55 protein-coding genes (1 of these 55 cut by a window edge) are annotated in these 53,627 nt (G+C 70.1%); 31 read left to right on the forward strand and 24 right to left on the reverse strand.

Annotated elements, in window-relative coordinates; genetic code table 11:
- Both ACIBG8_RS22040 and ACIBG8_RS22045 read right to left on the reverse strand, forming a co-directional pair.
- Positions 1-543, reverse strand: the 5' portion of a protein-coding gene (locus ACIBG8_RS22040; protein ID WP_397344736.1) for an alanine racemase. It extends 474 nt beyond the left edge of the window; only the first 543 of its 1,017 coding nucleotides appear in the window; the start codon lies at positions 541-543; its stop codon lies off the left edge, out of view.
- Positions 544-633: 90 nt separating this feature from the next.
- Positions 634-2,163 carry an amidohydrolase family protein gene (locus ACIBG8_RS22045; protein WP_397344737.1) on the reverse strand — a complete coding sequence of 510 codons (1,530 nt, stop codon included), beginning with the start codon at positions 2,161-2,163 and terminating at the stop codon, positions 634-636.
- Positions 2,164-2,218: 55 nt separating this feature from the next.
- Here ACIBG8_RS22045 and ACIBG8_RS22050 point away from each other — a divergent pair, with 55 nt between their 5' ends.
- On the forward strand, positions 2,219-3,358 hold the full coding sequence (locus tag ACIBG8_RS22050) for a glycosyl hydrolase family 8 (RefSeq protein ID WP_397344738.1): 1,140 nt from the start codon (positions 2,219-2,221) through the stop codon (positions 3,356-3,358).
- Positions 3,359-3,361: 3 nt separating this feature from the next.
- On the opposite strand, the gene ACIBG8_RS22055 is transcribed toward ACIBG8_RS22050, so the two are convergent.
- On the reverse strand, positions 3,362-6,376 hold the full coding sequence (locus ACIBG8_RS22055) for a DUF4153 domain-containing protein (protein WP_397344739.1): 3,015 nt from the start codon (positions 6,374-6,376) through the stop codon (positions 3,362-3,364).
- Positions 6,373-7,047 carry a response regulator transcription factor gene (locus ACIBG8_RS22060; RefSeq protein WP_397344740.1) on the reverse strand — a complete coding sequence of 225 codons (675 nt, stop codon included), beginning with the start codon at positions 7,045-7,047 and terminating at the stop codon, positions 6,373-6,375. Before ACIBG8_RS22060 ends, ACIBG8_RS22055 begins: the two co-directional genes overlap by 4 nt.
- 155 nt (positions 7,048-7,202) lie before the next feature.
- Here ACIBG8_RS22060 and ACIBG8_RS22065 point away from each other — a divergent pair, with 155 nt between their 5' ends.
- A complete protein-coding gene (locus tag ACIBG8_RS22065) occupies positions 7,203-8,039 on the forward strand; it encodes an arylamine N-acetyltransferase (protein WP_397344741.1) in 837 nt (278 codons plus the stop codon).
- Here ACIBG8_RS22065 and ACIBG8_RS22070 read toward each other — a convergent pair.
- The 3 genes from ACIBG8_RS22070 to ACIBG8_RS22080 form a co-directional block, all read right to left on the reverse strand.
- On the reverse strand, positions 8,032-8,970 hold the full coding sequence (locus ACIBG8_RS22070) for a GNAT family N-acetyltransferase (protein ID WP_397344742.1): 939 nt from the start codon (positions 8,968-8,970) through the stop codon (positions 8,032-8,034). The two genes, ACIBG8_RS22065 and ACIBG8_RS22070, sit on opposite strands and share 8 nt — an antisense overlap.
- 107 nt (positions 8,971-9,077) lie before the next feature.
- The gene (locus tag ACIBG8_RS22075; RefSeq protein WP_397344743.1) at positions 9,078-10,319 is read right to left on the reverse strand and encodes an acetyl-CoA acetyltransferase; all 1,242 of its coding nucleotides are present in this window, start codon (positions 10,317-10,319) and stop codon (positions 9,078-9,080) included.
- Positions 10,316-11,842 (reverse strand): class I adenylate-forming enzyme family protein, encoded by a 1,527-nt coding sequence (locus tag ACIBG8_RS22080; RefSeq protein WP_397344744.1) that lies wholly within the window; start codon positions 11,840-11,842, stop codon positions 10,316-10,318. Before ACIBG8_RS22080 ends, ACIBG8_RS22075 begins: the two co-directional genes overlap by 4 nt.
- Before the next feature lie 86 nt (positions 11,843-11,928).
- Between ACIBG8_RS22080 and ACIBG8_RS22085 the strand changes: the two genes are divergently transcribed.
- Positions 11,929-13,479 carry a hypothetical protein gene (locus ACIBG8_RS22085; protein WP_397344745.1) on the forward strand — a complete coding sequence of 517 codons (1,551 nt, stop codon included), beginning with the start codon at positions 11,929-11,931 and terminating at the stop codon, positions 13,477-13,479.
- Positions 13,480-13,640: 161 nt separating this feature from the next.
- Here ACIBG8_RS22085 and ACIBG8_RS22090 read toward each other — a convergent pair whose 3' ends face one another.
- A complete protein-coding gene (locus ACIBG8_RS22090) occupies positions 13,641-14,189 on the reverse strand; it encodes a dihydrofolate reductase family protein (RefSeq protein ID WP_397344746.1) in 549 nt (182 codons plus the stop codon).
- Positions 14,190-14,224: 35 nt separating this feature from the next.
- On the reverse strand, positions 14,225-15,118 hold the full coding sequence (locus ACIBG8_RS22095) for a winged helix-turn-helix transcriptional regulator (protein WP_397344747.1): 894 nt from the start codon (positions 15,116-15,118) through the stop codon (positions 14,225-14,227).
- 53 nt (positions 15,119-15,171) lie between these two features.
- On the opposite strand from ACIBG8_RS22095, the gene ACIBG8_RS22100 reads away from it, so the two are divergent.
- From ACIBG8_RS22100 to ACIBG8_RS22115, 4 genes are all read left to right on the forward strand, one after another.
- Complete coding sequence (locus ACIBG8_RS22100) at positions 15,172-16,587, forward strand: carotenoid oxygenase family protein (RefSeq protein ID WP_397344749.1); 1,416 nt, start codon at positions 15,172-15,174, stop codon at positions 16,585-16,587.
- Entirely contained in the window at positions 16,584-17,690 is a 1,107-nt protein-coding gene (locus ACIBG8_RS22105) for an acetyl-CoA C-acyltransferase (RefSeq protein ID WP_397344750.1), read from the forward strand. The genes ACIBG8_RS22100 and ACIBG8_RS22105 overlap by 4 nt, the downstream gene beginning before the upstream one ends.
- The gene (locus ACIBG8_RS22110; RefSeq protein WP_397344751.1) at positions 17,687-18,577 is read left to right on the forward strand and encodes an LLM class F420-dependent oxidoreductase; all 891 of its coding nucleotides are present in this window, start codon (positions 17,687-17,689) and stop codon (positions 18,575-18,577) included. Before ACIBG8_RS22105 ends, ACIBG8_RS22110 begins: the two co-directional genes overlap by 4 nt.
- A gap of 67 nt (positions 18,578-18,644) precedes the next feature.
- On the forward strand, positions 18,645-18,839 hold the full coding sequence (locus tag ACIBG8_RS22115) for a hypothetical protein (RefSeq protein WP_397344752.1): 195 nt from the start codon (positions 18,645-18,647) through the stop codon (positions 18,837-18,839).
- An 18-nt stretch (positions 18,840-18,857) separates the two neighbouring features.
- Here ACIBG8_RS22115 and ACIBG8_RS22120 read toward each other — a convergent pair whose 3' ends face one another.
- The 3 genes from ACIBG8_RS22120 to ACIBG8_RS22130 are packed head-to-tail and all read right to left on the reverse strand — an operon-like array spanning position 18,858 to position 20,986.
- Positions 18,858-19,862, reverse strand: a complete 1,005-nt coding sequence (locus tag ACIBG8_RS22120) for a hypothetical protein (protein ID WP_397344753.1) — start codon at positions 19,860-19,862, stop codon at positions 18,858-18,860.
- A gap of 48 nt (positions 19,863-19,910) precedes the next feature.
- A complete protein-coding gene (locus ACIBG8_RS22125; protein ID WP_397344754.1) occupies positions 19,911-20,210 on the reverse strand; it encodes a DUF3817 domain-containing protein in 300 nt (99 codons plus the stop codon).
- Positions 20,211-20,215: 5 nt separating this feature from the next.
- Entirely contained in the window at positions 20,216-20,986 is a 771-nt protein-coding gene (locus tag ACIBG8_RS22130) for an SURF1 family protein (RefSeq protein ID WP_397344755.1), read from the reverse strand.
- Positions 20,987-21,091: 105 nt separating this feature from the next.
- Between ACIBG8_RS22130 and ACIBG8_RS22135 the strand changes: the two genes are divergently transcribed.
- From ACIBG8_RS22135 to ACIBG8_RS22145, 3 genes are all read left to right on the forward strand, one after another.
- Complete coding sequence (locus ACIBG8_RS22135; protein WP_397344756.1) at positions 21,092-21,262, forward strand: hypothetical protein; 171 nt, start codon at positions 21,092-21,094, stop codon at positions 21,260-21,262.
- 103 nt (positions 21,263-21,365) lie between these two features.
- Positions 21,366-22,280, forward strand: coding sequence for a hypothetical protein (locus ACIBG8_RS22140; protein WP_397344757.1), 915 nt, complete (start codon positions 21,366-21,368; stop codon positions 22,278-22,280).
- 40 nt (positions 22,281-22,320) lie between these two features.
- Positions 22,321-23,124, forward strand: a complete 804-nt coding sequence (locus tag ACIBG8_RS22145; protein ID WP_397344758.1) for a M24 family metallopeptidase — start codon at positions 22,321-22,323, stop codon at positions 23,122-23,124.
- On the opposite strand, the gene ACIBG8_RS22150 is transcribed toward ACIBG8_RS22145, so the two are convergent.
- Together ACIBG8_RS22150 and ACIBG8_RS22155 are read right to left on the reverse strand one after the other, a co-directional pair.
- Complete coding sequence (locus ACIBG8_RS22150) at positions 23,121-23,786, reverse strand: response regulator (protein WP_397344759.1); 666 nt, start codon at positions 23,784-23,786, stop codon at positions 23,121-23,123. The genes ACIBG8_RS22145 and ACIBG8_RS22150 overlap by 4 nt on opposite strands.
- On the reverse strand, positions 23,783-24,901 hold the full coding sequence (locus ACIBG8_RS22155) for a sensor histidine kinase (protein WP_397344760.1): 1,119 nt from the start codon (positions 24,899-24,901) through the stop codon (positions 23,783-23,785). Before ACIBG8_RS22155 ends, ACIBG8_RS22150 begins: the two co-directional genes overlap by 4 nt.
- 183 nt (positions 24,902-25,084) lie before the next feature.
- On the opposite strand from ACIBG8_RS22155, the gene ACIBG8_RS22160 reads away from it, so the two are divergent.
- Positions 25,085-25,960 (forward strand): metal-dependent hydrolase, encoded by an 876-nt coding sequence (locus ACIBG8_RS22160; protein ID WP_397344761.1) that lies wholly within the window; start codon positions 25,085-25,087, stop codon positions 25,958-25,960.
- A gap of 35 nt (positions 25,961-25,995) precedes the next feature.
- Positions 25,996-27,399 (forward strand): flavin-containing monooxygenase, encoded by a 1,404-nt coding sequence (locus ACIBG8_RS22165; protein ID WP_397346159.1) that lies wholly within the window; start codon positions 25,996-25,998, stop codon positions 27,397-27,399.
- Between the two features lie 177 nt (positions 27,400-27,576).
- Here ACIBG8_RS22165 and ACIBG8_RS22170 read toward each other — a convergent pair whose 3' ends face one another.
- Both ACIBG8_RS22170 and ACIBG8_RS22175 read right to left on the reverse strand, forming a co-directional pair.
- Positions 27,577-27,792, reverse strand: a complete 216-nt coding sequence (locus ACIBG8_RS22170; protein ID WP_397344762.1) for a hypothetical protein — start codon at positions 27,790-27,792, stop codon at positions 27,577-27,579.
- Positions 27,793-27,812: 20 nt separating this feature from the next.
- Positions 27,813-29,525, reverse strand: coding sequence for a gamma-glutamyltransferase family protein (locus tag ACIBG8_RS22175; RefSeq protein WP_397344763.1), 1,713 nt, complete (start codon positions 29,523-29,525; stop codon positions 27,813-27,815).
- Positions 29,526-29,620: 95 nt separating this feature from the next.
- Between ACIBG8_RS22175 and ACIBG8_RS22180 the strand changes: the two genes are divergently transcribed.
- The 9 genes from ACIBG8_RS22180 to ACIBG8_RS22220 all read left to right on the forward strand — a co-directional run bounded on the left by ACIBG8_RS22180 (position 29,621) and on the right by ACIBG8_RS22220 (position 36,971).
- On the forward strand, positions 29,621-30,721 hold the full coding sequence (locus tag ACIBG8_RS22180; RefSeq protein WP_397344764.1) for a sensor histidine kinase: 1,101 nt from the start codon (positions 29,621-29,623) through the stop codon (positions 30,719-30,721).
- Entirely contained in the window at positions 30,718-31,365 is a 648-nt protein-coding gene (locus ACIBG8_RS22185) for a response regulator (protein ID WP_397344765.1), read from the forward strand. Before ACIBG8_RS22180 ends, ACIBG8_RS22185 begins: the two co-directional genes overlap by 4 nt.
- Before the next feature lie 140 nt (positions 31,366-31,505).
- A complete protein-coding gene (locus ACIBG8_RS22190) occupies positions 31,506-32,606 on the forward strand; it encodes a hypothetical protein (protein ID WP_397344766.1) in 1,101 nt (366 codons plus the stop codon).
- 10 nt (positions 32,607-32,616) lie between these two features.
- A complete protein-coding gene (locus ACIBG8_RS22195; protein WP_397344767.1) occupies positions 32,617-33,354 on the forward strand; it encodes a helix-turn-helix domain-containing protein in 738 nt (245 codons plus the stop codon).
- 2 nt (positions 33,355-33,356) lie between these two features.
- Complete coding sequence (locus ACIBG8_RS22200; protein WP_397344768.1) at positions 33,357-33,725, forward strand: VOC family protein; 369 nt, start codon at positions 33,357-33,359, stop codon at positions 33,723-33,725.
- 84 nt (positions 33,726-33,809) lie between these two features.
- A complete protein-coding gene (locus ACIBG8_RS22205) occupies positions 33,810-34,070 on the forward strand; it encodes an SHOCT domain-containing protein (RefSeq protein ID WP_397344769.1) in 261 nt (86 codons plus the stop codon).
- A 90-nt stretch (positions 34,071-34,160) separates the two neighbouring features.
- The gene (locus tag ACIBG8_RS22210) at positions 34,161-35,018 is read left to right on the forward strand and encodes a sulfite exporter TauE/SafE family protein (protein WP_397344770.1); all 858 of its coding nucleotides are present in this window, start codon (positions 34,161-34,163) and stop codon (positions 35,016-35,018) included.
- A 78-nt stretch (positions 35,019-35,096) separates the two neighbouring features.
- Positions 35,097-36,494, forward strand: a complete 1,398-nt coding sequence (locus ACIBG8_RS22215; RefSeq protein WP_397344771.1) for a tetratricopeptide repeat protein — start codon at positions 35,097-35,099, stop codon at positions 36,492-36,494.
- 201 nt (positions 36,495-36,695) lie between these two features.
- Positions 36,696-36,971 carry a hypothetical protein gene (locus ACIBG8_RS22220; protein ID WP_397344772.1) on the forward strand — a complete coding sequence of 92 codons (276 nt, stop codon included), beginning with the start codon at positions 36,696-36,698 and terminating at the stop codon, positions 36,969-36,971.
- 19 nt (positions 36,972-36,990) lie between these two features.
- Here ACIBG8_RS22220 and ACIBG8_RS22225 read toward each other — a convergent pair whose 3' ends face one another.
- The 3 genes from ACIBG8_RS22225 to ACIBG8_RS22235 form a co-directional block, all read right to left on the reverse strand.
- Positions 36,991-37,809 (reverse strand): endonuclease/exonuclease/phosphatase family protein, encoded by an 819-nt coding sequence (locus ACIBG8_RS22225; RefSeq protein WP_397344773.1) that lies wholly within the window; start codon positions 37,807-37,809, stop codon positions 36,991-36,993.
- A gap of 149 nt (positions 37,810-37,958) precedes the next feature.
- Positions 37,959-38,405, reverse strand: coding sequence for a PaaI family thioesterase (locus tag ACIBG8_RS22230; protein WP_397344774.1), 447 nt, complete (start codon positions 38,403-38,405; stop codon positions 37,959-37,961).
- A 165-nt stretch (positions 38,406-38,570) separates the two neighbouring features.
- Positions 38,571-38,942, reverse strand: coding sequence for a VOC family protein (locus ACIBG8_RS22235; protein ID WP_397344775.1), 372 nt, complete (start codon positions 38,940-38,942; stop codon positions 38,571-38,573).
- Positions 38,943-39,005: 63 nt separating this feature from the next.
- Here ACIBG8_RS22235 and ACIBG8_RS22240 point away from each other — a divergent pair, with 63 nt between their 5' ends.
- Together ACIBG8_RS22240 and ACIBG8_RS22245 are read left to right on the forward strand one after the other, a co-directional pair.
- Positions 39,006-39,323 carry a PadR family transcriptional regulator gene (locus ACIBG8_RS22240; RefSeq protein ID WP_397344776.1) on the forward strand — a complete coding sequence of 106 codons (318 nt, stop codon included), beginning with the start codon at positions 39,006-39,008 and terminating at the stop codon, positions 39,321-39,323.
- Positions 39,320-39,772: a VOC family protein gene (locus tag ACIBG8_RS22245; RefSeq protein ID WP_397344777.1), complete on the forward strand. Its 453-nt coding sequence runs from the start codon at positions 39,320-39,322 to the stop codon at positions 39,770-39,772. Before ACIBG8_RS22240 ends, ACIBG8_RS22245 begins: the two co-directional genes overlap by 4 nt.
- Before the next feature lie 69 nt (positions 39,773-39,841).
- Here ACIBG8_RS22245 and ald read toward each other — a convergent pair whose 3' ends face one another.
- Complete coding sequence (gene ald / locus ACIBG8_RS22250) at positions 39,842-40,957, reverse strand: alanine dehydrogenase (protein ID WP_397344779.1); 1,116 nt, start codon at positions 40,955-40,957, stop codon at positions 39,842-39,844.
- 14 nt (positions 40,958-40,971) lie between these two features.
- On the reverse strand, positions 40,972-42,357 hold the full coding sequence (locus ACIBG8_RS22255) for an aspartate aminotransferase family protein (protein ID WP_397344780.1): 1,386 nt from the start codon (positions 42,355-42,357) through the stop codon (positions 40,972-40,974).
- A gap of 227 nt (positions 42,358-42,584) precedes the next feature.
- Here ACIBG8_RS22255 and ACIBG8_RS22260 point away from each other — a divergent pair, with 227 nt between their 5' ends.
- A complete protein-coding gene (locus ACIBG8_RS22260; RefSeq protein WP_397344781.1) occupies positions 42,585-43,940 on the forward strand; it encodes a M20/M25/M40 family metallo-hydrolase in 1,356 nt (451 codons plus the stop codon).
- Here ACIBG8_RS22260 and ACIBG8_RS22265 read toward each other — a convergent pair.
- Both ACIBG8_RS22265 and ACIBG8_RS22270 read right to left on the reverse strand, forming a co-directional pair.
- The gene (locus tag ACIBG8_RS22265) at positions 43,937-44,641 is read right to left on the reverse strand and encodes a VOC family protein (protein WP_397344782.1); all 705 of its coding nucleotides are present in this window, start codon (positions 44,639-44,641) and stop codon (positions 43,937-43,939) included. The genes ACIBG8_RS22260 and ACIBG8_RS22265 overlap by 4 nt on opposite strands.
- A gap of 1 nt (position 44,642) precedes the next feature.
- On the reverse strand, positions 44,643-45,314 hold the full coding sequence (locus ACIBG8_RS22270) for a TetR/AcrR family transcriptional regulator (protein WP_397344783.1): 672 nt from the start codon (positions 45,312-45,314) through the stop codon (positions 44,643-44,645).
- A 61-nt stretch (positions 45,315-45,375) separates the two neighbouring features.
- Here ACIBG8_RS22270 and ACIBG8_RS22275 point away from each other — a divergent pair, with 61 nt between their 5' ends.
- The 5 genes from ACIBG8_RS22275 (at position 45,376) to ACIBG8_RS22295 (ending at position 50,865) form a co-directional block, all read left to right on the forward strand.
- Positions 45,376-45,801 (forward strand): hypothetical protein, encoded by a 426-nt coding sequence (locus ACIBG8_RS22275; RefSeq protein WP_397344784.1) that lies wholly within the window; start codon positions 45,376-45,378, stop codon positions 45,799-45,801.
- A 53-nt stretch (positions 45,802-45,854) separates the two neighbouring features.
- On the forward strand, positions 45,855-46,415 hold the full coding sequence (locus ACIBG8_RS22280) for an ATP-binding cassette domain-containing protein (protein WP_397344785.1): 561 nt from the start codon (positions 45,855-45,857) through the stop codon (positions 46,413-46,415).
- Positions 46,412-48,466 (forward strand): YhgE/Pip family protein, encoded by a 2,055-nt coding sequence (locus tag ACIBG8_RS22285; RefSeq protein WP_397344786.1) that lies wholly within the window; start codon positions 46,412-46,414, stop codon positions 48,464-48,466. The genes ACIBG8_RS22280 and ACIBG8_RS22285 overlap by 4 nt, the downstream gene beginning before the upstream one ends.
- Entirely contained in the window at positions 48,463-49,029 is a 567-nt protein-coding gene (locus ACIBG8_RS22290) for a TetR/AcrR family transcriptional regulator (RefSeq protein WP_397344787.1), read from the forward strand. Before ACIBG8_RS22285 ends, ACIBG8_RS22290 begins: the two co-directional genes overlap by 4 nt.
- Before the next feature lie 78 nt (positions 49,030-49,107).
- Positions 49,108-50,865, forward strand: a complete 1,758-nt coding sequence (locus tag ACIBG8_RS22295) for a substrate-binding domain-containing protein (RefSeq protein ID WP_397344788.1) — start codon at positions 49,108-49,110, stop codon at positions 50,863-50,865.
- A 68-nt stretch (positions 50,866-50,933) separates the two neighbouring features.
- On the opposite strand, the gene ACIBG8_RS22300 is transcribed toward ACIBG8_RS22295, so the two are convergent.
- On the reverse strand, positions 50,934-51,779 hold the full coding sequence (locus ACIBG8_RS22300) for an NAD(P)-dependent oxidoreductase (RefSeq protein ID WP_397344789.1): 846 nt from the start codon (positions 51,777-51,779) through the stop codon (positions 50,934-50,936).
- 83 nt (positions 51,780-51,862) lie between these two features.
- On the opposite strand from ACIBG8_RS22300, the gene ACIBG8_RS22305 reads away from it, so the two are divergent.
- Both ACIBG8_RS22305 and ACIBG8_RS22310 read left to right on the forward strand, forming a co-directional pair.
- Complete coding sequence (locus tag ACIBG8_RS22305; protein ID WP_397344790.1) at positions 51,863-52,432, forward strand: dienelactone hydrolase family protein; 570 nt, start codon at positions 51,863-51,865, stop codon at positions 52,430-52,432.
- A partial coding sequence (locus ACIBG8_RS22310; RefSeq protein WP_397344791.1) for a BTAD domain-containing putative transcriptional regulator occupies positions 52,432-53,627 on the forward strand: 1,196 nt, incomplete at its 3' end. The genes ACIBG8_RS22305 and ACIBG8_RS22310, both read left to right, overlap by 1 nt.

Here is a 53,627-nt window from a genome sequence, read left to right on the forward strand (position 1 = left end):
GACGGCATCCTGCAACGAATGCAGATATTTCCGGACTTCTTCGGCGCTCTTCAGCGACCCCTCATACCCGGCGACCCCCACGACCTCGACGCCAGGAACAGCAGAAGCCCGGTCGACGACCTCCAGAAGGTCCTTGAGCGTACGGCTCCCGCCCCGCCCACCCTCATGCCCCAGCTCGGCCAGCACCTGGAACGGCCGCTCCCCGGCGAAGGAGGACAACACGTCCACGGAAGCCACGGAGTCGACGAAGAACATCACCTCGAACCCGGGATCGCGGGAAAGCTCGGCAGCCAGCCACCGCAACCCCGCAGGGTCCACGACCTGGTTGGCGATCACGATGCGCCCGACCCCGAAGCCCCGCAGCGCCATCGCCTGGCTGGGCGTCGCCACCGTCAGCCCCCACGCGCCCGCTTCCAGCTGCATCGCGGCGATCTCAGGTGACATGTGCGTCTTGGCGTGCGGCGCGAAGAGCATGCCGTGGTCGCGGGTGAACGTGGCCATCGTCGCGATGTTGTGCTCCAGCGCGGCCTGGTGCACGACCATCAGCGGAAAGCTGAACGGCCCGTCGAACACGGACCGCCCAAAGATGTCCTCACCAGGACAGATCCCCTTCACAGTTCCCGACCTTATCGGCTAGCGAGAGCGCAACGCGCGCCCCGGCGTACCCCCGGTCAGCGCGCCCCCGGCCAGCACCCGGGCCCCGGAAACGAACACGTCGGAAACCCCCGCGGCAGGCACCCGCGGATCAGCATAAGTCGCCAGATCTTCGACGGTTTCCGGCGACACCAGGATCAGGTCGGCGGCGAATCCCGACCGCACCAACCCCCGGTCCACCAGCCCGAACCGCCGCGCCGGATGCGAGGCCAGGTGCACGACCGCCTGCTCCCACGTCCAGTCGCCGAGCTCGCGCACGTGCCGCCCCAGGAACCTGGCGAACGCCCCCCACCCGCGCGGATGCGGATGCCCGCCCACGTAGATGCCGTCGGAACCACCGGTGTGCGAGGGATGGCGCAACATCCGCCGCACCGACTCCTCCCCTGCCGGCCCCTCGTCCGGCCTGGCCATCACGCACCCGGCCTCCAGGCGCGTGTCGATCAGCAGCCTGACGCAGAACTCGGCGGGCGAGATCCCCTTCCTGCGCGCCGCCTCCACGATCGTCAGCCCCTCCGCCCACTCCGCCCCCGGCGCGTGCGAGACGGTGAGCCGCGGCCACAGCTCGGCCAGCGTCGGCCACCACGCGTCCAGCTCGCGCGACCCGAGCATGTCCAGCGCCCGGTCGAGCTCGGCGGCCGGCACGGACGGCGGCAGCACGACCATCGCCAGGATCGTGCTCCCCCGCAGGTAGGGATAGGTGTCGAAGGTCAGGTCCACCCCCTCGTCCAGCGCGGACGAGACCAGCGGCAACAACAGGTCCGCCGGTCCGTGCAGATGAGACACGTGTACGGCGGCGCCGGACAGCTTGGCGATCTCCACGACCTCGCTCATGCCCGTCCCGGCCCGCGCGCCGTACGCCCTCATGTGGGTCACGTACGGCAGGCCGCCGAGCGGCGCGCTGAGCGCGGCGAGCTCCTCGGTGGTGGCGTAGCGGCCGGGCAGGTACTCCAGCCCGGTCGACAGGCCGACGGCCCCGTCGGCGAGCCCGCGCTCGACCCGCAGCAACATCGCGGCGAGGTCGTCGGGGGCTGCGGCGCCGGAGGAGGCGCCCATGACGTCGTAGCGGATCGTGCCGTGCGGCAGCAGGTAGGCGCTGTTGAGCGCGCTGGCCCGGTCGTAACGCTCCAGGACGTCGGCCACGCTCAGCGGCCCGTCGACGAGCGTGCCGTTGACGGCGGCGAAGTAGCGGCTGGCGTAGGCGACGGTCTCGGCGGAACCGGGCGCGAAGGACAACCCGTCCTGGCCGAGCACGAAGGTGGTCACGCCCTGCCGGAGCGCGGCGAGCTGCACCTCAGGGTCGAAGATCACGGCGTCGCCGTGCGCGTGGCAGTCGATGAAGCCCGGCGCGACGAACCGGCCGGTGGCGTCGACGATCTCACCCGCCTCGACGCCGTCGAGCCGCCCGACGGCCGCGATCCGGTCGCCGGAGATCGCCACGTCCGCTCTGAACGCCGGAGCCCCCGTGCCGTCGAGCACCCGTCCACCGCTGATGACCACGTCATACGCCACCCCAGGATTAAACCTGATTTGGAAGGGATGGCACGTCTTTCATAGCCTCTGGCAGGTGCTCTTCCCTCGCGCGTCCGCGCTGATCGCCGCCCTCGCCCTCGCCGTGACCGCCTGCGCGGCAGAAAAGCCCCAGGAAACGCGGAGCCCACAGGCGGCCGAGGGCGTCCTGCGCCCGACAGGAGCCACCAGCCAGCAGGTCCGCGCCTACTACGCCGAGTGGAAGGCCGCCTTCGTCACCGACAAGTGCGGCTCCCAGCAGGTGATCTCCCCCGATGCCGACCACCCGTACGTCGGCGAGGCGCAGGGCTACGGCCTGGTCATCGCCGCCTCCATGGACGACAGACCACTCTTTGACGGAATCCTGAAATATGTGGAAGCGCACCCGTCGGTGAACAACCCCGATCTACTCGCCGCGGAACAGGACAAGGACTGCAAGAGCGTCAACGGCTCGGACTCCGCGACCGACGGCGACCTCGACGTCGCCTACGGCCTGCTGATGGCGGACAAGCGGTGGGGCGGCTACCGCGACAAGGCCGTCAAGCGGATCAACGCCATCATGAAGGACGAGTTCAGCCTGTACACCGGCCTGATGAAGCTCGGCGACTGGGCCACCGCGGACGAGCCACTGAGCAGGATCTCCCGTACCTCCGACTGGATGATCGGCCACTTCAGGGCGTTCGAGAAGATCGACCCAGAATGGCAGACCATTCGGATGCGCCACACCTTGCTGATCGGCTACTACGAGGGAACGACGACGGGCCTGCTGCCCGACTTCGTCAAGGACGGCAAGCCGGTCAAGGGCAAGGTGCTGGAGGACGAGCACGACGGCGACTACAACTGGAACGCCCTGCGCGACCCCTGGCGCATCGGTGCCGACGCCGCCACCAGCGGCGACCCAGGTTCTGTCGGATGGGCCAGAAAGATCACGACCTTCATCAGGAAGGCCACCGGCGACGACCCCAAGAAGATCGCCGCCGGTTACACCCTCGAAGGCAAGTCGCTCGCAGAAGGCCCAGAGCCCGCCTTCGTAGCGCCGTTCGCCGTGGCCGCCCTGACCTCCCCTGACAGCCAGGCCTGGCTCGACGCGCTCTGGCAGACGATGCTCGCCACGAAGATCGACAAGCACGACTACTTCGCCGCGACCGTCCAGCTCCAGTCGATGATCGCCGTCATCGGCGGCCAACCTCTGCCATAGGCCCTAGTCCTGGCTCCTGGTGAGCGGACAGGCGACCTTGCCCAGTACCAGATGCTCGGCCAGCACCTCACGCGCGCGCGACCTGGCCAGGTTCCACCCGTTCCACGCGTCCGGCTTGTCCAGGCCGTTGGCGGACACCACGTCGGCCAGCACACAACTGCGCTGCGGCTCAGGCAGCCTGTCCAGCGCTGGTACGGCTTCCGCCCCCAGATCCCCCAAGTAGTCGGCGTCGAGCCGGTCGATGCCGCGCACGTCCACCTGAGTGGCGGCGACCAGGTAGTCCGGGTTCACCATCGAGAACGTGCCGAGCCCGAGCGCGGTCACCAGCACGACCGTGCGCGGCAGCCAGGCCGCGCTCCGCCCCGCCAGCCGTACCGCACCCGCCAGCAGCACCAGCGCGAACAGGGCGCCCAGCCACCACACGGTCGCCTGCACCGAGAGCCGCAGCCGCGACAGGCCGTAGGCGTCGGTGTAGAGGTCCATGCGGTGCAGCGCGGAGAACAGGATCACCATCGTCAGCCCGCACAGGATCCCGAGCTGCCCGGACAGCACCCAGCGCTCCCGCCGCCCGACCTTCAGCACGCCCCCAGCGAGCGTGACGATGCCGAGCACCACCACGCTGACCACGACGAGCTGGAAGAACCCCTGCCTGGCGTACTCCGCGTAGGTCAGCCCCCTGGTGTGCAGCACCTGCTCGTTGCCGCCGAACAGGAACCTGATCTGCACCGCGACGAACGCCGCGAACAGCAGGTTCACCGCCGTGAGCGGCACCATCCAGACGCTGGTGCTGACCCTGGCCTTCATCGACGGCCCGATCGGGTCGTTGACCGGGCGCAGCGCCACGAGCACCACGGCCGCCAGGAACAGCGCGCCGACGAGGAACAGGAACACCCGGACCGGCACCGACTCCGCCCACTCAGGCGCGGTGAGCAGCCGGTTCACGTAGGACTCGAAGACCGCGTCCGCAGAGGCGAACAGCACGCCGAAGACGACGAGGAGCACGATCGTGATCGCCACGCCGCCGAGCAGCGGCAGGATGCGCCTCTTGGCCGCCAGGTTCTTCAGCGGCGCCGCGATGAACCACGGCACGGGCGCCAGCGACAGCAGCACCGACATGCCGCCCCTGATCACGCCCAGCCAGCCCGCGCCGGCCCCCGACACCGCGAGCGCCCCGAGCCCGAACCCGGCCAGCAGCATGAGCGAGACCAGCCAGTCCGCGTCCCTGATCACGGCCATGGAGATCAGCCAGTAGGCGGCGAGCCCGAAGGCCACGGTCCACGGCGTCATCCTGCGCAGTACGGCCGGCAGCGCGGCAGCGCCCAGCACCAGGGCGACCAGCACGAACCCCAGCCCGGTCTGCGCGTACGGCAGGGCCACGGCGCAGAACACCCCGGCGCCGGCCGCGGCGGGCAGCAGCCAGCGCGGCGTGTCCGGCAGCTCGGGCCTGGGGAACAGCGGCGGCGGCACGTAGGCGGGCGGCGGGCCGTACCCCTGGGCGGCGGCCGGGTGCCCCGGCGGCGGCTGCGGGCCGTACGGGACCGGCCTGGTGTAGGGGATGGGCTGGTACTGCCTGCGTTGCATGTTGCGCGCCACGTACGCGCCCAGCGCCATGCCGCCGCACGAGCAGGCGAGCAGCGTGAGGAGCGCGATGGCGCCGCCGAAGGCGATGCTGGCGAAGACGGCCGCGAGCAGGCCGAAGATGAAGCCGAGCACGCCACCGATGACCCCACCGCCGAACATCCTGGCGTAGCTGATCTCCGGCTCCACCGGGGGATCGATCGGCCACGGGGCCCGCGTGAGGCCCGGCTCGGGGGGAGGGCCTCCCTGCGACATGGCGAAGGCGGGCGCGGGCGTCTCGACGGCGTTGCCCTCGACCTCGCGGACCTCGACGCGGGCCGCGTGCGCCTCCGGCTCGTCGAGCCCACCCGACGGGACCGAAGCAGGTTCCGCGACCAGCGGTGCGATCTGAGCGAGCGGCACGTCCGCTGCTGACGACGTGATGACCTCTTCTTCCCCCTGTTGAGCTTCCACCGACACGGTCCTCTCGGGTAAGTCGACGATCATGCGGCACCCCGCGCAGTCGTCGATGCGAATGGAGCCGCCGTGCAGTTCGACGATCTCCTTGACGATGGCCAGCCCGAGCCCCGCTCCCCCGGAGTCGGCCGTCCGTCCCTCGTCGAGCCGGGAGAAGCGCTCGAACACCCGGCTCCTCGCCGTCTCGGGAATGCCGGGTCCGCAGTCGGACACGGTGATCCGTACGCCCGAGCCCTGGGCCGAGCCCGCCATGGTGACCAGGCCGGAGGCCGGGCTGTGCCGTACGGCGTTGTCCAGCAGGTTGGCCAGGACCTGCGCCAGCAGGTCGGGGTCGGCGCGCACGGCCAGGTCGCGCGGGACGTGCTGGGTGATCCGCACGTCCTCGCGGGCCATCGAGGCCTCGCGCACCGCCTGCTCGACCAGCGGCCCCAGCGACACCGTCTCAGGCTCGATGAGCCTGACCCCCGAGTCGAGCCGCGACAGGTCCAGCAGCTGCGCGACCAGCCTGCCCAGCCGTTCCGTCTGTGCGAGCGCTGTGCGCATGGTGACGGGGTCCGGCGCGGAGACCCCGTCGACCACGTTCTCGAGTACGGCGCGCAGCCCCGTGATCGGGGTGCGCAGCTCGTGGCTCACGTTGGCGACCAGCTCGCGCCGCTGCCTGTCGACCTCGCCGAGGTCGGCGGCCATCGCGTTGAACGCCCTGGCCAGCTCGCCCACCTCGTCCCGCGATGTGGCGCTGACGCGCAGGTCGTAGCGGCCCTTGGCGATCGTCTGGGCCGCTCTGGCCATCTCGCGCAGCGGTTTGGTCATGCCGCGGGCCAGCACCTGCACCATGATCATCGCCAGCGCCAGCGCGATGATCAGCCGTACTTCCCTGGGGAAGAGGTCGACGAGCTGGTAGACGCTGATCCCGACCGCCACCGCGAGCACGATGACGATGCCGAGCTTGACCTTGATGCGTCCCAGGAAGTCGAGGGGGTTCATCGGCGCACCAGCGCGTATCCGACGCCGTGCACCGTGCGCACGACGTCCGAGCCGAGTTTCCTGCGCAGCGCGCGCACGTGGCTGTCGACGGTCCTGGTCGCCGCCGCCTCGGAGAAGCCCCACACGTCCGACAGCAGCCGGTCGCGCTCGAAGACCTGGCCGGGCCGCTCGGCGAGCCTGCGCAGCAGGTCGAACTCGGTCCTGGTGAGCTGCGCCTCCACCCCGCCGACGAAGACGCGGCGGGCGGCGGTGTCGATCTCGACTTCCCCCACCCTGATCACCGTGTCCTCGGCGACGAGCTGGGTGGCGCGCTCGACCCGGCGCAGCAGCGCGTGGATCCTGGCGACCAGCTCGCGCATGCTGAACGGCTTGGCCAGGTAGTCGTCAGCGCCGACGCCGAGCCCGACCAGCATGTCGGTCTCCTCGCCGAGCGCGGTCAGCATGAGGACGGGCACCGGGCGCGCCGCCTGCATCCTGCGGCACACCTCCAGCCCGTCCAGGCCGGGCAGGAGGCGGTCGAGGATGACCAGGTCGGGTTGCGCCCTGCCGTACTCGGTCAGTGCGGTGTGCCCGTCGCCGGCCACCCGCACCTCGAAGCCCTCGGCGACCAGCCTGTTCCGTACGGCAAGCGCGATCGTCGCGTCGTCTTCGACCACCAGAACCTGTTTCACGGATGGCAGCCTAGAAGGGTCGCGTGCAGACGACACTCCCTAAAGTGTGCACATCCTGTGCAGACTCGGAGCGGCGCGATAGCCCGGAGAGAGCGGGGCTTGGGCCGATGCCAACGGAGGGCGCAGCAAGCGCGACCATAGATAGGGTGACTCGCGTGGATCCCTCTGCCTACCTGCGGCGACTGGGCCGCGGCGACCTCATCGGCGCGCCCGCGGACCTGGAGACGCTCACCGCGCTGCACTCCGCGCACATGGAGCGGGTCGCCTACGAGACGCTGGAGATCTGGCTCGACCGGCCCACGACCGTGGACCCGCTGGAGTCGGCCGCGCGCATCGTCGGCGGCAGGGGCGGCTACTGCTACCACCTGAACGGCGCCTTCGGCGAGCTGCTGCGCACGCTCGGCTACGAGGTGCGCAGGCACGTCGGCGGCATCCAGCCGCGCGACGGCGAACCGGAGATCACCGGCAACCACGTGGTCCTGACCGTGCACGGGCTGGGCGACTCGGGCTGGCTGGTGGACATGGGCATGGGCGACGGCCCGCACCGGCCGCTGCCGCTCGTCGAGGGCGTCTACGAGCAGGGCCCCTTCACGTACGGCCTGCGCCCGTCCGAGATCGCGCCGGGCGGCTGGCGGTTCGACCACGACCCGAGCGGCTCGTTCCCCGGCATGGACTTCGGTCCCGCCGAAGCCGACATGACCGCATTTATCGATATGCACGAGTATCTGTCCACCTCGCCGGAGTCCGGTTTCGTGAAGCACGCGGCCGTGGTCGGCCGGGTGGACTCCGCCGGGGTGGACGTCCTGCGCGGCCTCTCCCTCACCAGGATCGGCCTCGGCCGCCGCTCGACCACGCTGGAGACGGCCGACGACTACTTCGCCGCGCTCGCCGACGTGTTCTGGCTGACCCTCGACGACGTGACCACGCAGGAGCGCGAGCGCCTGTGGGCCCGCCTGGTGCGGGCCCACGAGCGCTGGCTGGCGGCTACGTGAAGATCATCCGTTTGCCGGTGACCTTGTAGCCGATCCGGTCGAAGATCGCCGCCATCGGGAAGTTCCCGACGTCGGTGTTGTCGGTGATGAACGGCTGGCCCTCGTCGGCGAAGATGTGCATCGCCTCGGCCAGCAGGTCGTAGGCGTAGCCGTGGCCTCGGTGCCTGCTGTCGACGCCGATGTAGCCGATCGTCGCCGAGCTGCCGTTGTGGGTGGGCATGACCATCCCGACCAGCTCGCCGTCCGCGTCGTAGGCCAGCCGCCAGCGATCGCGGCCGCCCGGCATATCGGCGACCTGCTGCAGGCCCTCGGCGGCCACGTCCTTGACGTCCCTGCTGAGCAGCTCTTTCCGGTCCCAGGCGTCCAAGCTGCCCTCGAGGATGTGCTCGAGCAGGCCGAGCAGCAGGGCGTCGTCCGCGGCCTCGGTGAAGGTGAGCCTGGTCGAACGCGGCGGCAGCCCGTACTCCGGCTCCCAGCGCAGGTTCAGCCGCTCGACGTGGAACTCGAGCCCGGCCTTCTCCGCCGCCGCGATGCGGGCCTCCGCCTCGGGCAGGCCCTTCCACTCCGGGGGCAGGAACAGGTTGTACTCGGGGCGTTCGTAGCCCATCGGATGGGTGTAGCCGGGCCCCACGAGCGCCGCGTAGGCGGCCTTGAGCAGCGCCGCCCCGTTCTCGACGGTGTCGAAGTCGAAGTAGTCGAGGCTCATCGGGTGGTCGAACTCCGGGCGTCCCCAGAAGGAGGCGCGGGCCACGACCTCGTCGCCCCGCTGGGCGATCCACACCCATTCAGGGCGGTAGTCGCCGTCGGCGGCGAGATCCTTGAACGTCCGCGAGCGAACGCCCACGCCGTTGGTCGGCAGCGGGGCGTTGATGGTGTCGAAGAGGGGGAACTCGCTCTCGTCGGCGAGAGCGCGGAAAATCAGTCCAGACAAGGAGGTCTCCTGTGAGAGGGAGCGCTCCTCAGGCCTCGATGCCGAGGTGGGAGCGCGAAATCAGGGTGAACATGCGGCTTCCACCTCCTTTCGGCTGAGATCAGACCCTAACCCGTCACCACGAAAGCGGCAACGGTGGTGCAACTGCCGCCGATGTTCAGGGTCAGCGCGGTGCGCGCGCCCTCGACCTGCGTCTCGCCTGCCGTACCCGAGACCTGCCTGGCCGCGTCGTGCAGCATGCGCACGCCGGTCGCACCGACGGGGTGGCCCAGGCCGATGAGGCCGCCTGACGGGTTCACCGGCAGGCTGCCGCCGAAGTCGATCACCCCGTCCTCGATCGCCCGCCACGCCTGGCCCGGCGGGGTGAGCCCGAGGTGGTCGAGCGCCGCGTACTCGGTGACGGTGAAGCAGTCGTGCGTCTCGATCACGTCGAGGTCGTCCACCGCGATCCCGGCGCGGCCGTAGGCGTCGAGGGCGGCCTGGCGCAGGTGCGGGAACAGGTACTCACCGCGTACGGCCAGCTTGTCGGCGAGCAGCATCGGCGCGGTCCTGTGGCCCCAGCCGGAGATCACCGGACCCCTCGACGCGACCCGCGAGGAGGCCAGCACGACGGCCGCCGCGCCGTCGGTGATGCGGCCGCAGTCGTACTTGCGCAGCCGTCCCTCCACGATCGGGTTGAGCGCGTCGTCCTCGCCGAAGCAGCCGTCGGGGAAGCTCCACTCGCGCGCCTGGGCCAGCGGGTTCCTGAGCGCGTTGCCGTGGTTGATCTCCGCGATGCGGGCCAGGTGCTCGTGGCTGAGCCCGTACCGCTCGTCGATCGCGTCGGCGATCTCGGCGAACAGCGACGGCCACGGGTAGTTGGCGCCCAGCGCCTCCCTGCCCGCCCACGCGGCGCTGCCCAGGTGGGCCGCTGCCTCCTTGGCGCCGACGTTGCGCATCAGCTCGACCCCGACGACGAGCGCCACGTCGTAGCGCCCCGCCTCCAGGTCGGCCATGGCCGCGAGCAGCGCCATCGACCCGGAGGCGCAGGCGGCCTCGTGCCTGGAGGTCGGCAACATCGACCACGCCGGGTCGATCGACGCGACCATCCCGCCGAGCTGCGCCTGCCCGGCGAACAGCTCCCCGGCCAGGTTCCCGACGTGCGCGACCTGGATCTCCTCCGGCCGTACGGCCGTCGCCTCCAGAGCGCCCCTCGACGCCTCCTCCAGCAGCTCGTAGAGCCCGGCCGCCTTCAGCGCGAAGTCCGTCTGGTACCCGCCGAGGACATGGATTCTGGTGTGCCCACCTTCGGCGGGCACACCAGAATCCAGAGGGCTGTGTTTCCTGGTTCCCTCGCTTCGCTCGCTCACAGCCCCTCCTTCAGCGTGCGCTTGAGGATCTTGCCCAGGGGGTTGCGCGGGAGCGCCTCGACCTGCCGCAGGCGTTCCGGCAGCTTGTAGGAGGCGATGCCCTTGCCGCGCAGGAACTCGACCAGCTCCTCCAGCGTCACCTCGCCCGCCACCACCGCGCACACCCGCTCGCCGAGCACCTCGTCCGGGTAGCCGACGACCGCCACCTCGGCGACCGCGGGGTGCGCCTGGATCAGCGCCTCCAGCTCGGCTGGGGCGATGTTCATGCCGCCGCGGATGATCAGGTCCTTGGCCCGGTCGACGTACTGCAGGTGCTCTCCGACGTACTGGAACACGTCGCCGGTCTTCAGGTAGCCGTCCTCGTCGAACGGGTCGGCCGCCGCCGTGCCCGCCAGGTATCCGGCGAAGACGGTCGGCCCGAGCAGCCTGAGCTCGCCGGGCACACCCTCCTCGGTGATCTCCTTGCCCTCCGGGTCGACGAGCTTGACCCTGGGCACGTCCGGCCGGGGGAAGAAGCGGGCGCGGTCCTCGGGGTCCGGCATCTGCTCGGGGCCGGACAGCAGCGCGATGCCCTCGTTGGAGCCGAAGAAGTTGATGATCGCGATGCCGTGCCGCTCCTGCCAGCCCTTCACCATCGACGGCGGCAGCGGCGCGGAGCCGGAACCGATGCGGGTGAGCCTGCCGAGGTCGAGTTCCTGGGTGAGCAGCATCGTGAGCAGGGCGGGCGGGGCGAGCGTGTATGTGACGCCCTCTTCCGCGATCTGGCGCAGATAGCTGGGTAGATCGAAGGGATGGTGCTGGACGAGCACTGCGCCGGTGCGCAGCCAGGGCAGGAAGACGCCGCCGATCCCGGCCATGTTGACCATGGGGAACGGGTTGAGGATCACGTCGTCGCCGGTGAGCGCGGGCGCGGCCGTACAGTTGGCCTCCACCGCGAGCCAGTCGTAGTGACACCTGGGCACGCCCTTGGGCGTCGCCTCCGTGCCGGAGGTCCAGCAGATCGTCACCCGGTCCCCCGGGTCTGCCTGGTACGGCGGAGCCGGGTCGGCGGTCGCCGTGTCGAGGTCGCCGCCCCACTGCAGCACCCTGGTGCCCTGCGGGGCGCGGTCGTTGCCCTTGGCCGCGACGAAGAGCCCGGCCTGCGCCAGCGGGAGGAGCTGGGCGAGCTCGTACTCGCGATATTGCACGGGGAACGGCATGACGGTGGCGCCCAGCCGTACGACGGCCAGGAACGTGACGGCCAGCTCCACGCTGTTGGGGAGCTGGACGGCCACCACGTCGGCCGGGGTGATCCCCTCGGCGTGCAGCACGTTCGCCACGCGGGAGACCTCGGCGTCGAGCTCGGCCCAGGTGAGCCGCTTGTGCGGCGTCGGGAGGAGATCGGCCTTGTTGAGCGGGTCCACGATGGCTGGGGCGCCTGGCCTGGCCTGGACCTGCGTCTGGAGGAGGGCGTCGATCGTGTCCCGCGTCCACCAGCCGTTGGCCAGGTAGGTGGCGATCCGCTCGGGCGAGTGCAGCGACATGGTCGGACACTACGAAAACAGAAGCCAGCCGTCAATGGCTATGCCCTGGCCCATGCGGATATCGTGCTGTTCGGAGGAAAAGGACCATGAGGCTGGCGGGGCGCTATCGGCTGTTGAACGCCCTGGGGGAGGGCTCGGTTCGGCTTGCCTTCGACGAGTCGCTCCACCGGGACGTCGCGGTCAAGGAGCTGCGTTACCCTGCCTCGCCCGCTGACCTTCGCGCTGCCGCGCTGGTCAGGCACCCTTCGCTGGTGACCGTGCACGAGGTGCTGGTCGAGGAGGGGCGGACGTGGCTCGTCATGGAGTTCGTGTCCGGGGCCTCGCTGGAGCGGTCGGTGCATGCGCGGCATCCGCTGCCCGTGCCGCAGGCGGCGCGGATCGGGGCGCACCTTCTGGGAGCTTTGACGGCTGGGCATGTGGCGGGGTTCGTCCATGGGCGGGTGAATCCGGGGAACGTCATGCTGACGACCTCGGGGCGGGCGGTGCTGACCGGCCTGTGCGGGCCTCGGCCGTCTTTGCCTGCGTCGTCCGACCTGTGGTCTCTGGCCGCGACGCTGCATTTCGCCTTGGAGGGACGGCCGCCGGGCGACTCCCCCGCCGGGGGCGACGACCCGTTGCGCGCGCTGATCAGGGACCTGCTGCAGCCGTACGGGCCGCCGGAGGTGGAGGTGGTGGCGCAGATGCTGGACGACATCGCCAGCAACCGCCGCCGCCCAGGCCGCCACGCCGCCCCACCCCCCACCGCGCCACCCACCCCGACGCCCGCCATCCCACCCACCCTCACGCCACCCACCCCAACGCCCGCAGAAACACCCACGGCCACGCCCGTGAGCGTGCCGCCCTCGATACCCGCGACCCCGCCGGTCGCCTCCGCGCCGACGGAAGAATCGGAGCCCACAGCACCGCCTGCGAGCACGCCCACGCCGATGCCCCCAGAACCGCCCGTCGTGGCGCCGCCGGTGGAGGAGGCGCCTCTGCCTGCTCCTGTGGTGGCTGAGCAGCACCAGACGCCCGAGCCGTACCCGACCCCTGAGCCGTACTTCACGCCCGGCGCCTACCCGACCCCCGAGCCCTACCCCACCCCTGACCCCTACGCGACGCCGGACCCCTACCCCACACCCGAGCCCGCGGGCCAGCGGGCGCCGATGCTGGTCAGTGCGGGCGCGGGCCTGCGCAGGGCGTTGCGCCGCAAGCGGGACGCCGACGCCCCCGTAAGAACCCTCGACCAGATGATCAGCACCACCGGCCCCCTCCCCCCCGAGCGCGTGGCCGCGATCGGCCTCGCCGTACTCGACCAGCTCACAGCCGTCCACGAGCGCGGCGAGTACCACGCCGACATCCGCCCAGGCACGATCCTGGTGGGCGACGGCGGCGGCGCGACCCTGGACGTCCCCCTGATGCCGAGCGGCATCTCCGCCTACACCGCCCCCGAGGGCGGCACGGGACCGGCGGCCGACCTGTGGTCGCTCGGTGCGACCTTGTACACGGCGGTCGAGGGCACCCCGCCCTCCCCCGGCGCCCCGCTGACGAGGGCGGGAGCGCTGGCCCCTGTCCTGTTCGCCCTGCTGGCGGGCGACCCGTCCCAGCGCCCCTCCGTCGCATCCCTCCGCCACCAGCTCAAGGCCGTCATCAGCTAGACGATGGGAAAACAAAGACCTCTCCGAGGAGACGAGAGAGGTCTTTTATTGGCGCTCAGAGCGCAACACGAGAAGAGGACGGGAGGGGGTGATGAGCTCCCCTCAAAAGGAGAGAAGGGCATTGATGGGAGGGTCTCCTCTCCCGGTCCTTCCGGGTGCTCTCAAGCGGAGGGGTGTTTCGGGACATAGGTGGCGACGATGACGCCGGTGGCGAAGGTCCTGACGTCGGCGAGGTCCAGCTTGACCGCGCTCCCCGAGTGGAACAGCAGCCCGTCCGCCCCGTGCCGCCCCACGATCTCCGGATGGATCCACACCCGCAGCTCGTCCAGGACCCCCGCCTCCAGCAGCGCCCGCCCCACCGGCCCGTACCCGTACATGATCAGGTTCTCCCGCTCCTTGATCCTGGCCACCTCACTGACCAGATCGCCCTCGATGAGCTGGGAGTTGTTCCACATGAGCGTGGAGAGCGTGGTCGAGGCGACGTACTTGGGCATGGAGTTGAACCGGTCCGCGAAGTCCCCGGTCCGAGGTGTCCACGACTTGGCGAACCCCTCGTACGTCCTGCGCCCCATGAGCATCGCGTCGGCCCCGTAGAGCATCTCGCTGGCGAACGCCCCCGCCTCGTCGTTGAAGTAGGCCAGCGACCATTCCTGCGGCTCGGCCTGCACACCGTCGAGGGAGACGTAGGTGGAGTTGATGATTTTTCCCATGCCCCAACACTGCCTCAGGCCACTTACGGAATCCTTCAGGAAAGCCTGTAGTGGATGTCGGTACGCCGTAGGGGCCGGCCGCACGCCGTACACAGAAGGACCGGGTCGAGGGCGGCCCCGCACGGCTTGTGGGTGATGGTGAGCGCCGACCCGTCGGGCGCGGGCAGCTCCCGCTGCGCCCAGTCGACGAGGAACGCGAAGACCTCGAAGAACGCCAGCCCCTTGTCGGTGAGCCGGTAGGACCCGTCGCCGGTGAAGCTGAACACCCCGAGCTCGACGAAGCGCCTGAGCCGGTCGGTCAGCACCGAGGGCGCGATGCCGAGCCGCGCCTGGAAGTCGACGAACCGCCGCGTGCCGAGGAACGCGGCGGCGAGCAGCGTGGTGCTCCAGCGGTCGCCGAGGATCTCCATGGAGTCGGGGCAGTAGGCGATGAGGTCGTCGCGGGCGTCGGCCCTGACGGTGCGCCGGTGCTGGCGCGGCAGGCCGATGCGGCTGAAGTCGGCGAGCGGCCCCTGCTCGGTGTGGGTGTCGCGGGCGCTCATGGGCTCGCGGCAGGAGCCGCAGGCGAGGTACGGCCTGGCCTCGTTCCCGCAGGTGTCGTGCACGAGCGGCGGCAGGCTCGCGCGATCCGCCCAGTCGCGCTCCCACGACTGGATCGCCACGAGGAACGACCACAGGTCGAGCCCGCGCTGGGTGAGGCGGTACTCGTAGCGCGTGCGCCCGTCGCGGTAGGCGGCGAGGGTGAAGATGTCGTGCCTGACCAGCTCCTTGAGCCTGGTGGACAGCACGGACTCGGAGATGCCCAGCTCGTCGCGCCATCCGGCGAAGGTGCGCACCCGGCGGAGGAAGGCGCGCTGCAGGATGAGCAGCACCCACCGGTCCCCCAGGATGGCGAGCGCCTGCCCGATCGCGCTGAGCTCCGTGTTCACCCGCCAACTCTAGGGCATTGACCGGCTGACTTCTTTTATCGTAGCGTCGGGGCATGATGGATGAGTCCGGCGAGCAGAACCCGTACCTGCTGGGCGTCTACGCCCCCGTCCAGGACGAGATCACGGCTGAGAATCTCCAGGTGATCGGCGAGATCCCGCGCGACCTCAACGGCGTCTACCTGCGCAACGGCCCCAACGCGCGGTTCCCGATGAAGGGCCGCTACCACTGGTTCGACGGCGACGGCATGGTGCACGCCATGCACTTCGAGAACGGCCGGGCGCGCTACCGCAACCGGTACGTGCGGACCAAGGCGTTCGAGGCGGAGACCGCCGAGCAGAAGTCGCTGTGGACCGGCGTGATGGAGAGCCCGAAGGGCAACCCGTTCGGCAACACGCGCGGGCTCGGGCTCAAGGACTCGGCGAACACCGACGTGATCTTCCATCGGGGCCAGGTGCTGGCGACCTGGTACCTGTGCGGCGCGCCGTACAGCGTCGATCCCCTGTCGCTGGAGACGCTGGGCGTGCAGACGTTCCTGGACACGCTGACCGGCGACTTCATGGCGCACCCCAAGGTGGACGAGCGCACCGGGGAGCTGTTCTGGTTCGACTACGGGCCGCGCAAGCCGTACCTCCGCTATGGCGTGGTCGGCGCTTCAGGAAAGGTCGAGCACTGCGTGGAGCTGGACCTGCCCGGGGCGCGGCTGCCGCACGACATGGGGATCACGGAGAACTACGCGATCCTCATGGATCTGCCGCTCTATCAGGACCTGGACGCGGCCCGCGAGGGGCGCTACAAGCTCACCTTCAACAGGGACCTGCCGTCCCGGTTCGGCGTCATCCCCCGCAGAGGCACCCAGATCCGCTGGTTCGAGGCCAAGCCCTGCTACATCTACCACGTCGTCAACTCGTGGGAGGAGGGCGAGGAGATCGTCATGGACGTCTGCCGGGTCTCGCGCCCCGCGCCCGCCGGGAGCGGCAGCCCGCTGTCGCGGATGATCTCCTACCTCAAGCTCGACGCCCGGATGTACAGGTACCGGTTCAACCTGGTCACCGGCGCCACGCAGGAGGCGTACGTCGACGAGGACCACAACACCGAGTTCCCCTCGATCGACGCGCGCCGCGCCGGATATCTCAGCCGATACGCCTACAACGTGTCGGTCAAGGACGCGGCGACCAACCTCTTCGACGGCCTGGTCCGCTACGACAACGTCACCGGCGCCAAGGAGACCCACTACTTCGGCGAGCACCGCTACGGCAGCGAGGCCCCCTTCGCCCCCCGCGACGGCGCGACCGCCGAGGACGACGGCTACCTGGTGAGCTTCGTGACCGACGAGCGCGAGGGCACCTCCGAGGTGCAGATCCTCGACGCCTCCCGCATCTCGGAGGGCCCGGTGGCCCGGGTGCTGCTCCCCGTGCGGGTCCCGCTCGGCTTCCACGCCACCTGGGTCAGGGCGGACCAGCTGCGATGACCGTCTACGTCTACGAGACCCTCCGCACCCCGCGCGGCAAGGCCCGTCCAGGCGGCGGCCTGCACGACGTCTCCCCGCTCGACATGCTGGCGAAGCTCCTCCAAGGGCTTCCCGTCGACAGGGCGGACGACGTCATCGTCGGATGCGCCTCCCAGAACGACGACCAGGGCGCGAACCTGGCCCGCACCGCCGCCCTCGTCAGCGGCTTCGACGCCCCCGGCATGACCGTCAACCGCTTCTGCACCTCCGGCATCGACGCGGTGCGCACGGCCTACGCGCTGGTCGCCTCCGGCCAGGCGTCCTCGGTCGTGGCGGGCGGAGTCGAGTCGGTGTCACGGGTGCCGATGTTCTCCGACCGCGGCCCGCTGTGGTCCCTCCCGGCCGGGCGGATCCACATGGGCACCGCGGCCGACGTGGTGGCCACCGTCGAGGGCTTCACGCGGGAGGAACTCGACCAGTACGGCCTGCGCACCCAGACCCTGGCGGCCGCCGCCTGGGAGGCGGGCCGCTACGCCAGGTCCCTGTTCCCGGTGAACGCCCTCACCCACGACGAGCACGTACGGCCGGGCCAGACCATCGAGGCGTACCGCGCCATGGAACCGGCCTTCGCCAACCCCGAACAGGACGCGCTCACCGGCATGGACAAGGTGAACCACCTGCACACCAGAGGCACCTCCCCCAGCCTGTGCGACGCGGCCGGCGTGGCCCTCATCGGCAAGGACCTCCCGCTAGAACCGCGCGCCAGGATCGTCGCCACCGCGACCGCCACCGCCGACCCTGTCCTGATGCTCACCGCCGGGCAGACCGCCGTGGAACAGGCCCTGGCCAGTGCGGGGCTGACCGCTGACAACGTCGAGGTGTTCGAGTTCGCCGAGGCGTTCGCCGCGCTGTGCCTGAAGTTCCAGCGCGACCTCAAGGTCGGCGACGACCGCTTCAACGTCAACGGCGGCACGATCGCGATGGGCCACGCGTTCGGCGCCACCGGCGTCCTGCTCATCGCCGCCTGCGTGGACGAGCTGGAACGCAGGAAGGCCCGCTACGGTGTGGCTGCCGTGTCGGGCGCCGCCGGCAGCGGTTCCGCGATCATCCTGGAGCGCGTATGAAGCTGTCGGTCTCCCTCGGGCTCTGGCAGGACAGGCCGGCCGCCGAGGCGCTGGTGACCGCGCGGGCCGCGGACGAGCTTGGCTATCCGGAGCTGTGGATCGGCGAGATGGCGACCTACGACGCCTTCGCGCTGGCGACCGCGATCGGCCTGGCCACCGAACGCATCCCGCTCACGGTCGGGCCGCTGGCGGTAGCCGTACGCGACCCCGCGATGATCGCGATGGGCGTCGCCTCGGTCGCCGACCTCACCGGGCGGCAGGTGAACGTCGCGGTCGGCACGTCCAGCCCGGTCGTCGTCGAGGAGTGGCATGGCAGGGAGCGCAGGAGCAGCCAGCTCCGCGAGACGGTCGAGCAGCTCAGACCCCTGCTGGATGGTGAGAAATCCGGCTACCGGCTCCGGCTCCCCGCCCCGCGCTCCGAGATCACCGTCGCCGCCTTCGGCCCCCGGGCCGTGAAGACGGCGGCGCTGGCCGACCGCATGGTGCTCAACCTCGTCACCCCGGCCTCGGCCAACCGCCTGGCCGCGGGAAGGACCGCGGTCTGGGTGATCGCCGCGGTCGACCCCGACCAGGAGGCCGTGGAACGCATCAGACGCGGCCTGGTCGGCTACCTCGCCGCGCCCGGCTACGGCGAGATGTTCGCCGAGGCCGGTTTCCAGGACGTCGTCGACTTCGCCAGGACCAGGCCGCACCCGCGCGACCTCCTCCAGGCCATCCCCGACGCGCTGCTGCACGAGATCGCGCTGATCGGCGGCGTGGACGAGGTCAGGGAGCGGCTCAACGCCTACCGGGTGGACGAGATCGCGCTCGTCCCGGTCAGCACGGACGCCGACCCCGGCGGGGTCGACACGCTGAAGATGTTGCGATATATCTCGGATGGAACCTAGCCGGGGTGTCCACTCGTTGACCCGAAGACGCAGAATGAGAGACGTCCGCGTTCTAGAGGAGTTGACGATGTCGCCAGTCCAGAAGTACGCCATCGGCGCCGGTGCCGCCGTCGTGCTGTCTTTGATCATCTTCGGATTCGGGTGGATCACCACGCTCATCGTCCTGGGCGTCATCGCCGCTCCGGTCGTGGGCTACCTGATGCTCGACCCCTCCCAGCGGGAGCGGCTGAAGAGGAACCGCAGGCGCGGCATCGGCCGTTGACCGATGCCGCTCGACGGCTCAGGTGCAGGTCACCTTCACTGAGGCGGTGGCCTGCCGCCTGGGTTCCGGGCTGACGATCTCCAGGGTGTAGTCGTAGGTCCTGGTCTCCTCGAAGATCACCGATCCCAGCGGCACCGTCTGGGTCTGCGGCCCCGTCCCGTTGAACACCACCTCGCGGACGGTCGGCCCGACGAAGGTGTACTTCACCGTGACCGGCCCGTCGCTCACGCTGACGTCGAACGACGCGGGCGCCTGCGCGGGGGTGTACGGCGGCGGCCCGGTCGGGCAGGGACCGGTGAAGGTCGGCTGGATGTTCAGCTTGACGGAGGTCACCTTGGGTCCGGGCGGCTTGCAGACGAACTTGTAGGTCACCTTCGGGCTGATGGCGTGGGCCGGGCTCAGCACCTCGATCTGCCGCCAGCCCTCCTCGCTCTTCTTGACGTACAGGACGTCGGTGAAGGTCCTGGACCGTCCGTGGATGTACGCCGTGCGCACGTCACCGGCGCCCTGGTCGCTCACCCAGCGCCAGCGCACGGCGACCCCGGGGCGCGACACGTCGATCCTGCCGGTGTAGGTGATCGGCACCCCGGCGGCCGGGCACTCGTCGTTCCATCCCTCGCGGTCGCTGCCGATGACGGCGTCGACGCTCACGGGTCGGGGTTCCGGGCGGTCACACCGTACGGAGAAGTAGGCCCGCTTCGAGGTGACCCCGTTGACCTTGATCGCCTGCCAGCCACGGGTGCCGCGGGTGAAGGTCTGCCGCTCGGTCACCACCGCGGAGGAGCGGACACGCAGCCTGCGCAGCGGCCTGGTCGAGCCGTCGCCACGGACCCACCGGTAGGTGACCTTGCCAGAACCCCTGATCTTCGCGCTGAACGTCACCGTCACCGGGCACGCGCCGCTGTAGTGCTCGGGCGTCGCGCTCACCCAGGCCACCCGCGGCGCCGCGACGGCGGCCGGGGCCGACGCCAGCATGATCGACATTGCGGCCAGCACTCCGGCGGCCGTCGTGAGGACTCTCATGCGCCCAGCAAAGGCGCGATCACCGCGCGGCGCATGAGCAGGGGGTACTTAAACGGGTGCGAGCACCCTCCGGGTGACCCTGCGCTCGACGTAGAACGACAGGAAGGGCACCGTGCCGCCGAGCATGACCCCCAGCATGTACGGCCAGCTCCAGCGCGCCTTCATGCCCAGGTTGAGCACGGTGACGAGGTAGATCATGTAGAGGAAGCCGTGGATCTGCGCGATGACCAGCGACGGCCACCACTCGACGCCGACGACGTACTTCAGCACCATGCCGAGGCAGAGCACGAGCAGCATGACGCCCACGATGTAGGCCAGCACCCGGAACGGCTTGAGGGCGGACTCCACTGTTTTCAACCTTCCAGAACCATCTCGGGGGACTTGCGGTGTTCCCTGTCGGTGCGGACGGCGTCGCGCACGAAGTGGAACCACATGAAGACGGCGAACCCTGCGAAGATCCACCAGTTGGCCGCGTAGGCCAGGTTACGCCAGGTCAGCGTGCCGCCCTGCATCGGCGGAGCCACCCTGACCGGGGTGAGTTCCGTACCCCCGGTCGCCACGACGAAGCCGTCGCGTACCTTCTGGCCCTGCCACAGGTTGATCAGCTCGGCCGTAGACACGGTCTGCACCTGCCCCTGCGGAACCCCTTCCGAGCGCCGCTGCACGCTGTCGGTGCCCTCGGCCGGGCGCAGGCGCCCCTCGACGGACACCTTCCCCTGGGGTACGGCGACGCCGTCCGGCTTGGCCGTCCAGCCGCGGACCACGGGGACGAGCGTGCCGTCGTCGAGCCTGAGCGGGGTGAGCACCCAGTAGCCGGCGTCGCGCGCCACGTTGCCGCCCGGGGCGTCGGCGCTGGGCGGCCGGTCGGCGACCAGCAACTGCCTGTCCGCGTCGTAGACGCCCTGCGCCGAGACCCGGCGACTGACGGCGTCGACCTTGATCTGCGCGCCGACCTGGGCGAGCCCGGTGACGCTCACCGGCGCCGGATCGACGACCGCGTGCGGTTTGCCCGAGTCCTCGAAGACGCCGAGCTGCCAGCGACCGAGCAGGATGAAGGCGATGAGGACCACGATCGTCACCAGGTGCAGCCCGAGCTGCCGGGGGGCGAGGAGGGTCCTGAGCATGCTTCCAAGCTATACGCGCAGGCCCTCGGTCCGATAACCAGCCTGCATCTACGAGTCCTCACAAAAGGTGCAAAACCACCACGGGTGACCGCTAGAGTGCTTGGCATGTCTGACCAGCACATCGATCCCGCGGGGAACACCCAGCAGTTCCGCGCGTTCGCGCAGCGGAACGAACAGGAGATCGCGCCCAAGAAGCGGTCTGCCGTCCTCCCGATCATCGCGATCGTCCTCGGAATCGCCATCGTCGGCGTTGTCGCCTACCTGCTGCTGAAATAACCGCATAAATCGCGACGCCGGGGGCTACGAGCTTTCGGCGCTTTTCGCGTATTCCGAACTTCGCACGCCCTCCTCTCATCAAAGGATGAAAAAGGGGGCAATCATGCGAAAGATCCTCACGGCGGCCACCGTATTAGCCGCCACCCTCACCCTCCTCCCCGCCCCGGCCGAGGCGTCCGTCCTCTGGTCCCGCGTCCGCTACGTCTCGGCCAGCAGGTGCTCGTCCGGCGGCCCCTGCGGCCCCTGGGTCCTGTCGACGGTCAACGGCAACAACCTCCGCTTCCCCGACGCCCGGGTGCACCCGCTGTCCAAGCGCGGCAAGCCGATCAAGTACCGGCTCTCCCCCATCGGCGTCAACGGCGACGGCACCCGCGTGGCCTACATCCGCGACGCCGACGGCCAGGTCGTGGTCCGCGACCGCGGCGGCGCCCTCTTCTCGCTCTTCAAGGGTTCGCCGCAGGACCTCATGCTCTCCCTCGACGGCGCCAGGCTGGCCGCGTCGATGCGCGGCCGGGTGCGCGTCTACGACGTGGCGAGCGGCAGGCACCTGAGCACGCTGCCCAAGGGCCAGGCGTTCGAGGGGTTCAGCGGCGACGGCGACGAGTTGCTCACCAGCAAGGACGGCACCCTCTACTCGCACACCCTCGGCGGCAGGGAACTGGCCAGGTCGAAGGTCAAGGCCGCCGGTCCCTACGCGCTCAACGCCGACGGCGTCACCGTCGCCTGGCTCACCGAGGACAGGGGCAAGGGCCGCGCGGTGTTGTGGGACCTGGCCTCCGACCGGCCCAACGTCCGCACGTGGGTCTGGCTGCCCGACTACAAGGGCATGATGCAGGACGTCGAGATGCTCGACTGGACCGCGAACAAGCAGCTCACCGTGCACGTCGTGGACGACGTCATGCACTCGCCGCGCAGCATGCACGTCCTCCAGCTCGACCTCGCCACCAGCAGGTTCACCCTGCGCGACCGGTTCGCCGTCCGGGAGGAGGCCTACGGCTTCGAAGCCTGCGGAGGCTGAGGCTGGACCGGGCGGCACTCCTGGAATTACATTGGACTTCGTGTCCAATAACGAGTTTCTGGAGCTGCAACGGCTGGCCTACGCGGGCGCCGAGCACGTGGCCGCCCGGCTCGAACCCGGTGTCACCGAGCGCATGGCGGCGACCGCCCTGCGCCGGTGGTTGGAGCGGCACGGGGTCGACGACTGGTTCCACGTGCCGTTCGCGTGGTTCGGCGAGCGGACGGCGTTCCGCAACTTCCGGATCCCGACGCAGTTCCTGCCGACGAACCGGCGGCTGACCGAGGGCGCGCCGTACGTGCTGGACTGCGCGCCCATCAGGGACGGGTACGTCGCCGACATCGGCTACGCGGGCTGCCTCGGCGACAACCCCACGTGGTCCCGCCTCGACCGCGACCTGTCCGTCCTCCGCGGCAGGATCCTCGACCTGGTACGGCGGCGCCTGACCTTCCAGGAGATCTACCAGGCCGTCGACGCGGCGATCGAGCAGCAGGGCAACCGCAACAGGCACCAGGTGTACCCGGGCCGCGTCATCGGCCACCAGGTCACGAGGATCAGGGTGGGCGGCCCGCGCTTCGTCGTCTTCGACTCCTTCGGCGTCAGGACGCTGCGCACGATCGGCCGGGAACTGGTCAAGGAGCGCCTGGAGGGCCGTTCGCCGCTGTGGGCGGGCAGCCGGGCCTCCGCCCACCCCCCGACGCCCGGGTTGTGGGCGGTGGAGCCCCACCTGGGCACCGACGGCGACACGATCGGCGCCAAGTTCGAGGAGCTGCTGGTGGTCACGGACGACGACGCCTACTGGCTGGACGACGACCTCCCCCACGTCCACCGCTGGAACGCGGGCTAGGAGCTCGGCTGGACGAGCCCTCTCTCGTAGGCGAGGATCACGAGCTGCACCCGATCCCGCACCCCGAGCTTGGCGATCGCCCTGGTGATGTGCGTCTTGGCGGTGTGCGGGCTGATGGAGAGCCGTTCGGCGATCTCGGCGTTGGCCAGCCCCTCCGCGACGAGCCGCACCACGTCCAGCTCGCGAGCGGTCAGCACCTCCCACCCCGCCCCGCTGCCGGAAGCCACCCCCTGACGCCGGGCGAACCGCGCGACGAGCCGCCGGGTGACGCCGGGGGACAGCAGCGCGTCCCCCGCCGCGACCGCCACGATCGCCCGCCGCAGCTCGGCGAGGTCGACGTCCTTGGTGAGGAACCCGCTGGCCCCCGCGCGCAACGCGGCGAAGACGTGGTCGTCGGTGTCGAAGGTGGTGAGGATGACGACCCGGCAGCCGTCCTCCTCCTGACCGGCGAGGATGTGGCGGGTCGCGGTGATGCCGTCGGTGCCCGGCATGCGGATGTCCATGAGCACGACGTCGGGGCGCAGGCTCGCCGCCTGCCGTACGGCCTCCTCACCGTCGGCCGCCTCGCCCACGACCGACACGTCCTTCGCGCGGGCGAGCAGGCTGCGCAGCCCGCTGCGCACGAGCGCCTGGTCGTCGGCGATGAGAACCCTGATCGTCACAGCTCGGAGTCTGGCACGGGAATCTCGGCCCTGACGGTGAAGCCTTCCTGGGCCTGCCCGGCGGTCAGCGTGCCGCCGAGCGCCGTGACCCGTTCGCGCATCCCGCTGACGCCGTGGCGCTCGCTCACGGTCTCCGGGCCGGTGCGGCCGTCGTCGACGACGGTCACGCTGACGGCGCCCGTCCCGTAGACGATCGTCACCGCCACCTTGGTCGCCCGCGAGTGCTTCAGCGTGTTCGCGAGAGCCTCCTGCACGATGCGGTAGACCGCGACCGCCGCGGTCGCGGGGACGGCGCCCGGCTCGCCCCGGGTGTCGAACGCGACCTCGAGCCCGGCGTTCCCGACATCGGCCAGGAGAAGGTCCATCGCCGCCAGATCGGGCTGGGGCTCGGCGCTCGCCGGTGAGTCGCGGAGGACCTCCACGAGGTGCGACAGGTCGGCCATCGCCTTGTTCCGCACGTCCTGTGCGAGGCGGAGCGCCGCCGCCGCCTCCTCCGGCTCGTCCTGGAGGGTCTCGGCCGCGACGTTGAGGTGGATGCCGACGATGGCCATGGCGTGCCCGACGATGTCGTGCACCTCCCTCGCCACCCGCAGCCGCTCCTCGGCGACGAGCGCGCGGCCGTGGGCCTCGCGCAGGTTCTGGCGCGACCTCTGCGCGGCGCGGGCGGCCAGGCCTGCGGCGATCAGCAACGCGAGCAGGAGCCCTTCGCCGAACACGTGGACGACGTACCTGACGACGTTGGTGTCGATGATCGGCCAGGCGTCGTAGGCCGAGTAGACCAGCACGGCCGCGCCGATGGCCGCTACCCATCGCACCCGGCTCGCTGCGGCCGCGGTGACGTAGGCGACCGACAGCGGCCAGATCCACCCGGCAGGCGACCACTGGGCCAGGTGGTACACGAGGATCGCGATGACCGACAGCCCCAGGACGGCCAGCGGCCAGCGTCGCCTGCCGAGCAGGAGCGCCCCGAGGACCAGGCCGAGCGGGATGGCCGCGTCCCAGGGTGACCTGACCCCGGTGGCGAGGGCCACGGCGACGAAGGCCACCGTGGTGACCGCGGCGAGCGCGAGGTCGAAGAGCCGCTCGTGGCGAAGTACGGCGGGCGAACTTGTCATGGGCGTCACCGTAGGGCGATCGGCGCGCCTGTCGCGTCCTCCACGGATCTGCACTTCTCTCTACACCGTTCGCGGGAGGACTACACCCGATGGTGTATCTGTGACCGTGGGGACATACCGTCCGGTCGGTGTGAGGTGGTTCACTCTGGACCAGGCGAAGGGTCCGTAGCTACATTAGACACTGTGTCCAATACCCACGTAGTCGGACCGCGCAGGGTGCGATTCTCCTGGGAGAACACCCCGCTTCACTGGGTGCCCGGCGATCCGTTCACCACGCACATGATCAACGCGTTGCACATGCTGCTCCCCGCAGGTGAGCGCTGGTTCGTGCACGTGTTCAAGCAGGCCCTGCCGTACATCACGGACCCCGGGCTCAAGGAGCAGGTCAAGGGGTTCATGGGCCAGGAGGGCACGCACGCGGTCGCGCACCAGCGGGTGCTGGAGCACATGAAGGAGCAGGGCCTCGACCCCACCCCCTACGTCGAGAACGTCGAGTGGATCTTCGAGAAGATGCTCGGCGACACCACGCTCCCGCCGCGCGCCCAGCGGTTCTGGCTGATGGAGCGGGTGGCCATGATCGCCGCGATCGAGCACTACACGGCCGTCCTCGGCCAGTGGATACTCAACGCGCACCCGCTCGACGAGGCGGGCGCCGACGCGGTGATGATGGACCTCCTGCGCTGGCACGGCGCCGAGGAGGTCGAGCACCGCAGCGTCGCCTTCGACCTTTTCATGCACCTCGACGGCTCCTACGGCCGCCGGGCCAGGACGATGGCGCTCGCCGGGCCGGCGATCATCTACCTGGTCAAGCGCGGCGGCGGGTTCCTGCTGGAGAACGACCCGATCGTGCGCGGCAGGCTCAAGCCCAAGTGGTCCTACTTCTTCCTGCGCGCCCACCAGGGCAGGGCGCCCACGCTGCGCAGCCTGCTGCTGGCCATGCCGCAGTACGCCAAGCCGGGCTTCCACCCGAGCCAGGAGGGCGACCTGCAGCAGGCGCTCGACTACATCGCCATCTCGCCGGCGCACGCCGAGTTCGAGGCCTACAGGAGGTCCACGTGATTGTGATCATCGGCTCCGGATTCGCCGGAATCGGCATGGCGATCAAGCTCAAGCAGGCCGGGTACCACGACTTCGTCATCCTGGAGAAGGCCGCCGACCTGGGCGGCACCTGGCGGGACAACACCTACCCCGGCTGCGCCTGCGACGTGCCGTCGCACATGTACTCCTTCTCCTTCGAGCTCAACCCGAACTGGTCGCGGATGTTCTCCCCGCAGGAGGAGATCTGGGAGTACATGCGAGCGTGTGTCGACAAGTACGGCATCGCGCCGCACTTCCGGTTCGGCAAGCAGGTGACGAGCCTGGAGTACGACGACCATCAGCGGGACTGGGAGATCTCGACCGCGGACGGCGCGACACTGCGCGCGAAGGCGGTCGTCTCCGGCATAGGCGCCCTCCACGTCCCGAAATTTCCGGAAATCAAGGGGCGGGAGACCTTCAAGGGCCCGTCCTTCCACTCCGCCGAGTGGGACCACGACGTTTCCCTGGACGGCAAGCGCGTCGCCGTCATCGGCACCGGCGCCTCGGCCATCCAGTTCGTCCCCCAGATCGCTCCTTCGGTGGAGAAGCTGACCCTCTTCCAGCGCACACCCCCGTGGATCCAGCCCAAGCCCGACTTCGCCATCCCCTCACGGATGCGGAAGGTCCTGAGGCTGCCCGGCATGGCCAGGGCGATGCGCAACAGCATCTACTGGGTCCTGGAGACCAGGGCGCTCGGCTTCACCATCGACCCCAAGCTGATGAAGGTCCACGAGTCGATGGCGCGCAAGCACCTGGAGAACCAGGTGCCCGACCCGGCGCTGCGCGCCAAGCTGACCCCCGACTACACCATCGGCTGCAAGCGCATCCTCATCTCCAGCGACTACTACCCGGCGCTGACCAGGCAGAACGTCTCGGTCGTCACCGACGGCATCAGCGAGATCAGGGAGCGCTCGGTCGTCGACTCCAGCGGGGTCGAGCACGAGGTGGACGTGATCGTCTACGCGACCGGGTTCAAGGTCACCGACGCCCTGCAGGAGCAGCACATCGTCGGCAGGGGCGGGGTCAAGCTGCAGGACGCCTGGCAGGACGGCATCGAGGCCTACTACGGCATCACGACGGCGGGCTTCCCCAACCTGTTCTTCCTGCTCGGCCCCAACACCGGGCTCGGCCACAACTCGGTCGTCTTCATGATCGAGTCGCAGGTCCGCTACGTCATGGACTGCCTGCACCTGCTGTCGAAGACCCAGGCCAGGGCCATCGACGTCAAGCCGGGCCGGCAGCGCGCCTACAACAGGCGCCTCCAGGAGCGGCTGGACCCGCTGGTGTGGAACGAGGGCGGCTGCAACTCCTGGTACCTCGACGAGCACGGCGTCAACAGGACGATCTGGCCGGGCTTCACCTTCGAGTACTGGGCCCGCACCCGCAGGATCAAACCGGACGCCTACGAACTCATCTACTGAAACTCACCCGCCCCGGCCCGGACGCGGCGTCCCACGCGCAGGTCGCAACGGTCCTGGAACACCGGGTGAGGTAGCCGCCGATCAGCCCGTCCCCCCTGGGCGTCCACCCGGGTGCAGGTCCCCGTGCGCGACGCCCGCCCTGGTGCGGCGCCACCAGGGCGGTGGCCGGCGCCACGGTCAGCCGGTGCAGCCGCGGCCCGCCCAGCGGCCCACCGCGAGCGCCTGGGCCAGGGACGCGGCCGGCACCCGGGGGAGCGTGAGCGCGTCGGCGCCGAGGTCGGTCTCGACGACCGCCCCGCCCGCGTCGCGGGCGAGGTGGACGTCGGCCCGGATGTCACCGGGCAACCGGCCGAGCAAGGCGTAGTCGTCGATCCAGGAGGGGGCCGACGGCACTGACAAATCCCAGTAGATCCCTACCTTTCGTGCACGACCAGCGCGCTTCCTCCGCCGCGCCGCGTCGGCTCGGCGACTGCCTGGATCTTGCCCCTGCCGAGGAACTCCAGCCCGGTCGCCGCGCCGAGCTCCACCACGTCGGTGAACACGTGACCGCGGGCCGCCAGCTCGGCGCGCTGGCTGAAGCCGGGCTCCGCCTGCACCAGACCGTTGCGCCCCGAGGCGCGCGGAGCGGCCAGCGCGTCCGGCAGGTTCATCCCGAACTCGTAGCGGTTCACCAGGATCTGCAGCACCGTCGTGATGATCGTGGCACCACCGGGCGTGCCGACGGCCAGCACCGGGCGGCCGTGGTCGAGGACGATCGTCGGCGCCATCGACGAGCGCGGGCGCTTGCCGGGCCCGGGCAGGTTCGGGTCCGTGGCCGACGGGCCGAAGCTGAAGTCGGTCAGCTCGTTGTTGAGCATCACGCCGCGCCCGGGAACGACGATGCCGTTGCCGCCGGTGGACTCGATCGTCAGGTTGTAGGCCACCACGTTGCCCCAGCGGTCGGCGACGACCAGGTGCGTGGTCTCCGGCCCCTCGCTCGCCGTCGGGATCGCGTCGCCGGTGGCCGCGGGGCAGGGCTCGTAGGAGCCGTCGGGGTTGCCGGGCGCGACCGGCTTGGGCAGCGCGGTCGCGCCGATCAGGCATCCGCGCTCCTTGGCGAAGCCGGTCGACAGCAGCTCCTTGATCGGCCTGATCGGCGGGTCGCCGAGATAGGCGTTGCGGTCGGCGAAGGCGAGCGCCGAGGCCTCCAGGTACTCGTGCAGCCCGACCTTCGGCTGGGTCTGCAGGATGTTGAGCGCCTCGCCGACCGTGGTGCCGCCGGAGGACGGCGGGGCCATGCCGTACACCTGCAGGCCGTGGTAGTCGACGCGGGTCGGCTCGCGCAGCAGGGCGCGGTAGGCGGTCAGGTCGGACAGCTCCATCAGGCCGGGCCTGACGTTGCGCGTCGATCCCGGCGTGACGGGCGGCTGCTTGACCGTGGCGACGATCTCCTTGCCGAGCTGCCCGCCGTACAGCCAGTCGCCGCCCCTCCTGCCCAGCTCGCGGTAGGTGGCGGCCAGTTCCGGGTTCTTGAAGATCGAGCCGACGGGCGGCGGCGCGCCGTTCGGCAGGTAGAGCTTGGCCGTCGAGGTGAAGTCCTTGAACCTGGCCGCGTTGGCCGCGGTCGCGTCGTAGAAGGACTGGTCGACGACGAAGCCGCGGGAGGCGACCTCGATCGCCGGGCGGAGCGCCTGGCGCAGCGACAGCGTGCCGTACTTGCGCAGGGCCAGCTCCCACGAGGCGAGCGTGCCGGGGATCCCGGTGGACAGGCCGCTGGTCACGGCCTCCTCGAACGGGATGCCCTGCAGCGACGTCGGCGTCATCGCCTGGGGAGCGGTCTCGCGGCCGTCGATCGTCTGGACGCGGCCGGTCCTGGCGTTGTAGTAGACCAGGAAACCGCCGCCGGCCAGCCCGGCGGAGTACGGCTCGGTGACGCCCAGCACCGCACCGGCCGCGACGGCCGCGTCGACGGCGTTGCCGCCCTGGCGGAGCACGGCTATCGCCGCCTTGCTCGCGTCGAGGTCGACGGTGGCGACGGCGCCGCCGTACCCCTCGGCGACGGGCACCTTCTGCGCGGTGTCCGCCGTTGCGGGAGGCGTGAGGAGGAGGGGGGTGATGGCGACGATGGGGAGGAAGAGTCGGCGCATGCCCTCCACCATGACCCAACTACGCCACCGGGGGTAGGGCCCATTGCCGCGCCGGGATGATGCGCTGGTCAGGCGCGGTCATCTAGCGTGAGGGTGTGCACAAGAAATGGATCCTTCACCCCTATATGGCGCTGGTTGCCGCCGTTGCCCAGGTGGTGATGTCCACGGGTGCGCAGTGGGGGCAGGCGAACCATTCGATCAGGCTCGACCATCTCGGTTACGCTCTGCTGCTCGTCGGCCCGCTCATGATCCTCGTCCACCGGCGCTTCCCGGTGGTGGCGCTGATCGTCACGGTGCTGGCGACGTCGGTGTTCGTCTGGCGCGGCTATCCCCTCGGGCCGATCTTCATCAGCCCGATCATCCTGATCTTCTCGCTGGTGACGCGCGGCCAGCGCAAGGCCGCCTGGATCGTCTCCGCCGTCCTGCTGGTCTTCCTCGACACCTACGGCGGGTCGCGCGGCTGGTGGCACAACCTGTCCGTGGCCGCGGTGGTGGCGCTCGTCCTCGTGCTGGCCGAGCTGGTCAGGAACGTCACGCTGCGCCGCGCGGAGCGGGCCAGGGTGGACGAGGAGGAGGCCAGGCGGCAGGCCAGCGAGGAGCGCCTGACGATGGCGCAGGAACTGCACGACGTGCTCGCGCACAACATCTCGCTCATCCACGTCCAGGCCTCGACCGCGCTGCACCTCATCGACGAGCATCCCGAGCAGGCGCGCACCGCGCTGGCCACGATCAAGACGGCCTCCAAGGACGTGCTCGGCGAGATGCGCTCGGTGCTTAACGTGCTGCGCGAGGGCGCGCCACGCTCCCCCACGGCCGGGCTCGACCGGCTGGACGACCTCATCGAGCGCTCCGGGCTCGACGTCACGCTGAAACGCGTCGGCTCGCGCCCGCTGCCGCCGCAGGTCGAGCGCGCCGCGTACCGCATCGTGCAGGAGTCGCTCACCAACGTCACCCGGCACGCGCCGGGCGCGTCGGTGTCCGTCCGGCTGGAGTTCGGCGACGGCGAGTTCGTCATCCAGGTCACCAACACCGCCGCCACCAGACCGCCCACGCTGTCGGAGTCCGGCAGCGGCAACGGCATCCCCGGGATGCGCGAGCGCGCCTCCGCGCTCGGCGGCACCCTGGTCGCGGGGCCTCTGGCCGAGGGTTTCCAGGTCGAGGCGCGCCTTCCCATCCCTCTTGAGGAGAGTTCATGATCAAGGTGCTGCTCGCCGACGACCAGGCGCTGGTCCGGGCCGGGTTCAGGGCACTGCTCGACGCGCAGCCCGACATGACCGTGGTGGCCGAGGCAGGAGACGGGGCCGAGGCCGTACGGCTGGCGCAGTCGTCGGAGCCCGACGTGGTGCTCATGGACATCCGCATGCCGGGCACCGACGGGCTGACCGCGACCAGGTTGATGCCACCGGGGCCGCGCATCATCATCCTGACCACGTTCGAGCTGGACGAGTACGTCTTCGAGGCGTTGCGCGGCGGGGCCAGCGGGTTCCTGGTCAAGGACACCGAGCCGGCCGAGCTGATCCAGGCGGTGCGGGTGGTGGCCGCCGGTGAGGCGCTGCTGTCGCCGAGCGTGACGCGCAGGCTGATCGGCGAGTACGCCTCGCGGGCCAAGGAGCCGCTGGCCGTGGACGGGCTCGACCAGCTCACCGACCGGGAGCGCGAGGTGCTCACGCTGGTCGGGGCGGGCATGACGAACGACGAGATCGCGGCCAAGCTCTTCATGTCGCCGGCGACCGCCAAGACGCACGTGAGCCGCACGATGATGAAGCTGCACGCCCGCGATCGGGCGCAGCTCGTCGTGATCGCCTACGAGTCTGGGCTTGTGAAGCCCGGTTGGCTATAGTGGTGATCATGAGTTGTCCGCAGCGATTTAACCGCCCCCGGCCGGTATGGCCCAGGGGCGCCGCGCTGCTTTCCTAGCGATCCGGGCTCCGGCCGGGGGTGAACCTTCTTCCACTTCACCCTTGAATCGGAGCCTTCTTCATGAACGTCGCAGAACTGTCCCACGCCCTCAGCGTCCGCGATCTCACCGATCCCGCGCAGGGTCCCCACGCCGTCCAGCAGGTCGTCGACCTGGTCCGCGCGGCGCTCCCCGTCGACTCCCGGGTGGTCCGCAGCCACCCGATCGTGCCGGTCGAGGACAACTACGAGCGGCTCGGGTACGCGCCGGACGCCGTCACCCGCGACGCCCGATATACCCGCTACGTCAGCGAGACGTGCATGCTGCGCAGCCACACCAGCGCGGCGATCCCGCCCGCGCTGCGCGCGCTGGCGCTGGAGCCCGGCTGGTCGGACGTGCTGCTGCTGGTCCCCGGCATCGTCTACCGGCGCGACTCCGTCGACCGGATCCACACCGGGACCCCGCACCAGCTCGACCTCTGGCACCTCTCCCGCGTCCGGGAGCTGGACGCGTCCGATCTGGTGCTGATGATCGACGCGGTCGTCCAGGCGGTGCTGCCGGGGGCCGAGTACCGCACCACGCCCGCCGTCCACCCCTACACCTCGGCTGGGCGCCAGGTGGACGTGCTGGTCGACGGGGAGTGGATCGAGATCGCCGAGTGCGGGCTGGCCGCCAGGCACGTCCTCGACCGCTCAGGCCTTCCCCGTACGGTCACCGGCCTGGCCATGGGGATGGGCCTGGACCGGCTCGTGATGCTCCGTAAGCGCGTCCCGGACATCAGGCTGCTGTCCGCCACCGACCCGCGCATCGCCCGGCAGATGCTCGATCTCACGCCTTACCGGCCGGTGTCCAAGCATCCGCCGATCTCGCGTGACCTGTCGGTGGCGGTGTCCTCGGCGGCCGACGCCGAGACGATCGGCGACGCCGTACGGGCCGCTTCCCCAGCGGTGGTCGAGGAGGTCAGGATCCTGTCCGAGACGCCGGTGGAGGACCTGCCGCCGGTCGCGGTCGAACGGCTCGGGGCGCGGCCAGGGCAGAAGAACGTGTTGCTGCGCATCGTCCTGCGCGACCACCTGCGTACGCTGTCCGACCAGGAGGCCAACGCCGTGCGGGACGTCGTGTACGCGGCCGTGCATGAGGGCGATTCCTTGGGGGGAATCGCAGGTAGGTCCCTTTCTGGATAGAACTGGTCGGGTGGACTTCTCGCACGCGCTCAAGGAGCGCAGGGCCCGCCGCCGGATGAGCCAGCTCGACCTGGCTCTCCGCGCGGGCACCACCCAGCGGCACCTGAGCTTCATCGAGAGCGGACGCTCGACGCCGGGCAGGAACATGGTCGTACGGCTCGCCGAGTCGCTGGAGCTGCCGCTGCGCGAGCGCAACGAGCTGCTCCTGGCGGCCGGGTTCGCCCCGGCGTACCCGGAGACCTCGCTGGAGGACCCCGCGCTCGCGCCGGTGCGGGCAGCGATCGACCACATCCTGGACGGGCACCTGCCCTACCCGGCGCTCGTCGCCGACCGGCACGGTGGGCTGATCGCGGCCAACGCGGCGTTCTCGCTGTTCACCGAGGGGGTGGACGCGTCGCTGACGGGGCCTGGGAGCAACGTGTACCGGATGGCGCTGCACCCGGAGGGGCTGGCGCCGCGGATCGTCAACTTCGCCGAGTGGGCGATGCACATCGTGCCGCGGGTGGAGCCCTCGCTCAGGGCTGAACTGGAGTCGTACATCCCGCCGCTGGAGCCCGACGCGGGGCGGCTCGGCTTCGCCGTACCGCTGCACCTGCGCACGCCGTACGGGGAATTGCGGCTGATGACCACGGTCACCACCTTCGCCACGGCGGTGGACGTGACGCTGTCGGAGGTGAAGCTGGAGGCGTTCCTGCCGACCGACGAGCAGACGGCCGTCATCCTCAGGGAGTACGCGGAAGGGAAGTGACCATGGCCAGGTTGCACGACATCGTGTTCGACTGCCGCCATCCGGCCTCGCTCGCCCGCTTCTGGGCGTCGGTCCTCGACGGTTACGCGGTCGCCCCCTACGACGAGGCGGAGCTCGCGCGGCTGCGCGCCAACGGGGTCGACGACCCGGAGGACGACCCGACGGTGCTGGTCGAGGCCGCCTCGGGGCCGAGGTTGTGGTTCCAGCTCGTGCCCGAGCCCAAGGCCGTCAAGAACCGCCTCCACCTCGACCTGCGCGACGACGACGTCGAGCGGCTGGTCGGTCTGGGGGCCACCGTGGTCGGGACCCGGCCTGGCTGGGTGGTGCTGGCCGACCCGGAGGGCAACGAGTTCTGCCTGACTACGCCCTGAGATGTAGCGCGGATCGAGCCCGGTGGACGATTTCTGTTTCCTCGCTCTGGACGACTCTTGGAGTACGTCAACAAGGAGGCAGAAATGACCACTCTCGCAGTCGCACACTGGGGCTTCTGGCCGATCTTCCCGCTCTTCTGGGCCGCGTTCTGGATCGTCATGATCACGCTCGTGGTCCGGGCGCGAAGGAACGGCCGGTGGAGCCCGCCCTGGCAGCAGGCCACCACCGCGCCGGCCGCGCCCACGGCGTCGGCCGAGCAGATCCTCGCCGAGCGGTACGCACGAGGCGAAATGTCGGACGACGAGTACTTCCAGCGGATCTCGGTGCTGAAGGGCGCGTCGTAACCGTTCCTTTGGGTGAAACAACTGTGACTGGCCGCGATCGACACGCAAGGTTACTTTGCGTAAAGGACTCCATCGAGGGGACTGCGGCCAGTGCAGTTAGGGGCTCTGTTTCTCAGCGGGCTCGCCGCCGGGCTGGTGGCGGGCGCCGCTTCGTGTACGGCCGTGCAGGGCGGGCTGCTCGTCGGGGTGGCCGGGTCGAGGGATCCCTGGCTGGTGGCGCAGTTCCTCGCCGGGCGGTTCGTGTCCTACACCCTCGCGGGGGCGCTGCTGGGGGCGATCGGCTCCGCCGTACAGCTTCCGCCTGGCGCACGCGCGCTGCTGCTGGTCGCGGCCGGGATCACGGTGATCGCCTACTCCGTCCGCCTGATGCGGCGGCCCCATTGTGCGCATTCCAGGGGATCCGGCAGGGCGCCGCTCATGGGCGCGGCCACGATTCTCATCCCCTGCGGGGTCACGATCGGGACCGAGATGGTGGCGGTTTCCACCGGTTCCGCGTTGAGCGGCGCAGTCGTCATGGCGGGGTTCGTCGTCGGTACGGCTCCCGCGCTGGCGCTGCTCGGCTACCTGCTGCGGCGCGTCTCCCAGACCAGGCTCGCCGTGCTCGCCGGGGTCGTCGCCCTGGCCGCCGGGCTCTGGACGGTCGGGTCGGGGCTGAGCCTCGGCGGCTGGCTGCCCTCCCCCGCCGCGCCCGCCGCCGCCTCCACCAGCTCGCGCCTGACCATCTGGGCGACCAGGGACGGCTACCGCCCCGGCATCGTCAACGCACCGGCCGGGGTTCCGGTGGAGCTCGTCTTCAAGGTCGCGGAGGACGGTTGCACGCGGACCGTGACGATCGACGGCCGCGACGTCCGCCTTCCGGCCACCGTACGGCTGCCGCCGCAACGGCCAGGCTCCCTGCGTTACGTCTGCGCGATGGGGATGTTCAGCGGGTTCATCCGCTTTTCCTGAGCTGGTGCCCCGGCGGAGTGCGCGATTACGTTCCGCAGTCATGCCGTTACATGTCACTCTGTGTCGCGGGAGGGGCACATGTCGTGGTGGCAGAGCGAGCAGGGGGTGGCGGCACCGGCCATACCGGCGCCACGCACCGGAGACGACGAGCCTGAGCTGCTGAACGCGGCCCAGTCGGGCGACGCGCAGGCGGCGCACCGGCTCGGCAAGCTCTACGCCCAGCGCGGCGACCGCTCGGCCGCCAGGCACTGGTGGGAGCGGGCCGCCTCGGGCGGCAACATCGACAGCGCCTACAACCTGGGCGTGTGGCACGAGAAGCACGGCAGCCTCGAAGAGGCCGTGCGCTGGTACGAGCTCGCGGCGGGCACGGGCGACGCGGAGGCGGCGCTCAACCTGGCCACGCTGCTGCTGGAGCAGCGCGGCGACCTCGCGGCTGCCAGAGGCTGGTACGAGACAGCGGCCAGAGCCGGTTCCCGGCACGCGGCGCGGCGGCTCGCGCTGATCTGCGAGGACGCGGGCGAGATCGCCGTCGCCCGCGAATGGCACCGCGGCGCGGCGGCCGAGGGCGACGTGGCCTCGGCGCACGACCTGGGCTTCCTCGGATATTCGGCGGGCGAGGAGGACGAGGCCGTCCAGTGGTGGGAGTACGCCGCGCGCGGAGGCCACGCCGACGCCGCCTACCACCTCGGCCTCTTCCTCCAGGCGAGCCGCGACCCGGAGGGCGCGGAGGCGTATTACCGCGTGGCCGCCAAGAGCGAGCACCCGGGCGCGTCCTCGCAGCTCGGCGGCATCGCGCTTTCGCGCAGGGACCTCCGTACGGCCAGAGCCTGGTTCGAACGCGCGGCCAACGCCGGGCGGCTGGAGGACCAGCGGATGGCCGGGTTCGTGTGTGTGGAGCTGAGCGACTCGCAGGGGGCCAGCCACTGGTTCGGGCGGGCGGCGGCCAGCGGGGACGCCGAGTCTGCCTACAACTTCGGGTTGTTGCTCATCGCGGAGATGGGCGATCTGCAGGGCGGGCAGCACTGGTTCAGGCAGGCGGCGCTCGCGGGGCACCACCGGGCGGCGATGGAGCTCGGCGGGCTGCTGTCGGCCACCGGGCGACCGGCGGAGGCGGAGAAGTGGCTCACCGACCCGCCCCCACCCACGTGGGACCGTCTTGCGGAACCCGAACTCCACGCCCGCGCCGAACTGGCGGCGGCAGCCGTGGCACGACGTGGCGGCGTGCCACTGACGGTGGCCGACCTCACGGAGATCCTCGGCACGTGGGACCTGCTGACACGGCCGTTGCGCGACCATGCGGACGTGGTGGTGTGGTTGGTGGAGCGGAGCGGACTGCATGCGGCGGCGGTCGAACACCTGTCCTCGGTCCGGACCACCTTGCTCCGGCCGGGCTCGTCGCCTTGGCCCAGCCAGGTGGAGGTCGAACACGTCCTCGCCACCGCCCGCGACCTTCGCCTTCGATTGGGCGTCCGCTGATTAGTAAATTCTTTCGAATTCTTCTGACAACTCGGTGTCGCGATCACTAACTTACCGTGACATGCCCGGATCTCAACACGATCCCACCAACGAGTTGATCCGCACGAGCCCCATCGTTGCGCTGCGGCTTTTGCGTCTCGCCGGCAGCAGGCGCCACGGATACAACATGGCGGCAACTCAATCCGACTTGCCCTGGAGGCGATGATGTCCACGACGGACTGGCCGGTCTACAGCCCCTTCGCTCGCAAACACTTCGGCGCAGGCAAAGAAGAGGGCCTGGCAGAGGGGCTGGCAGAGGGCAAGGCCGCAGGACTCGCTGAGGGCGAGGCCAAGACTCTCTTCGCAGTTCTGGAGGCCCGCCAGATCGCCGTCAGCGACGAGATCCGCGACCGCATCACCACCTGCACCGACGAAGCGCAGTTGATCGAGTGGGTGGTGCGCGCCAGTAAGGCCACCACGGCCGACGAGGTCTTCTGAGCAGCCTTCACCACACCGGTCAGTAGCGGAGGTCGGCGAGGACGCCGTAGTGGTCGGACGGCGTGATCCCTTCCGTCTCCCCTTCGCCGATGACCGCGCAATGCACGGGATGCCCTGCGCCGCCTGGTTTCGGCCAGGCGGACAGCACATAGTCGAACCGCCGCTCAGGCAACAGCGTCGCAGCGGCCCACGGGTTGTGGCGGGACCATGTGGTCCCCGGCCCGCCGTCCCCCGCCATCGCCCAGGCGTCATAGGTGAAGAAGCGTTCGGCGGCCGGGCGGGTCATGCCGGTGAGCATGCGGATCTCGTCGCTCTCCGGCGGCGCGTTGAAGTCGCCGCAGATCACCGCCGGAACGCGCCCACTCCCCACCTCGACGACGAACGCCGCCAGATCACGCACCGCGTCCTGCCTGATCTCGCTGTCGTAAGGCCAGAAAGACCCCAGGATCACGCTGAACAGCTGCAGAACCCCTCGCTCCCCTTCGATCTCCGCGAAAAGGACAGCACCGCCGCTCGGGCCGTGCATGGGCGCAAGCGCCCGCCGCTCCTGCCGTACGATCGGCCACCGCGACAGCACCGCGCACGGCGCCCCGCCCTCCCACCCGTCGCCCCCGGTGCCGATCGCGTGGTGGAGCCCGAGCTCCCCCGCGAGGACCTCGACCCCGTCCGGCCAGGACTCCTGCAGCGCGACCACGTCCGGCGCCGCGTCGCGAAGGACCGTGCCGATGGCCTTCCAGCGTTGCTCATAGGGCCCGAACTGCCCCCAGACGTTCCAGGTGACGACGCGGAGGGTGGTTTCGATCAGTGGTCCGTACGGCTGCGCCCAATCGATGGCCATGAACCGGATTATCCCTGCACATCGCCGTCATGGGGCTTATGTCGAACCCGAAGCCTCCAGGGTGGCACCCTTCGGCCACCCGCCAGCCCCTGAAACCCGTGCTCTACGAGGCCGCAGAGTCACCGACCACGACAGGCGCTTACGCCCCGTCAGCTGGGACGGGGCATGTCAATGATCCGAGCGGTCGCCGTCGCCACCGCCACGACCTTCCCGTCGGGGCCGGTGAGCTCTCCGGCGAGGAACGCCACCTCCCTCCCCCGCTGAACCACCCGCCCCTGGCCCACCAACCGTCCGGGCTTGGCGGGCCGGAGGAACTGCACGTGAAGATCAAGCGTCGGCGCGAACTTCCCGTCAGGCAGTGTCGCCACAAGCGCAGGCCCAAGGGTGTCATCCAGCATCGCCGCCAGAAACCCGCCCTGGATGACACCGACAGGATTGAGCAGGTGCTCACCGGCCTGGAACGCCACCTCGATGGTCCCTTGCTCGGGATCCACGGCAACCAGCTCCCACCCGAGCGTCACCGCGGCGGGCGGGGGTGCCGCCCTCCCCGCCATCACATCCCAGAACGGCCCCTGCCGACCCACGTCGATCTCCATGCCCCACATTGAACACACCCCCACCGACAACCCGTGAGGGAACGGCATGCGGGTCACGGAAAGGGATTCGCGACCACAGGCTCCGCTTCTTCGGGCCGAACCCCAAGGCCGCCAGATCTCCCGCGCGTCATGCCTGACCCGAGGTCTGAGGCTCGGGGGATTGCGCTACTGGCGTTGGCTGAGGTGGAAGAGGTGGCCCTCGGGGTCCTTGAAGATCGCGGACCAGCCCCAGTGCTCCTTCACCGGCTTCAGGGGGAACTCCACGCCCTTCGCGGCCAGTTCCTCGTACGTCTTGTTGATGTCGTCCGCCGAGAAAAGCACGTAGTTCGGCTTCTCGGTGCTCAGCGACTGCCACTCCGGCGCAGCCTTGTGCAGGTTGAGGGCAACCCCTCCCCCCGGCGCCTGGAGCTCGATCCACCGGTCCTCGCCGTACGGAAGGTCGGTGGTGACGGTGAAGCCCAGCTTCTCCGTCCAGAAACGCACCGCCGCGTCCTGGTCCTCGACGTAGATCGAGACCTGACTGATGCCGATGTCCATGACAGTCCTCCGATCTGGATACATCCAACATGGATATAACCACTCCGGTGCTAAGGTGTCAATGTGATCACGGCAGCGGGTTTCCAGGTGCTGCTCGCGCTCGCCACCGGCCCGGCACACGGTTACGCGGTGATGCGCTTCGTCGAGCAGGTCAGCGACGGTGCCGTCAAGCTCGGCCCCGGCACCCTCTACAGGACCATCAGCAGGCTGCTCGCCGACGGGCTGGTGGAGGAGACCGACGACGGCGACCCTGACGCGCCCCACGACGCGCGGCGCCGCTACTACCGGCTGACCGAGGAAGGCGAGCGTGCCGTCAAGACGGAGGCCGCGCTTCAGGCGAGGATGGTGGCGGCGGCACGAGAGGCAGGACTGATCCCATGACATCGCTGCGACCGCAGGGGCTGAGCCCGCACCTGTTCGTGCTGAACGCCGAGGGGGCCGTGGACTTCTACCGGCGGGCGTTCGGCGCGGTCGAGGTGTTTCGCAACACGCTGCCCAACGGGGTGATCCTCTTCGTCGAGCTGCAGGTGGGTGACGGGCGGCTGCTGGTGAGCGAGGAGACGCCGGGGCTCGGGGCGCTGGCGCCGCCGACGTTGGGGGGCAGCCCGGTGATGATCCTGCTGGAGGTGGGCGACCCGGACGGGGTCGCGGCACGGGCGGTCGCGGCGGGGGCGGAGGTGGAGATGCCGGTGCAGGAGATGTTCTGGGGAGAGCGGTACGGCGTGCTGAAGGACCCCTTCGGTCACCGCTGGTCGGTGACGACGGCACGGGAGCAACTCACCCCGGACGAGATCACGGGCCAGACACCGGAGGATCCGGTCGGGGGGTGACAGGCTCCGCCGTACCCCACAAAAACAGCGAGCCCTGGGATCCCAGAAGGGCCCAGGGCTCGATGACCGTCAGGCGGCCAGAATGTCGGCGACCGGGGTGTACGGCAGGCCAAGAGCCTCGGCGACCGGAGCGTTGGTGAGCTGCCCCGCGTGCGTGTTGAGCCCGGGAGCCAGACCCGCGTCCGCGCGCAGCGCCTCCTTCCACCCCAGCCCAGCCAGCTTCACCGCGTAAGGCAGCGTCGCGTTGGTCAGCGCGTAGGTGGAGGTGTTGGCCACCGACCCGGGCATGTTCGCCACGCAGTAGAACACCGAGTTGTGCACCTGGTACGTCGGGTCGGCGTGCGTGGTGGGCCGCGAGTCCTCGAAGCACCCGCCCTGGTCGATCGCGATGTCCACCAGCACGGAGCCCGGCTTCATCCGCGACACCAGGTCGTTGGAGACCAGCGTCGGCGCCTTGGCGCCCGGGATCAGCACGGCGCCGATGACCAGGTCCGCCTGCAGCACCTCCTGCTCGATCGCGTACGACGTGGACACCAGGGTCTTGAGCCGCCCCTGGTAGATCGCGTCGATGAAGCGCAGCCGGTCGACGTTGGTGTCGAGCACGGTGACGTCCGCGCCCATGCCGACCGCGATCTGCGCCGCGTTGAGACCGGACACGCCGCCGCCGATGACGACGATGCGCGCCGGGGCCACGCCGGGGACGCCGCCGGGCAGCACGCCGCGCCCGCCATTGAAGCGCATGAGGTTGTAGGCGCCGACCTGAGGTGCCAGGCGGCCCGCCACCTCGGACATCGGGGCGAGCAGCGGCAGCGTGTTGCCGACCTGCACGGTCTCGTACGCGATGCCCGTCGTCCCTGACGACAGCAGCGCGTCCGCGCACTCGGGGCCGGCCGCGAGGTGCAGGTAGGTGAAGAGCACCAGGTCGGACCGCATCCGGTGGTACTCGGAAGCGATGGGCTCCTTGACCTTGAGCACCAGCTCGGACTCGCCCCAGACGGCGTCGGCGGTGTCGAGGATCTTCGCGCCGGCGGCGAGGTATTCCTCGTCCGTGATGTGCGAACCGAGACCGGCGCCCCGCTGGACGGAGACGTCGTGGCCGTGACGAACCAGCTCGTGCACGCCGGCGGGGGTCGCGGCGACACGGTACTCGTGGTTCTTGACCTCGGCGGGAACGCCGATCTTCATCTGCTTGTGCCTTTCTAGAGGAGCTTCATGCCCTCGACGAGGACATTCCTGATGATTGATTCGATCTCGTCGAACTCCCGCTGCCCGGCGATGAGCGGCGGGGCGAGCTGGATGACGGGGTCGCCGCGGTCGTCGGCGCGGCAGTAGAGGCCGTTCTCGTAGAGGGCGTTGGAGAGGTAGCCGCGGATGAGCCGCTCGGACTCCTCCGCCGAGAACGTCTCCTTGGTGCTCTGGTCCTTGACGAGCTCGATGCCCCAGAAGTAGCCGGAGCCGCGGACGTCGCCGACGATCGGCAGGTCCTTGAGCTTCTCCAGCGTCGAGCGGAAGGCGGGCTCGTTGCGGGTGACGTGGCCGAGGATGTCTTCGCGCTCGAAGATGTCCAGGTTCGCCAGCGCGACAGCGGCGGAGACCGGGTGCCCGCCGAAGGTGTAGCCGTGCGCGAACATCTCGGCGCCGTTCTTGAACGGCTCGAAGAGGCGCTCGTGCGCGATCATCGCCCCGATCGGCGAGTAACCGCTGGTCAGACCCTTGGCGCAGGTGATGATGTCGGGCACGTAGTCGAACTTCTGCCCGCCGAACATCGTGCCCAGGCGGCCGAAGGCGCAGATGACCTCGTCCGAGACGAGCAGCACGTCGTACTCGTCGCAGATCTCCCGCAGCCGCTTGAAGTAGCCGGGCGGCGGCGGGAAGCAGCCACCGGCGTTCTGCACCGGCTCGACGAAGACGGCGGCCACGGTGTCCGGGCCCTCCATCTCGATCGCGCGGGCCACCCGCTCGGCCGCCCAGTAGCCGTACTGCTCCGGCGTCATCCCCGGCACGCCGGTGATCTCGTCGGCGCGGTAGTGGTTCGTGTTGGGCACGCGGACGGAGCCGGGGACGAGCGGCTCGAACATCTGCTTGAACGCCGGGATGCCGGTGATCGACAGAGCGCCCTGCGGAGTGCCGTGGTAGGCGATCTGGCGGCTGATCACCTTGTGCTTGAGCGGCTTGCCGGTGATCTTGTAGAACTGCTTGGCCAGCTTCCACGCCGTCTCGACGGCCTCGCCGCCACCCGTCGTGAAGAAGACCCGGTTCAGCTCTCCAGGGGTCTCCTGCGCCAGGCGGTGCGCGAGCTCGGCCGCCTTCGGGTGCGCGTAGGACCACAGGGGGAAGAAGGCGAGCTCCTGCGCCTGCTTGGCGGCCGCCTGGGCCAGCTCGTCCCGGCCGTGTCCGACCTGGACGACGAAGAGCCCGGCCAGGCCGTCGAGGTAGCGCTTGCCGTGGATGTCGTAGATGTAGGAGCCCTCACCGCGGACGATCGTCGGGATCTCAGCACCGGCCTGATAGCCGCTGTGCCGGGTGAAGTGCAACCACAGGTTGTCTTGCGCGGCCTTGAGGACGTCGTTTTCCGGCTGCGTCATGGTTATCTTCCCTCGTGTCTGAACTCCCCACAGTGTGCCTGTCGACCTGCAGATTGCCAAGTGAAAACGTGGCATCACTATGCAAGAAAACCGAGATCCGCAGAACGACTATGTAACAGCCACGAAATCCGCAGGTAGATTGACGCGGGTGTCACCCCTGTTTCCACCCTGTGGAACCTTCTGTGATCCAATGAGAGATACAAGCCGAGAACTACCGAGGGACTGCCGTGACTCCTGACCAGATTGAGAGCGCTGTAGCCGCGGCGATGCCTCAGGCCATCGAGGAACTGAAGCGGCTCGCCTCCATCCCGTCCGTGGCCTTCCCCGGACACCCCGAGGAGCCGGTGCTGGCAGCGGCGGCCGTGACCGAGGAGCTGCTGCGCTCCGCCGGTCTGCCGCACGTCCAGCAGATCCCCGTCGCGGGCAGCTTCCCAGCCGTGTACGGCGAGGCCCCCGCACCGCCCGGCGCACCCACCGTGCTCCTTTACGCGCACTACGACGTGCAGCCCGCCGGTGACCCGGCCGCGTGGCGCACTCCCCCGTTCGAGCCGACCCTGATCGACGGCCAGCTGTACGGCAGGGGCGTCGCGGACGACAAGTCGGGCATCATCTCCCACGTCCTGGCACTCCGCGCCTTCCATGGACAGTTCCCCGTCGGCGTCAAGGTCCTCATCGAGGGCCAGGAGGAGTACGCAGGGGAGCGCCTCGAAGCGTTCGTCGAGCAGAACGCGGAGCTCGTGCGCGCCGACGCCATCGTCGTCGCCGACACCGGCAACCCACGCGTCGGCGACCCGTCGGTCACCACGTCGCTGCGCGGCATGGCCGCCTTCACCATCGAGGTGCGCTCGCTGAAGGAGGCCGTGCACAGCGGTTCCTTCGGCGGTGCGGCGCCCGACGCGCTGGCGGCGCTCATGCGCATGCTGACCTCGCTGCACGACGACAACGGCGACATCCGCGTCCCCGGCCTCCCCCGTGGCGCGTTCCTGGGCGCCGGGCCGTCCGAGGAGGACTTCAGGGGTACGGCGGGCGTCCTCGACGGCGTCTCGCTGGTCGGGTCAGGCTCGATGGCCGACCGCCTCTGGGCCTCGTACGCGATCACCGTCACCGGGCTCGACGTGCCGACGGTCTCCGGGGCGATCAACGCGGTGCAGCCCGTGGCGCGGGCGCGGGTGACCGTACGCGTGCCTCCGGCCGGCGACCCGAAGACCACGATCGACGCGGTGACCGACTTCCTGCGCCAGGTCGCGCCCTGGGGCGTGCAGGTGGCGTTCGGCGACGTGACGCTGGGCTCCGGCTTCCAGGCCGACTCGGGCGGCAAGGCCCGCGCGGCGCTGAACCGCGCCATGGAGCGCGCCTTCGGCCGCGCCCCGCGCGACGTGGGAGCGGGCGGCTCGATCCCGCTGGTGAACACGCTGCTGAAGCAGTTCCCGCTGGCCGAGATCCTGCTGTTCGGCGCCGAGGACGAGGACGCGGCGATCCACGCGCCGAACGAGCGCGTCAACCTCGAGGAGCTCCGCCGCGTGGCGACCACGGAAGCCCTGTTCCTCCAGGAACTGGGCCTCCCGTCCGCCCTCGGCGTCTAGGGCTGGAAGACGATCGACGCGCCGAGCACGTCGGCGCGTCGTTCCGGCCCTGACCGGACCTCGACGGTGTAGGAGCTGAACGCGGGCTCCTCAGCGCCGCCCACCACGCGAACCGGTCCGTCGTACAGGGCATAGCGCTCGGCGAAACCGCCGACGTCAGGCACGCGCAGCTCGCACGAGACGAGCCTGCGAGCGCTGTTCGCGTGGTCCGCGACTCGCACCACCGACGGCGTCTCAGCGAACCCGACCCGCCCCTCGGGCAGGCCGAGGAACTCGAAATACCTGACGAGCTCACCCTCCCTCTGAACGGCGTGCACCCCGCCGTGGCCGTCCAGCCGCGCCGCGGTGGCGTCGAGGTCCGAGGTGTCGAACATCAGGATGTGCAGGCCCTCGAAAAGCTCCAGACGCCCGGCGACCTGCGCCGCCGTGGCGCGGACGGCCTCCACCAGCCCCGCCCGCCGCTCCTCAGGCACGTGCAGCGGGATCGGCCGGGCATCGGACGGCAGGCGCTCGTCGACCAGCGCGACCAGCTCGATGAATCCCCCGTCCAGATATATGTGCGCGTTCGCCACTCCGAAGGGCTCGACGCCGGGAATGACGGGGTAGGCGGGCGGCGAGACGGTGAACCCGAGCTCCCGATACAGCTTGATCGCCTCGCCCATGTCGTGCACGAGATGACCGACGTGGTGCAGACCGTTCATGTCATTTCCCTCCGTTGTAGGCGACGCCGGCGAACGAGCCGCCGAGCCGCTCGAAGATCTCGATCACCTGCGGCGCGCACGCCGCAGCGTCGGGCGCGGACGCCGGTTCGAAGGTCCTGCGCAGGGTGTCGGCCAGGTGGTCCGCCTTCGCCTCCAGCGCGAGCGGCGCCACGAACGGATCGATGGCGAAGAAGCCGAACACGATCGCGGGCAGCGAGTAGTCGAGGTCCTCGGGCCGCACCCCCTCACGGAGCAGCCCGTGCGCCGCGAGCACGCCCAGGTACTCGTGCGAGGCGGACAGCTTGGCCGCGTCCAGCGGCTGGCGCGCCGAGCTCGCGAGGAAGTCGCCCAGCGTGTCCTCGTCCCTGGTGAAGAGCGCGCGGAGCACCGGCCGCCGCATCGCCTCCACGAAGAAACGGCGCATGTACCGGTGCAGCATGACCTCGGCGGGATCGGCGCGCATCGCGGACACCACCGCGCCGAACATCTCGACCGCCTCGCGCGCGCCGACGGCGAGGAACATCTGCTCCCGCGAGCGCCAGTGCAGGTACACCGTGCCCTTGCCGACGCCTGCCCGCTTGGCGACCTCGTCGACCGTCACCCGCCGGTATCCCCAGCGCAGCAGGAGGTCCTTGGCGACGTCGAGGATGCGATCGGCCCGTTCCTGACTCATGACCAAAATCGTATATCAGTCACGAGCCGTCCGCGAAGCGGGTCTCGCACGTCTTAGGGATATGAAGATCTGGCGAGTCGTACTTCTCCCGGTACTCCTCCTGTCCTTAGGAGCAGCAACCGCGCAGCCCGCCCAGGCGGCGGCAGCCGTACAGAAGAAGATCCTTGTCGACTACCGCAAGCAGGGCGGTTTCGCCGGGTTCGAGGATCGCGTGATCGTCTACACGAACGGCTGCCTCAGGCTGAGCCGCCGCACCGGGCCGACGATCGACAAGTGCGCGACCAGGGGCGAGATGCGCAAACTGCGCGCCCATCTCAAGCGCCTGCGCATCGGGCACTCCGAGACGCCGCCGCAGGGCGCCGACTTCCTCAGGTACACGCTCTCCTACAAGGGCCACCGGGCAAGCCGCTACAACCTCACGGCTAGTTGGACGCCCGTCGTGGCCGATCTCGACCGGTTCATGACGAAGTACTGGGCGCCCGACTGAAATAACAGGAGTACTCTTTTGAACTGACTGGTCAGTACAAAAGAGGAGTTGTCGTGATCGTCGCTGATGGGCTGTCGGTGCGGGGCGTCTACGCGGACGTCTCCCTGACGGCCGAGACCGGTGCGCTCGTCGCCGTCGCCGGGCCCACCGGCAGCGGGCGCACCAGCGTGCTGCTCACCCTCGCGGGCCGTATGAAGCCCACTTCAGGCACGCTCGCCGTGGGCGGGCACACCAGGCCGGGCGCGATCCGCAGGGTGGCCGCGCTGGCGCTGGTCGACGGGGTGACCGACTTCGACCGCGCGCTGACCGTCAGGGAGCACCTGCACGAGCGGCGGCGCAAGCCGTACCAGGAAGTCCTGAAAAGGACGGGGCTGACGGTGGACGCGCACACCCGGGTGGCCGACCTCGACCGCGAGCAGCAGGTACGGCTGGGCCTCGCGCTCGCGCTCCTGGACCACCCGCAGGTCATCGTGGCCGACAACGTGGACGCCGGGCTGCCGGTGGAGCGCCAGGCGGCCGTGTGGGGGCTGCTCAGGAACCTGGACACCACCGTGGTCGCCTCCTGCGTGCACCCGGTCGGCCCGGCCGACGTGATCGTGGAGCTGGCGGCATGAAGGCGATGCTCAGGTCCAGGCTGACCCGGCTGGCGCTGGCAGCGGTGATCGTGCTCCCCCTGCTGTACGCGGGCCTCTACCTCTGGTCGTTCTGGGACCCGCAGGGGCACCTCGACCGCATCCCTGTCGCGCTGGTCATGGAGGACCGGCCGTCCGGCGAGCTGCACGCGGGCCAGGACCTGGCCGAGGAGCTGAAGGACCGCGAGGTCTTCGGCTGGCGCGAGACCACCGCGCGCGAGGCGGCCGACGGCGTCGCGGACGGCAGCTATTACGTGTCGCTCACCATCCCCGCCGACTTCAGCGAGCGCCTCGCCTCGCCCGGCGAGGACGGCACGCCGACCCCGGCCCAGCTCGGCGTCCGCGTCGACACAGGACGCTCCTACATCATGGGGACGATCTCCGACGCGGTGTTCACCGAGGTCAAGGACGCGGCCGCGCACACCGCCGTCCGCGACTACCTCGACCAGGTCTTCGTCTCCATCGGCGACATCCACGAGAAGACCGCTGAAGCGGCCGACGGCGCGGGCAAGCTCCACGACGGCACGGCGAAGGCCGACAAGGGCATCGCCACGCTCAACGACGGGCTCGGCCAGACGGCGAAGGCCACCGGCCAGCTGTCCGCCGGGCTCGGCTCCGCCAACGACGCGGCGGCCAAGCTCGCGACCGGCTCGCAGCAGGTCACCACGGCGCTCGAGAAGGCGGAGCGCGGTACGGCGAAGCTGGACGGCGCGCTCGTCAAGCTCCAGGACGGCGCGAGCAAGGTCGCCGACGGCAACCAGCAGCTCTACGACCGGGTGCACACCCAGTCCGACCGGATCAACACCGCGGCGGACAGGTACGTGCCGCAGCTCAACGAGTGGGGAGGGCAGCTCGGCGACGCGGCGGCCGCCATCGCCGACGCGGCCGACCGGCTGGCCGCCGAGGGCCAGGACGTCGGCGACCTGCCGGAGCGGGCCCGCGAGGTGTCCAGGATCGCCAACCGGGTGGCCGAGGTGGCGCCGACCGTCGGCGAGACCGTCGACGGCGCGCGCCAGCAGTACAACCAGCTCGACGACGCCCTCGCCAAGCTCGCCTCAGGCTCGGCGAAGGTCTCGAACGGCCTGGGCAAGGCGTCGGCGGCCACCGGCGAGCTCAGCGCTGGCGTGACCAAGCTGGCCGACGGCTCGGCCAAGGTGACCGACGGGCTCGGGCAGCTCGGCGGCGGCCTGGTCAGGCTGGGCGACGGCGCGACCAAGCTCGACACCGGCATGGGCAAGCTGCACGACGGCGCGGGCACCCTGGACAAGGGCATGGACCAGCTCACCGACGGCTCGAAGAAGCTGGCCGACGGGCTGTCGGACGGCGCGGAGAAGATCCCGTCGTACGGCAAGACCGAGCGCGACAGCCGTACGGACATGATGAGCGACCCGGTGCGGCTGGCCAAGACCGTGGACAACGAGGTGCCCAACTACGGCACCGGGTTCGCGCCGTTCTTCCTGCCGCTGGCGCTGTGGGTGGGCGCGATGATCGCCTACATGGTGCTGCGCCCGCTCAACCCGCGCCTGCTGGCCGGGACCTCGGCCGCGCCGCGGATCGCGCTGGCCGGGTGGTGGCCCGCGTTCGCGCTCGGTGTCGCCCAGGTCGGGGTGCTGCTGGCGGTGCTGCGGTTCGGCCTCGGGCTGGAGGCGGCCCACTGGGCGGGGATGGCTCTGGTGCTGGTGCTGGCGACGGCGGCGTTCCTGGCGCTGGTCCAGGCGGTGAACGCGCTGCTCGGGGCGCCTGGGCGGGTGGCGGCGCTGGCGCTGCTGATGTTGCAGCTCACCTCGGCCGCCGGGACGTATCCGATCGAGACCTCGCCAGGGTTCTTCCAGACGATCTCGCCGTGGCTGCCGATGAGCTGGGTGGTGTCGGCGTTGCGCAGGCTGATCAGCGGCGGCGACATGACCGTGGTGTGGCAGGCTTGCGGCGTGCTCACCGCCTTCCTCGCCCTCGGCCTGGCGCTCACCACCCTCGCGGTGAACCGCGGCCGCACCTGGTCGCTCAAACGCCTCCACCCCGAGCTGGCGCTGTGAGTCGCCCAGAGACCCGGCTCAAGGTCTTCGCTTCGGCGATCGAGCTGATCGCGGAGCAGGGCTACGCGGCCACCACCGTCGACGCGATCGCCGAGCGGGCGGGGGTGGCCAAGGGCACGGTGTTCTACAACTTCGGGTCCAAGGAGGCGCTGTTCGCCGCCCTGCTGGAGCACAGCATCGGCAAGCTGACCGAGGCGCTGTCCGCGGCCGCCGTGGGCGACACGGCGCTGGACCGGCTCGACGCGGTGGTGCTCGGGCAGCTGCGCTTCTTCGAGGAGTACGGGGCCTTCGCCCGGGTGCTGCTGGCGGAGATGTGGCGTACGGCGTGGCAGGAGGCGGTGGCGCGGCTGCGCGAGCAGGCCCTCGGGGTCTACGCCGGAGTCCTGAAGGAGGCGGTAGCCGACGGCCAGATCCGGAAAAATCTGGACATCGATACTGCGGCCACCGCGATCTTCGGCATGGTCCTCACGGTCGCCATCGAGCGCCGCGCGCTCCATCCCGAGCGCCCGATCGAGCAGGTACACGCGACGCTGATCGACCTACTCCATCAAGGATCTCTCTAGACGCAGTCAAGCGGTCATTCCTACGATCACCAGGTGGCTTATCCCCCTAGGCGCCCACGGCGTCGTATTTTGCCGTTCGTGCTCGCCATCGTCGTAGCGGCCGCCCTCATCGCGGGGCTGCGCTGGTACACCTCGCGCGACACCGGTGGTCCGGGCGTCGAGGCGTCCAAGTGCTCCGGCGAAGCCGTACGGATCCGCATGGCCTCCTCCCAGGACAAGGTCGGCCTGCTCAAGCAGGCCGCCAGGGACTACAGCGGGCGGACGGTCGGTGGGAAGTGCGCCGAGGTGGTCGTCACCGCCGCCAACTCGGGGACGGTCATGCGCGCCCTCGCCCGCGGCTGGAAGGACACCGACGGCGAGCGCCCCGACGTGTGGGCGCCCGCCGGATCCGTCTGGGTGACCCTGCTGCGCAGGCAGGCCTCCACGGCCGACGGCACCGTGCCCGTCGTGGACGGCGACCCGGTCCCGCTGATGAAGTCGGCGCTGACGATCGCGATGCCCAAGCCGATGGCCGAGGCGCTCGGCTGGCCGGCCAAGGCGATCGGCTGGAGCGACCTGGCCAAGCTGGCCGCCGACCCCAAGGGCTGGGCGCGGTACGGTCACCAGGAGTGGGGCGCGTTCAAGCTGGGCAAGACGAACCCCAACTTCTCCACCAGCGGGCTCAACGCCACGATCGGCACCTACTTCGCCGCCACCGGCACCACCTCCGACCTCACCGCGAGGGACATCGAGGACGCCAAGACCCGCGCCTTCGTCAAGAACGTCGAGGACTCGATCGTCCACTACGGCGACATCACGATGACCTTCCTGGCCAACCTGCAGCGCGCCGACGACAGGGGCGCGGCCATGAAGTACATCTCGGCGGTGACGCTGGAGGAGAACTCGGTCACCGACTACAACAGGGGCAACCCGTCGGGCGACCCGGCGACGCTGAACAAGCACGCGCCGCCGAAGACCCCGCTCGCCGCGATCTACCCCAAAGAGGGCACCCTCTACTCCGACCACCCGTTCGTCCCGCTGACCTGGATGGACCCGGCCAAGAAAGCCGTCTCCGACGACTTCCTGAAATATCTCCATTCAGCGCCCGCCCAGGAGCTTTTCCAGTCGTACGGCTACCGCACCTTCGACGGCAAGCCGGGCCCCCTGCACAAGCAGGAGTACGGCGTGCTCCCCGACGCCAAGATCACCGAACTGAGCCTGCCCACGCCGACCGTGCTGGACAAGGTGCTGAACAGCTGGTCGACGTTGCGCAAGCGAGCCAACGTGCTGATGGTGATCGACAAGTCCGGCTCCATGGAGGAGGAGGCAGAGGGCACCGGGCAGACACGGCTGGAGCTGGCCAAGAAGGCGGCGATCAACGCGCTGCCTCAGTTCAGAGGCGATGACAAGGTCGGCCTCTGGGCGTTCTCCACCAGGCAGAACGGTCCCCTGGACTACCGGGAACTGGTGGGGGTGGGGCCGATCTCCGACACCCGGGTCCAGCTGAAGAAGCAGATCAACGATCTGGTGCCGCAGGGCGGGACCGGCCTGTACGACTCCATGGCGGCGGCCGTCGAGAAGATGCGCGCCCAGCTCGACCCCGACGCGATCAACGCGGTGGTCTTCCTCACCGACGGCAAGAACGAGAAGAACGGCGGGCTGTCGCTGGAGAACCTGCTGCCGAAGCTGGAGTCCGGCGGGGACAGCGAGGTGCGGCTGTTCACGATCGGCTACGCGGGCGAGGCCGACCAGGGCATCCTGCGCCAGATCGCCGAGGCCACCAACGGCGCCAACTACGACTCCTCCCGCCCCGACCTCATCGACCAGGTCTTCACGGCGGTGATCTCCAACTTCTGACCCCTTTCTTCAGGTATGAACGTCTCGCAGCCGGTGCTCGCGGCTCCATCGCGACCACCGGGCGATGGTCAACCTCTCCGCGATCCGGCCTTGATCGCCTCGACGACGCTGGCCAGGCCGTCACCGCCGTGGCCGAGCCGTACGGCCTGGTGGAAGAGGTCCTTCAGGGCCTCGGGAACGGTCGTGTCCAGGCCGGCGTCGCGGCTGGCCTCGACGATGTGCTCCATGCCCACGGCCTGCATGTGCAGGTTGTTCTCCTCACCTGGGTAGATCCCGGCTTCGATGGACTTGGCGAGGATGGGCAGGAACGCCATGGGCCCGTCCTCGGCCAGCCCCCTGACCATCGCCCCGGCGTACGGCAGGAGCCTTTCCGCGCTGCCCATCAGCGCCGAGGCGTGCATGAAGCTGGTCAGCGTCGACCAGAAGATGTAGAGCATCGACTGGTAATAGAGCATCGCGAGCCCCGGGTCCTCGCCGACGTACTGGACGTCGCCGAGCACGCTGAGCGCCTCCCTGTGCTCCTCCACCGGGGCGCCGCTGTAGAAGACATAGGACACGGGGGTGCCGATTCCGGGCGGCGGGACCATGATGCCGCCCGTCACCAGCCGCCCACCCCTGTCCGCCACCCACCGCGCCGCCTCGCGCAGCCGTTCTGGAGTGTCGGAGCTGAGGTTGACCAGGGTCTTTCCGGTCAGGTCCGCCTCGCCGAAGCTGTCGTACATGGCCTGGTAGTCGACCTGGCTGATGATCACCAGATCGCCCGCCTGCGCGGGGCTGTCGAGCAGCTTCGCCTTCAGCCCTGCCGCCCTTTCCGGCGTACGGTTCCATACCGACACGTCGTAGCCGCGCTCGATGTAAACGTCCGCCATTTTCCTGCCCATGGCGCCGAGGCCGATCACTGTCACGTTCGTCATGGTTCGACCTTGTCCGAGGGCGCTTCGGGAACCCTTCGGGTCGGCTACGGGAACTGTCGGACCCGCACGCCATACTTGGCCGCATGGCTGACGTGCTCCTTTTCCACCACGCCCATGGGCTGACGCCCGGCGTCCACGAGTTCGCCGACGAGCTCAGGGCCGCCGGTCACACCGTCCACGTGCCCGACCTCTACGAGGGGCGGACCTTCGAAGACCTCAACGACGGGGTACGGCACGCCGGCGAGGTGGGGTTCGGCACGATCATGGAGCGCGGCCGCCTCTCCGCCGAGGGGCTGCCCGACGGCCTGGTCTACGTGGGGTTCTCGCTCGGGGCCGTGCCCGCGCAACTGCTGGCGCAGACCCGGCCGGGGGCGTCGAAGGCGCTGCTGATCAGCGGGTGCGTGCCGGTGTCCGAGTTCAGCGAGTCGTGGCCCGCCTCGGTGCCTGTGCAGATCCACGCGATGGACGCCGACCCCTACTTCGTCGGCGAGGGCGACATCGACGCGGCCCGCGCGCTGGTCGCGAGCGCTCCCGACGCGGAGCTGTTCCTCTATCCGGGCGACGCGCACCTGTTCTCCGACAGCAGCCTGGCCGCCTACGACGAGAAGGCGGCCACCCTGCTCAAGGAGCGGATCCTGGCCTTCCTCGGCTAGTGCGTTTCGGGGTTCTTGGTCCGCTGGCCGTCTGGACGGACGACGGCCGCGCCGTCACCGTGCCCGACCTCAAGGTCCGGGCGCTGCTGGCGGCGCTGCTGGTCGACGTGGGCCGGGTGGTGCCCGCCGACCGGCTCGTCGACGACCTGTGGGGCTCGCGGCTGCCGCGCAACCCGCTGGGCACGTTGCAGGCGAGGGTGTCGCAGCTCAGGAGGGCTCTGGGCGCGCCCGAGCTGGTCGTGCACCGGGCGCCCGGCTACCTGCTCGACGTGCCCGCTTCCGCGGTGGACGTGGGGCGCTTCCGCGCGCTCGTGTCCGCCGGGCGTGCCGGGGAGGGGCTGGCGTTGTGGCGTGGCCCCGCGCTGGCCGACTTCGCCGACGCCGGCTTCGCGCAGGCTTTCGTGGCCCGGTTGGAGGAGGAGCGGCTGGCGGCGATCGAACAACACGCGGCAGTCCACCCTGACCTGGGCGAGCTTGGGGCGTTGGTGGTGGCGCATCCGTTGCGCGAACGGCTGCGCGCCGCACATATGCGCGCCCTCTACCGGGCCGGACGCCAGGCCGAGGCGCTGGCCTCTTTTCAGGACCTCCGCGTACGGCTGGCCGACGAACTGGGCGCCGACCCCTCACCGGACCTGGCCTCTCTCCACGAGGCGATGCTCCGCCAGGACCCCGCCCTGTCCGCCTCACGCCCTGCGGGCAACGTGCCCGCGGCGCTGAGCCCACTCATCGGCCGATCCACAGCGGTGACCGAGGTGGGGGCGCTGCTGGCTACGTCCCGCCTGGTGACACTCACGGGGCCTGGCGGGGTGGGGAAGACGTCGCTGGCGCTGGAGGTGGCTCGACGCACGGGCGAGGCCGCCTGGCTGGTAGAACTCGCCAGCCTCCCCACCCACCTCCCCGCAACCCACGACACCTCACACCACCTCCCCACGGACCACACGGCCGCAGCCCACCTCCCCACGAACCACGCCCCCTCAGACCCCCTCCACACGAACCGCGCCCCCTCAGACCCCCTCCACACGAACCACGCCCCTTCAGACCGCCTCCCCACCCACCACGCCCCCGAAAACCGCGACACCCCAGGCCACACCGCCGCAGACCACGCCCCCGGAGACCGCGCCACTCCGGGTCACGCCCTCCCGGATCACACCCCCTCGGGCCACACCTCGGGCCACACCCCTTCGGCCCACGTCGC

The sequence above is a fragment of the Nonomuraea sp. NPDC050556 genome (assembly GCF_044457355.1).
In the GTDB taxonomy this organism is placed as follows: Bacteria; Actinomycetota; Actinomycetes; order Streptosporangiales; family Streptosporangiaceae; genus Nonomuraea.

Bases quoted from the DNA above. Each gene is read 5' to 3' on its own strand.
- ACIBG8_RS22205 (WP_397344769.1), top strand. From the start codon at position 33,810: ATGACCACTCTCGCAGTCGCACACTGGGGCTTCTGGCCGATCTTCCCG.
- ACIBG8_RS22270 (WP_397344783.1), bottom strand. From the start codon at position 45,314: ATGAGTCAGGAACGGGCCGATCGCATCCTCGACGTCGCCAAGGACCTC.
- ACIBG8_RS22105 (WP_397344750.1), top strand. From the start codon at position 16,584: ATGACCGTCTACGTCTACGAGACCCTCCGCACCCCGCGCGGCAAGGCC.
- ACIBG8_RS22085 (WP_397344745.1), top strand. From the start codon at position 11,929: ATGAGGCTGGCGGGGCGCTATCGGCTGTTGAACGCCCTGGGGGAGGGC.
- ACIBG8_RS22225 (WP_397344773.1), bottom strand. From the start codon at position 37,809: ATGGCCATCGATTGGGCGCAGCCGTACGGACCACTGATCGAAACCACC.
- ACIBG8_RS22285 (WP_397344786.1), top strand. From the start codon at position 46,412: ATGAAGGCGATGCTCAGGTCCAGGCTGACCCGGCTGGCGCTGGCAGCG.
- ACIBG8_RS22110 (WP_397344751.1), top strand. From the start codon at position 17,687: ATGAAGCTGTCGGTCTCCCTCGGGCTCTGGCAGGACAGGCCGGCCGCC.
- ACIBG8_RS22100 (WP_397344749.1), top strand. From the start codon at position 15,172: ATGATGGATGAGTCCGGCGAGCAGAACCCGTACCTGCTGGGCGTCTAC.
- ACIBG8_RS22140 (WP_397344757.1), top strand. From the start codon at position 21,366: ATGCGAAAGATCCTCACGGCGGCCACCGTATTAGCCGCCACCCTCACC.
- ACIBG8_RS22235 (WP_397344775.1), bottom strand. From the start codon at position 38,942: ATGGACATCGGCATCAGTCAGGTCTCGATCTACGTCGAGGACCAGGAC.
- ACIBG8_RS22165 (WP_397346159.1), top strand. From the start codon at position 25,996: ATGGCGATCAAGCTCAAGCAGGCCGGGTACCACGACTTCGTCATCCTG.
- ACIBG8_RS22275 (WP_397344784.1), top strand. From the start codon at position 45,376: ATGAAGATCTGGCGAGTCGTACTTCTCCCGGTACTCCTCCTGTCCTTA.
- ACIBG8_RS22220 (WP_397344772.1), top strand. From the start codon at position 36,696: ATGATGTCCACGACGGACTGGCCGGTCTACAGCCCCTTCGCTCGCAAA.
- ACIBG8_RS22190 (WP_397344766.1), top strand. From the start codon at position 31,506: ATGAACGTCGCAGAACTGTCCCACGCCCTCAGCGTCCGCGATCTCACC.
- ACIBG8_RS22300 (WP_397344789.1), bottom strand. From the start codon at position 51,779: ATGACGAACGTGACAGTGATCGGCCTCGGCGCCATGGGCAGGAAAATG.
- ACIBG8_RS22245 (WP_397344777.1), top strand. From the start codon at position 39,320: ATGACATCGCTGCGACCGCAGGGGCTGAGCCCGCACCTGTTCGTGCTG.
- ACIBG8_RS22265 (WP_397344782.1), bottom strand. From the start codon at position 44,641: ATGAACGGTCTGCACCACGTCGGTCATCTCGTGCACGACATGGGCGAG.
- ACIBG8_RS22155 (WP_397344760.1), bottom strand. From the start codon at position 24,901: ATGACAAGTTCGCCCGCCGTACTTCGCCACGAGCGGCTCTTCGACCTC.
- ACIBG8_RS22175 (WP_397344763.1), bottom strand. From the start codon at position 29,525: ATGCGCCGACTCTTCCTCCCCATCGTCGCCATCACCCCCCTCCTCCTC.
- ACIBG8_RS22230 (WP_397344774.1), bottom strand. From the start codon at position 38,405: ATGGAGATCGACGTGGGTCGGCAGGGGCCGTTCTGGGATGTGATGGCG.
- ACIBG8_RS22305 (WP_397344790.1), top strand. From the start codon at position 51,863: ATGGCTGACGTGCTCCTTTTCCACCACGCCCATGGGCTGACGCCCGGC.
- ACIBG8_RS22200 (WP_397344768.1), top strand. From the start codon at position 33,357: ATGGCCAGGTTGCACGACATCGTGTTCGACTGCCGCCATCCGGCCTCG.
- ACIBG8_RS22115 (WP_397344752.1), top strand. From the start codon at position 18,645: ATGTCGCCAGTCCAGAAGTACGCCATCGGCGCCGGTGCCGCCGTCGTG.
- ACIBG8_RS22255 (WP_397344780.1), bottom strand. From the start codon at position 42,357: ATGACGCAGCCGGAAAACGACGTCCTCAAGGCCGCGCAAGACAACCTG.
- ACIBG8_RS22215 (WP_397344771.1), top strand. From the start codon at position 35,097: ATGTCGTGGTGGCAGAGCGAGCAGGGGGTGGCGGCACCGGCCATACCG.
- ACIBG8_RS22080 (WP_397344744.1), bottom strand. From the start codon at position 11,842: ATGTCGCTGCACTCGCCCGAGCGGATCGCCACCTACCTGGCCAACGGC.
- ACIBG8_RS22055 (WP_397344739.1), bottom strand. From the start codon at position 6,376: ATGAACCCCCTCGACTTCCTGGGACGCATCAAGGTCAAGCTCGGCATC.
- ACIBG8_RS22130 (WP_397344755.1), bottom strand. From the start codon at position 20,986: ATGCTCAGGACCCTCCTCGCCCCCCGGCAGCTCGGGCTGCACCTGGTG.
- ald (WP_397344779.1), bottom strand. From the start codon at position 40,957: ATGAAGATCGGCGTTCCCGCCGAGGTCAAGAACCACGAGTACCGTGTC.
- ACIBG8_RS22135 (WP_397344756.1), top strand. From the start codon at position 21,092: ATGTCTGACCAGCACATCGATCCCGCGGGGAACACCCAGCAGTTCCGC.
- ACIBG8_RS22120 (WP_397344753.1), bottom strand. From the start codon at position 19,862: ATGAGAGTCCTCACGACGGCCGCCGGAGTGCTGGCCGCAATGTCGATC.
- ACIBG8_RS22185 (WP_397344765.1), top strand. From the start codon at position 30,718: ATGATCAAGGTGCTGCTCGCCGACGACCAGGCGCTGGTCCGGGCCGGG.
- ACIBG8_RS22090 (WP_397344746.1), bottom strand. From the start codon at position 14,189: ATGGGAAAAATCATCAACTCCACCTACGTCTCCCTCGACGGTGTGCAG.